A 57671-nucleotide genomic window follows, 5' to 3' on the forward strand; every position below is an offset into this window, starting at 1 on the left:
CGAGCCAAGATTTTATTCCACGCTTCCTCCAGCCCTTACCTCACGATAAGTACCTTGCGCTTCCTTAGTGGTTGGTCGATGTGTACCCCCACAGTGGACTTTCACCACCTAGATAGATGCCATGCCTGGCACACAAGAAAAAGCTGCCTAAAAGACAGCTCTGATCTTAAGCTAACGCACCCATTAGAGAAATAAGTCCTTTTTACCTTCTAACGAATACTGAATATTCTATCGGATTTTCGAATCCTAATCTTTCTGCCAGCTTTATCGATGCAAAATTGTTAACATCACAATCCCAGTTGGGTTTCAAATTTCTTTCAATACAATGTTCAATGAATATTTCTGCAACATTTTGAGCTAAGCCCATTTTTCTATACTTATTTTGAGTTGCAATATCAATTTCAGCAAATTGTGATGAACTAAATATAGCTGTACACTCACTTACAACGGTATCATTATGTAGCAAACAATAACCAAAACCATTCTCAAGAAAATTTGATACTGAACCCCAATATTCATTATAATAAGATTCATTAAATTCCAGACTTTCAGTAATTATTTTTTCATCTATTCTCTTTACTATAAAATCTTTAGGAACTTTTACTTTATTTATTGTTGAATATGTATCCTTATTAAAATGAAAAGAATATCTATGCATTTGTCTTAAGTCTTTTCCAAACAACTTATTTATAACTTGATTCCATTCTTTGGATGGAGAAAACAAAGTGAATCGCTTTTTATCATTTTTTCTGCTTCTATAAATTTCTAAAAATACGCTGTTAAGACCATTGTTCATTTCGTCTCCACCAACAACAAAAATACCTGAATCAGTTCCAATTAAAACTGTTTTCTTCAATTCATCCATATAAACCTGTCCAGGAATATAATTATCTAATACAGAGTAAGCAAATGTTGGATAAGTTTCTTTATACTTTTTTTTCAGTAAATTTATGGCCTTTTTAAATTCATTATTCACACACTGGTTCCCCCTTTTTTTGATTATTCCTCATACTTGTTGTACTAGTAACAGTACCGATGCGTTTATATTTTGTTATAAATTTTGCCGTAGTTGATTTTAACCTTATCTTTTAGTTCCTGACATTCTTTTTCTAATTCTTTTACTCTCTTGCGTAGACTAGCAATTATCACGTCTTTAGATTCTTCTGATACATTTCTTTTGACTTGTTTAATGCTCAATATACCTTCCTGTTGGCTACGAAGATATTCAATCCTTTCTTTAAGATTTGGGCTTTTATAAAGGTAGGTTTTAGAAACCCCAGCGTGTGTTGATACTGAATTGAAATTTATTTTTTGTTGAGTTTTGATCATTTGTTTTATGGACTGTTCGACTTTTTTTAGTGTTTTTTCCTTTTTTTCTTTCGCATTATTTATAAGTCCAGATACATCAGGCTTTTGATTGCCCATTGTTGTTTAAACCTCATTTCTTTCTTTTTTCATATACTCCCTACGATCCTTGCTTAAACCGTAAATACCATCGCCCGCCTCAAGCGAAGATGCAATTTCCTTATAACGTTTTAACTTCGGCTGTATCAATTCAATGGATCTGAGCCTATTTGATTTTTGGTAAAGCTCAATGTCAGATTCAATTTTTGAAATTTGCTCTTTGTAGTAACTCAAGAATGTATGGTCCGCATGGAAACTCCTACAATTATTTTTTATGCAGGGTGGTTCCAACGTTTGTTCCAAAAAGTCACAGGTTAGTTTTGGACTCTTAATACAAAAACCATGATCCAACCTAATAGAGTCCATGTTATGTCGTATCCACTCAAGTTCTAAGCCATTTTCTTTTGCCTGACCTTCTAAATCTGCTTTAATAATGTTGCCATTAGGAGAGAGCATCACAGCCCCTTTAGATCGCGCTTTCTCCCACTCGTCCCTTAATGTATTATCATGAATTTGTGCATAAATTAATGTCATTTCCGGGCTTGCATGAGCCATCAACTTTTGTAAGTGGAGGATGTTCATCCCGTTATTAATCATGTTCACTCCATATCTATGTCTAAAGGCATGATTTTTTATATGAAAGATTTCTCCTGAACTGTCCCTAATCTGACAACGATGGGTAAGTTTGTTCAAGTTATCGTTAAACACTTTTGCCGAAATCGGAAGACTTTTTCTCCTCCCGTCTATATTTGGAAAAAGGAGGTCTCTTTGATTTGAATCTGATGATTCAGTATCCATTAATTTGACCTGAGCATGTATTACATCTGCTATATCATCAGTGATGGGGATTTTATGATTAGTATAGTTCACTTTTCTTTGATCTCCGACTAACCACCAGCCGTCACTTTTCTTTTCTAGACAGTTTTTCTTCAATAAAAGTGTGTCGGATATACGGAACCCAGATGCTTCAAGTACTAACAGAATTGGGACATAATGAGCATTTAATTCAGAAAGGTTTTCAAGAATCTGTTCCCAGACATCGTCAGGTATATACTTGATATCTTCGGCTTTCAACCGTTCTTTCTTTGGAAAATCTTCCGGGAAAATCAAGTGATTTATCGGCTTCTTGGGTGCAAAATCCCATTCCAGCCTTTGGATATAAGATACGTAGGTTTGCACTTCGTACAAATATACTCTAATTCTGTTCTTCATTTGTTCTTCGATGGTATTTTTGCTGTTTCCTTTGAGTGGCAATGTCCGTAAATGCCCCATAAAAGACAAGATGTCATTACGTGACAATAAACTCAAGTCATCCCATTCAGGATAACTTACAGCGATAAATTTAAAAAATGCTGATAGGGGAGGGAGTATACTTCTTGACCGAGCGAAACTTAAGTTTTGCTGTATGACCATTCGTTGCTCCAGGTATTTTTTAACCCATTTTCGAAACGGTGTGACAACCGTTTCGAAAGAAATAGTGTACTCACCTCTTGTCTCGTTAAAATCAATGGGTAATTTGCGGACATCCCATCGGTCTTTTTCAATTTCAGCCCTATTATCATAATAATCTGAAAAAAACTCGTATAGTTGATTATAGAGATTGATATATATTGAAGCTTTTATGTATTCTTTATTACCAATTGCGTTTTTTCCGTGAGTAACTATGGGCAAATTTCGCGAAGCTAAAAATGTGCGGTATTCTAAAAGAAATTTATCCTTGTTGATATCGATAATCGAAATTGAATTGGGGTATTTTAGAGATATAAACTTAGCCAATGCTTTAACGGCAGGATAATATCCGTCCCAAAGAGATGTATGGCGATAGGTTTTATTTTGTAGTCTTACTGAAAAATAAAACTTTACTTCGTTCCGAATGTTAGGATTGCTGATTTTTGCAAAATTCATATTTCTCGCCTTAAATTTCATCTTGCCTGAATACTTAATAGGACATTGTTCTATATTCCATACATCTTCGGCCCAATAACCAGTTAGATTTTCTATCATGTAACTGACTTGTTTAGCTAATCGAAAAGTATCTATATGCATAAAATCCTTCTCTCACTGTTATTCTTTCTTGGTGTTTCTGTTCTTTATTGCTTGAGTGTAACTTTCGCGAAGTTGATCTTCATTAATATGTACATATGTATTTATGGTGGTCTGGACCTGTGCATGACCTAATAGCTTTTGTATGACTGAAATTTCTACACCTTTCGCATGTAGTTCCGATGCAAAAGTATGTCTTAACATATGAGGGGTAAAATCTATTCCCGTCTTTTTCCTGATTCTTTTAATCATCGATTCTACGGTGTTCCGGCTTAGTGGGTATCCTTTGTTAGGACCTTGTAATTTTATGAATACATGGTTAGAGTCTACTTCATTTGCATGGTAATCAATTAGGTAGTCTTGGAATAGATTCATCGTTTCTTCGCTTACAAAAACGATTCTATTTTCACCAGCAGCCGTCTTTGACTTTTTAACTCTAATAGTGTTTTTTATAATATTAAAATCTTCGATTTCAAGCCCAATCGCTTCCCCTATACGTAAGCCACCCTCATATAATATTCGTATTAATAATTCATCTCTTACGTTAGTACAATTGTCATGTATAGTTTGTACTTGTCCTTGTGTTAATGTTTTTATCTGCCTTTTTGTTTCTTTCACCTTTAATATATTTTTGTCTATTAATCTATTTTTTGATATATGATGCAAAAATGGTTTGTAGTTTCTATTGCGTGAGGAAATCTTTTTTGTGCTAGCTTCCTTTAATCCATTCTCATGCATGTTCAATCGGTCTAAAAAATCATAGAAGGACATTACACAGGTTAATATAGTGTTGATTGTTCTCTCAGAACGAACCGAGTTAATTGGCCTTATCGTAGTTATTTTTTCTGACTTATGAGAAGTTCTTAGCCAACTTATGAATTTAGCTACATCTTCTATGGAAATGGACTCATAGGATAATTCCTTTTCCACTAAATACTCAAAATATAGTTTCAAGTGATAACAATAAGAACGTAAAGTATTAACTGATCTTCCTATGTTATCCATATACTTTAAGTATTTAATTACTGGTATGACTGGCTCTCCTCCACCGTCAACTAATATGTAACGGTTCCCTTCACCCTCAATTTTATTAATTGTTATTTCATGTACTTTCATACGCATCACCAATCCACATAGTATCAATTATGATAATCATTGTCTACTTTGGTAACCATATCCACCAGATATATATAACGATTAAACACCGTAGAAATTCCCCTACATACACCTATTTATGATTACTATTGATACGGTGTATTTTTGTGGTATAAATAAAAACAAAGAAATCAGGCTTTAGTCTGAAGACAATTTGCAACAATAATAGAATCATAGTCGAACCATCAACCGCGGATATCCCGTTTGTTATATCCGAGAAAGCCTGCAGCCAATAATAAGATAGCTATGATTGTAAGCATGGATACTTTCATGAAGTCGATATCTTCAACAGGAAGTTTCGGAATATGGCCAAATGGCGTTAGTTTTCCCATCCATTCCGGGAATTGAAGCATTCCCCCTAAATAAACGACTAAGATTGAGTATGTCAAGTAAAGCCAAGTCAAGCCGGATAATTTTGGTGCAAAGCCAATAAACAGCACGGCGATACCAATCATGATCCACATCGCAGGCAGGTAGACCATCGCTGCACTAAATATAGTGCCGAAAGCAACCCCTTCATCCATCACTGAATTCCCGACTGCCCAAAGACCGATGTCAGCAAGCGCAAGCATGAGAAAACCTCCAATAACGGAGATGATAAGATAGCTGCCCATAAGCCTTGTACGGGATACAGCACGGCTCAGTAAATGTTCAGTATGGTTCTTTTTTTCTTCCCCTTTAAGTTTTAACATCGCCATTAAAGGCGGGATGGTGCATATCATGGCGATGACTGACATCAACATTGTCAAGAATTGTTCTGTCAGCGAATAGCCTTTCACTGGCGTCAATAGTTCGGCCATCATTTCATTTTTTGTAAAAAAGGATTCCAAATCACCTAAAACGGAACCGTAAGATGCACCCAAAATGAACATCCCGGCTGCCCAGGCGATCAATCCTGTACGCTGCAGCCTCAGCGCGAGCCCAAGCGGACTTTTTAAAAACGATGAAGCATATTTCCGGCCGGGCTTAGCCGGAATGAATCCAGCTTCCAAATCACGGATGGCATTCAAATATAGAGATAAGGCAACCAAAATGATTGCCGCACCGATCGTAAGGATGATTGGCCACCAATAATTATTCACATATACTTCTGAACTTAAAACCCAACCCAATGGTGAAAACCAGGAAAGTGTTTCATTGCTGACATCCCCTATCGCCCGAATAAGATAGGAGAGAAGCAATACAGTGATGGAGTAACCCATCGTACCTCGAGCACTCTCGGTAAGCTGGGCAAATAATGCCGTTATTGCCGAGAAGAAAATACCGGTTGCCCCCAAAGCAGCTCCATACATAAGGGAACCTTCCAAATCCATGCTTTCTATTCCCAGAGCATACAATCCGAAACCCATTATTATCGCGATCAACGCATTCGTTCCATACGATACGGAAATGGTTGCATATAAATTAGCCAATCGTCCAGCCGGCAAAGAACGGATCATTTCGATACGGCCGTCCTCTTCATCTGCGCGTGTATGGCGTGTAACAAGTAAAATACTCATTATCCCCACGGCCATAGCGGTTAACAGTAACATTTGATGCGCCATCATCGCTCCGTTTGTATAGTCATCCAGGCCGTAACCTTTCCCCACCATCGCTGTCATTGCAGGGTTCTTCATCGTTTCTGCAATGGTTTGCCTTTCTAGCCCAGTCGGGTACAGATCGGTGAATGCCATAGCAACCATAAAGGAAAGGACGGATAAGGAAATGATCCAAACAGGGATCCGGACCCGATCTTGCCGTACGATGAATCGGGAAAGTCTTCCTGTATTATGATAGGACTGGTTCGCCATTATAACGCACCTCCCGCCCCAGAATCTGAAGTCTTCCTTACACCTTCATAATGGCTCATGAATAAATCTTCCAATGTAGGCGGCGCGCTTTCCAATTTCACAATTCCAAACTGGCTTATATACTTCATGACATTATCCAACTCATCTGTATCCACTTGGAATGAAAGTGCCTGGTCTTTCATCACGATATCCCGAACACCGTTTACATTCCCTAAAGCAGGAATAGGCTGCTTCGTTTCGACAAGCAAGCTTGTTCTCGTTAAATGACGTAACTCATCCAATGTTCCCGTTTCAATTATTTGCCCTTGCCGAATGATGCCCACTTTATCGCATAACCTTTCCACTTCAGAAAGAATGTGACTGGAAAGCAATATGCTTTTCCCTTCATTTTTCGCGTCCATCACACATTCCTGGAAAACCCTTTCCATCAATGGATCTAGACCTGATGTTGGTTCATCCAATATATAAAGGTCGGCATCAGATGAGAAAGCAGCGATCAAAGCAACCTTTTGCCTGTTTCCCTTTGAATAGGTTCCACATTTCTTGGAAGGGTCCAAATCGAATTTTTTTATTAGTTCTTCGCGTCTGCTTTTATTGTTCGTCCCGCGTAATTCAACAAATAGATCAATGACTTCCCCGCCTGTTAAGTTGGGCCATAGGTTCACATCTCCCGGTACATACGCGATTCGCTTGTGAATTTCAACCGCATCTTTCCATGCATCCTTGCCAAAAATTTTCGCTTCCCCATCCGTCGCTTTTAAAATCCCGAGCAGCACACGGATCGTTGTTGATTTTCCAGCACCATTGGGACCGATGAACCCAAATACCTCCCCTTTATTCACTTCAATGTTCACACCATTTAAAGCAGTGAACTTTCCAAACTTTTTCGTTAAATCCGTTGTTTTCAATACTGACATTCCTCATCCACCTCTTCCTCATTGAAAAAATATGAAATATCTTAACCGATTTAGTTCATAATATACAAAAGGAGAATTCCTGACAATAGTTTATGAACTAATTTAATTGTTCTATTACATATTTTTAATTAAACTAAGGTTGAGGTGAAACAAATGGACGGATTTCAACGACGCAGGGAACAAAAAAAATTGAATATATTAGAGGCTGCCTTGGCTTTATTCATGGAGTATGGTGTCCAAAAGATTTCGATTGGGGAAATAGCAAAAAAAGCAAATGTATCTCAAGTAACGATATATAATTACTTCGAAAGCAAACATAATCTAATTCATGAGGTTTTTGTTTATTATACAGATAAGGCATTGAATGAATTTGAACAAATACTGGCCAGCAACATGGCCTTCCCTGAAAAAATAAAACATCTCATGTTCACGAAAAATGAAACAGCCAAACAAATTCATGAAGATTTTTATCAATATTTAATGAAGGAATATACTTCCGGAATCAATTATATGGAAAAAATATATACAGAAAAGGCCCTGCCCCGCTTTATCGATCTGTTTAACCAGGGGAAGGAACAAGGATATGTTGATCCGAACTTATCTAATGAAGCGATTTTATTTTATATAAAAGCAATGAATGAATATATCCAACGGGAAGAGGTTTATCAAAGCATCCTGCCTTTGACTGAGGATATTATGAAGATTTTGTTTTATGGGATCGTTGGGGAAAAAGAGAAATGAATGAAAAAAAAACGGTGTGAATAAATCGATATTTCCCATTCACACCGTAAAATCTTATTTAGGAATTTCCTGCACTCTTTAAGTCAATGTTAATAATTTGGCTGAAGTGTAATTATATTTCTCGATTGATAAATCAAAAACGGCTCCCGCTTTTAAAAAGACCGTACTTTCAACGATTAATGTCGGATCACCTGGCTGCAAGTCCAAAAGCCTGGCATCATCGTCGTTAAGTTTTTCACACGAAATGATTTTATCCGCAAACCCGATATTCAACTTCAAATCCTCGACTATATATTCATAAATGGAACCATTTGCGATTTCTTTATTTATGATGGGGATGATATCTTTATTGAAAAAGGACTCTTCTATTACAATGGGTTCACCATTTAAGTATCTAACCCTTTTGAGGTTATAGATTTTGGTTTTTACCTGGCATTTCATTTGTTTGGCCAATTTTTCATCAGCTTCTATTAATTCTAACTTCAACACTTTACTTTTCATTTCATCATTTGGAAAAACTTTGGTTAAGCCACCCATATCCCTCATCGAAATGCAGCCCGGTCTGGAAAATTCCCTAAGGAATATGCCGCTTCCTTGAACTTGATAGATATACCCCTGCTCAACCAATATGTTGATTGCTTTTCTAATGGTATTCCTGCTGACATCGAACTTCTTCATCAACTCTTCTTCAGTAGGTAACTTAGTATTTAATGTATATTTTCCTTCTACTATTTCTTTTTCCATTTGTTCTACGACCATTCTATACTTTACACCCATATTTCCATATACCTTCCTCTATACATAATGATTTAGAACAATAATTTAGACTGAATGATAGGTTTTCTTTACAATAGTTTATTTTATAACGATTGTAAAGAAACCTCTATTACTTCAAATTCGAAGAAAACTGAGTTTACCTGCAGTTTTTTTATTAACATTCCAGCTGATTTCAGAAATCCGCTCCCTTTCCGCCGACTGCCTGCCAAGCCTCCTCAGCGCGAGCGCCTGCGGGGTCTCGGCTAGACAGTTTTTCGGCAGGAGTGTCGCATATTTCTTCCATCCAATGAGGATTACAGGTGAAAAACTTAAAGGATAAACTAGTCTTAAACTTGGTTCCGAATAGACCAGCCTACAGTTTGTTCTAGAAAACATTCCAGCTGATTTCAGAATTCCGCTTCTTTCCGCCGACTGTCTGCCAAGCCGCATCAAAGCGAGCGCCTGGGGGGTCTCGGCTAGACAGTATTTCGGCAGGAGTGTCGCATATTTCTTCCATCCAATGAGGATTACAGGTGAAAAACTTAAAGGATAAACTAGTCTTAAACATAATTCGGGATGAGATCAGCCTACAGTTTGTTCTAGAAAACATTCCAGCTGATTTCAGAATTCCGCTCCCTTTCCGCCGACTGTCTGCCAAGCCGCATCAAAGCGAGCGCCTGGGGGGGGCCTCGGCTAGACAGTTTTCGGCAGGAGTGTCGCATATTTCTTCCATCCAATGAGGATTACAGGTGAAAAACTTAAAGGGTAAACTAGTCTCAAACATAACTCGGTGTGAGATCAGCCTGCAGTTTTCATTTTAAAAAACGATCCAGTTGATTGGAACGTAAGGTACGAGACTCCTGCGGGAAAAGCGTGGCCATGGGAGATCCCTCAGGAGTCACCGAGGGCGGACCGCCCGCGGAAAGCGAGTGCCTGGAGTGGAAATCAACGATCAGATTTACTAATCCTCAAAAACGTGCGAAACCATATACCTTAGGGTATTTATATATCATGATAACAAAGCGGATAACCAAGTGCGAAATGAGGAAGGAAAATGAATGATGAAGACCACAATAAATGAAGTCTCGAAAGAAAATGTAACGGATATTTTGAAATTGCGAATAAACGAAAAGCAAAGGGCTTACATCGAAACGACTGAACAATGTTTAAAAGACGCTAAGGAATGTAACTATTACAGGCCAGTTGGGCTCTATTATGATGATATCTTGGTCGGCTTTGCGATGTATGGTTTTTTCCCTGGGGAAGGCGAAAATGGCAGAGTGTGGTTAGACCGCTTTTTCATTGACGCTGCACATCAGGGTTTCGGGCTTGGAAGTATCATGTTGGAGGCTTTAATAAAAAGAATAATAGAAGAATATGATTGTCCTGAAATCTATTTAAGCATAGTTGAAGATAATCAGGCTGCCCTTCATTTGTATAGGAAATTCGGCTTTGTATTCAATGGCGAATCAGATTATAACAACGAAAAGCTCATGGTCAAAAAGGTGTAAGTATCTAGATCCCTTTCAACTAAAAGCATGTCAGTAAAAAAAAGCCGCTTCCTCACTTTCCAGGAATCCGGCTTCTTTTGTTAAGTTGTTGATTTCATAGTGCACGGTATTTTTTTAAGCTAATGATATTGATGGTGATAAAAACGATGGCAAAGACCAGGAGAATGAGCAGATCCAGTAAGACCTCATTGAACGTGAAACCTTTGTACATAATGCCGTTCATGGCATCCGATGCGTAATAGAGAGGCATGACCTTGCCGATTTTTTGGAGCCAGTCTGACATGCCATCCAATGGGAAAATCCCTGTAAAGAAAACTTGCGGCACGATGACCAACGGAATGAATTGTACCATTTGGAATTCGGATGTCGCGAAACTCGATAGTAATGTACCAAGCGATAATGCAACGAGCGCGACCAGTATATTCGTCAGTAAAACGAGCCAAATGGAGCCAACAAGGACGATATCCAATACATTGACAGCATATAGTACGACAATTATGGTTTGAATTAGAGCAAATAAGCCATATCCGATCACATAGCCCGCTACGATTTCGTATCTTTTAATCGGGGTGGCAAGCAGCCGTTCCAACGTACCACTTGTACGCTCCTTCAAAAGCGCAATCCCCGCTATTAAAAATACAAAGAAGAAAACGAAAAAGCTGACGAGCATCGGACTGAAGGTATCAAAACCCTTTGTGTTGGCATCTCCGTAAACATATTTCTCCTCAATTGAGGGAGTGTTTTTTTCATTCCCTTGCAAGCCTTGCATCATTTGCATTTGAACGGCCTTTGCCCGGGTCGGTTCGTCGTTCAAAAGTGTGAGTTTCATTTTGCCATTTTCAACATGCAGCCAGCCATCCGTATCCTTTTCAATCATCTTTTCCTGTGAGAATTCCTCAGCAGCCGTCACTTGAAAATCCGCTTGTTTCAATGCTTTAACGATCGTTTCATCACTACCTGTAACAACGATTTTCAAATCACTTGCCTCTGTATCGAAAATAAAATACATGAGCGTTAAAATGAGCAATGGAGCCAGGAAAAATAAAGCGAGCGTCCTTCGATCCCGGCGCATCTGCTGGGTAATACGAGTAACAAGAGAGGCAATTCTCATTTTAGGCCGCCTCCAATCCTTAAAAAAACATCATCAAGCGTTTCCGCGGCAAATTGAGTTTTTAAAGCTGCAGGGGTTCCTGCCGCGATGATTTCACCTTCACGCAGCATCGCCAGTTTATCGCATCGCTCCGCTTCATCCATCACATGCGTCGTGATGAAGATCGTCTTATCATCTTCATTCCTTAAACGCTCAAGTTCCTCCCAAATCGATTGTTTCAGCAAAGGGTCTATTCCTACTGTCGGTTCATCCAAAATGAGAATTTCCGGATTTTGGATGAGTGCAACCGCAAGTGAAAGACGGCGTTTCATTCCCCCTGAATAATGGGCAACCCGAACGTTCAAATCATTCGTCAGCTGTACGATTTCAGCTGCATATTGAATGCGTTCCCTTCGTTCCTTTTTCGAAAAACGGTATAGCTTCGCAAAAAATTCGAGGTTTTCAGCTCCCGTCAGTTCTGTATATAAAGCATCGGACTGTGCCATATAGCCGACATCCATTAACAGGGCTTCATTTGGCACTTCATGATCCAGAACCGTGACTTTACCCGCATCGGGTTTAATCAATCCGACAATCATTTTAATCAAGGTCGTTTTTCCGCATCCGGATGGACCTAACAAACCAAAAATTCCGCTTTTTTCAATATTCAGGCTCATTGGCTGAATGACCTTCTTCTGCTGAAAACCCTTAGCAATTCCATCAATGGAAATCGCCTTTTTCATTGCACACACATCCTCCCTCTTTAATTAACACGGTGTTGAGTGTATCATCATTCTAAGGTAGCATTCGGTCTAATACAATCAACACATTTGTAAAAATGTTTAGTGAAGGAGACATTCCATGGCATCGATTCATGAGGATATGGTACAAAAGACGAAAAAGCAGATACAACATCATTTTATTGCACTCATTGAAGCAGAGGGGTTCTCACATGTATCCGTGAAGAAAATAGCAGAGCGCGCCAATATTAATCGGGGCACATTCTATTTGCACTACACAGATAAATATGAATTGATGGATCACTTACAGCAGGAATTGTTACATGAACTTCAAACACGCATTACTGCCATTTTGCCTAAAGAGGCTTTTCTGGCTCTTCATCAACAGCAACTTTATCCGCCTTTCATAGCGATTTTTCAATTCATCAGTGAACATGCTCACGCATTAAGGGCCATTCTTGGTGATCAGGGCGACCCTTCTTTTGCGAAAAAAATAAAACGGGTTTTCGGGGAAGTACTGTTGGAGCGTTTGATCAGCCTTCATCCAGCAGCTAAAGATGAAGCATTCCGCATATGCACGCCTTCCTGACATCGGCGATTTTAGGGGTGATTACTGAGTGGCTGGAGAACTGTGAAGAACAAACGGTGGAAGAAATGGCGAAAATCCATTTTCAAATTTTGAACTTCATCAGCCAATTGCGCACATTCATCCAATGAACGATTCATTAAAGGCATGTGCCATCAACATGCCTTTAAATCGGATTACATCTTTTCCTTCGCTTCTATCTCTACATCACCAACGGAATAATACCTGCTCTTGGAGGTCTTCATACTAAGCATCGACAACCATATGGATAAAGCGAACATGATCAGGGAACCTGAAATCACCACGAACCGAATCGAAATGAAATGGGCTGAAACACCAACGATTGCGGTAGTAATGATGATCAATAAAGCTTCTAACAAGCCAAAAACACTTCCGACCCTGCCCATGATTTCCACAGGAATATTATTTTGATAAAAGGTTTGAAAGCCAGTGTTGGCAAAAGCCAATGCAAAGGCAATGATGAAAAATCCGATGGCGGCCAGTGAAAAGGAATTCGAAAAGGCAAAGATCATATAACCTATCGAGACAAATAAAGATCCAAGACCAATCATGTGCGAGATTTTCACTTTACTGATGAATACGGCATTGACTATGGCACCAACAATGATGCCTGCCCCGGCGACGCTTACAAGGAATCCGTAATCGCTGTCCGACAAACGGAGCACGGCCTTGGCAAACGCAGCTTCTTGGGAATCGATGGCCGTTTCCATCACCACCATGCAGCTGAATAAGAAATAAATGAGCATGATATAGGAAGATTTCCGGCTGAAGTCCAGGACGATGCCCCAATCCTTTTTCATGATGGTCCAAGACAGGTAATGATTGGATTGTTCAAGGCGATGATCCTTTTCAAGATTAGGCATGAATAGAGTGATGATACCGGATAACAATAAGGCAGCCGCGTTAATATAAATCGCTAAAACGGGCGTACCGATCAAGAAAAGGATACCCGCTAGCGCCGGTCCAATCAAAAAAGCTCCAGAATCCATTAAGCTTCGTAATGAATTAAATCGTTTCCTCTGTTCAATGGGTATTAATTTTGTTATATACGACCTAGATGCTGTTCCGAACATGGCCCCTGCCATATTGATCACGAAGACAAGGGAATACATGACCCAAATAGAAGAAGTCCAAGGCAGCAAGACTATGAATACCATGCGAAATAGGTCAAGTGCCGCCATCAGGTTCCGCTTATTTATCCGGTCGATCACGCTCCCTGCCCACACATTCGTAAATATGGCAGCCATCGGTTTAACGATATAAAGTCCAGCTACCGCCAAGGCTGAACCAGTCATATCCAGAACGATTAAATTAAGGGCAATGAAATACACCCAAGAACCGAAGTTGGAGATACCTATTCCGCACAAAAGAATGGAAGGGTATTTCCAGGATACCAATGCATTTTTTAATGTCATCGCTTCTCCCCCTTTGACCGAACAATAAAAACCCCGTCCCCAAAGCAATGCTTCTCGGGACGAGGTCAATTTGCGATGCCACCTTCATGTGTCACCATACATCCCCAACAATCCTCGGCTGCTCTCGGAAAGTGATTATTTCATTTTACTTTTCTTTACGTCCACATTAGGTATTACTAAATTTTAACATTAATGGTTAAATGCTGTAAATAAAGCAAAAAAACTCATTCAAAATAAATGAGTTTAAAAGCAAAACAAGATATGGATTTTTCGCTCACCGTTCCTGGATAGAACACAGGGATTACAATAATTGAATACCGCTAATGAATGTTGGAATCAGTTGATTTACCTTGGGGAAAACAATTTTAAAAACGGATTCTTTTTCTTATCCGTTATCCTTAATTCATTCATGATGATTTGATCCTCATGATCGGCTATCCATTTCCTTAGTGCATCTTTATCCTGGCATTGTGTTAAATATGTTTGGCCACCCTTGCCTGTAGCATTAATAACATATCTATTGAACGTCTTCTCCATAATTGCCCGCCTTTTTAATAAAATGTATTGAATTTAACTAATAATGTACTGCTTTTTCCTTTATCTTTTACAAAAGAAACATAATATATCTATTACAAATTTTGATTGGCAATAGCATGTTCTGCTTGAAATTATTGAATAAAGTACATCGATGCCGGTTATCATAATTGGATTAATCGAACCTATCATAATGTGCTAACTAATATTTGTCAATACGTTTTTTAAATGTAAATAAAACGTAAATTTTCAGTTTTGTTAAAGAAATATTTTTTTACGATTTAGGGGTTTACAACTGCTAAATGATGGGAGTAGAATACGTTTATCAATTTAATGCATTTCGGCCAAAACTCATGGAAAATGAGTACGGAGGACCCAATCATTTGGGGTTAATTCTGCCTTGCAGAAGGGATGAGATCAGCTCTTTCGCCATCCTACCCGTCAGCTAACTTCGTCGGCTAAAGCGAAGGAGGTCATAAGACCGCCTATTTCGGAAGCTTTTTTTGCACGCTTTTTGTAGCAATACAGCTATTCGATGTTTTCGCAGGTCTTTTTATTATGCCTTTAAAAAGATTCGAAAAGCAGATTGATGATTAAAAGTCATACAGTAGGGATGATCATTTGAGAATGACAAAATTGGATCCGCCAAAAATACTTGTACTCGGCTTTGCCATCCTGATCCTTATCGGGGCCTATTTATTGACCCTGCCGATTTCCACAGAAAATGGCCATGGTCTTTCTTTTCTGGATGCTTTATTCACCTCGACTTCCGCTACATGTGTAACAGGACTGGTCGTTGTGGATACGGGATCGACCTTCACCACTTTTGGTGAGTTGGTCATCTTAACACTGATTCAGGTAGGCGGCTTAGGGTTCATGACATTTGCGACATTTTTCTTTTTATTATTAGGCAAAAAGATTTCTTTAAAAGGCAGGTTAGTTCTGCAGGAGTCGTTAAATAATCTATCCATGGCGGGTGTAGTCAGATTAGTGAAACGGCTTTTAATTTTCACGGCCATCATTGAGGGCATGGGTGCCCTTATCTTATCGATTCGCTTTTCTTTTGACATGCCAACCGGCAAGGCGATCTATTACGGTGTTTTTCATTCCGTCTCGAATTTCAATAATGCCGGCTTTGATTTAATGGGGGAATTCAGGAGTTTGACCCCATATGTATCGGATCCATTCGTAACCCTTACCGTTGCCTTCCTCATCACGTTTGGCGGGATAGGCTTTATCGTGATGAATGAACTATACGAATATCGGAATACACATCGTTTATCCGTACATACGAAGATCGTTCTGACGACTAGCTTGACCCTTACGATTGCCGGCGCGATTTTAATCTTTTTATTCGAGTACGGCAATGCCAAGACATTGCAGCCTTTATCTTTCATGGGTAAAATGCTGTCGTCTTTATTTCAATCGGTATCACCACGGACGGCAGGCTCCAACACGCTGAATATCCCTGATTTAACTCAGCCTGCATTACTGCTCATCATTTTCTTGATGTTCGTTGGGGCATCACCCGGATCGACTGGCGGCGGGATTAAAACGACGACATTGGCGACGATTGCCGGAACGGTTTGGTCACAGATCAAAGGTAAGGGTGATGTGGTCTTGTTCCGCCACCGCATCGTGAGTGAAACGATTTTTAAAGCATTATCCGTTACATTCATTGGTGTATTCGTGGTTTCCATCATCTCCATTCTGCTGACCATCACTGAAAGTGGAACTGACTTTTTGATGATTTTGTTCGAAGCCACTTCAGCTTTCGCCACCGTGGGACTTTCAATGGGTTTGACCCCGGAATTATCACCGGTCGGCCGGATGCTCATCATTTTCACGATGTTTGCAGGCCGTGTTGGTCCTTTGACTTTTGCCTTTGCTATCGCCATGAGGCGCAAGCCAGATCCGTTCCGACGTCCAAAAGGGAAAATCATGATTGGTTAATAATGAATGAAGGAGTGTAAAAGATGGGAAAACGACAATACGCCGTGATAGGTTTAGGCAGATTTGGAACCAGTGTGGCCCATAGATTATATACGGCAGGCCAAGAGGTTTTGGGTATTGATGTGAACGAGGAAAGAGTCGAGAATGCGGAACTGAACGTTACCCATGCAGTCATGGCGGATACGACCGAAGAAGAGACATTGAAAGCAATCGGAATCCGTAATTTCGATTGTGTCATCGTAGCCATCGGAAATGACATGCAATCGAGCATTTTAACTACCTTGCTTTTAAAAGAGCTTGGGATCAAAAAGGTCATTGCCAAAGCACTTAATAAAAATCACGGTCAGGTGCTCACAAAAGTCGGTGCCGACTGGGTCATCTATCCTGAGAGGGATATGGGGGAACGGGTCGCGAATCAGCTCCTTTCCCCTAATATGCTGAACTATATAGAGCTTTCTAAAGAATACAATATCGAGGAAATCATCCTCCCCATGAGCATGAAGGGAAAAAGCCTCAGGGAGCTTGATTTACGGGCAAAATATAATATCAGCGTCATTGCCATCGTGAGTAATGGAGAAATTATCATAGCACCGTCACCGGATCAGGATATCCATGAAAAAGATATGCTTTTAGTGGTTGGCAATAAAGAAGATCTGGCCGTCTTTGCCAATATTGAATAAAATCCGGCAGGTTCCGGCTCTTGCTCCTTTTGAAGGCTAATACATACGAGAAGACCGCCATAAGGAGGTCTTCTCGATGAAATTTATAACGAACATGCCCGTGCCCTGGATATGTATGTATTATTTTTTCGTACTGATCGCTTGGGCAAGAGTAGACTTTATCGTCACTTTATCAAAAGGAAGTTGAAGCTTAACGGCAGTCATGGCTATTTCCGGCCGAAGTCCTGAAAGGGTTGTTTGAATTCCGATCAAATGCAAGGATTCAATCAATTGAGACAGCTGGTGTGCGGATCCGCTATCTATTGCATGAACGCCGGATAGGTCAATGAAAAGTCTGGTGACATTTTTTTCAGCGCACTTTTGTAAGGTGTTTTCAAGCAAGGACATGCCCCTCGCCGTGTCAATATCTCCTATCAGGGGAAGCAATGCCGTGTTATCTTTAAGGGAAATGATGGGTGTGCTCAATTCATCGATCGTTGCCTGTTGGGCTTTCATAATTTTATTGGCATACCTATGATTCGCTTCCGTAAACCGCTCCATCACTTCACTGATCACCTTCACCACTATCCGATACCAGGAGTTTATTTCCTCCTGTGTATATTGATCTCCATGCAATTTCACAAACCGGTCAATATAATCCAGGTATTGCTCTTGCGTACGGAAAAACTCCCTCAATATAAAATAAATGGGTGTGTTTAAATGCTGCTCATCCTGACCGATCTCTTCAATCCAATCACCAAGCTGCTTAAAGAATTCCCTCTCCTCTGTATCAAAGACCTGAAAGAAACGTAAATGGAATTCATTATTTTGCTGCTTAAGTTTTTTAATCACTTTGGGATCGGTTGAGCTATATACACCCGCACTATCACCTTTATTCAATGATGCATACCAATCCTCAGTCAATTGTGCTGCCACACCCAATAAAAAGGAATATAATTCTTTATTTACGTGCATAAACTCCTCCTATTTAGTTTTTTATAAAAAGCAATCTTACCTGAAAACGGCATTGCCAGGGAATTGAAATATTATCAACAAAGCAAGCATCGAAGAAAACCTCTTCCATACTTAAAACCTTATGCTCTCTGATGCCTGATGCCCCCCTCTTTCCATATACCTTCCCAGCTGTTTTTGAAACCATGTTTTAAAAAAAAGATCAGCAAAGCCTTCATCTATCATTCTGGTAAATCTGCGTTCCCAAAACTTCATAGTGTTGTTATAGTTTACCATTTTTATTTTTTGTTAACAATTTCCACCCACAAAAAAAGGACCTGATCCCAGATCCTCCGTTTAAAACCATTTCACCTTCTCATTTCCTAAATAAAGCCGTCCATAAACCTTGCACCCCAAAGGTTTCATCCGATTGTTCCATTTTCCTCATTTTCCGTATTTCCACCACATCGAATTCCTTGAAGATCATTCTGAGTTTTTCTTCGGTAAAACCTAAACCGCCTTTAAGGCTTCTTTGCCTATATACTTCCCAATCTGAAATATCGGAACCACCCAATATGCCGCCTTCGACAAAACAAGTGATCGAATACAACCCCTTAGGCCTTAACGCCTTTTTCACCATCTCCAAATAGTTCATCCTTCGATGTGGAGCAATATGGTGAAAACAACCTGAATCATATACGAAGTCATATTGTCCTTTTGCAATATCCAAATCAAATATATTCCCTTGAATGAAGTTCACTTGGACATTTTTATCTCCTGCCCGTTCTTTTCCCCATTCAAGGGCTTCCTTCGAAAGGTCCACCGCATCAACGGAACAGCCCTTTTGAGCAAGGTAAATGGCATTTCTGCCAGGTCCGCATCCAAGCTCAAGAACCTTCCCTGGCCCAATTAACCCACCATCAAAATATGAAACCAAATTCTCATCAGGGAAATTTTCGAAAAAGGGAACCCCTTTTGTGCGATCTTCATAAAAACCATTCCAGAATCCAGTTGGTTCACGCAATAATGAGTCCAGCATGTTCAACAGATCTTCATAGGTTGTAATCGTCTCCGACAAAACCATCACCTCTTCCATTTTATCCCACCATTTAATTATACTCATTTCGCCCAGTGCCTCTGTAACAGCCGCATCAAAAATGCGTTACATATGACGTTCAGACACCAGTGGACCTTATTGTTATATAATGCTCACTGGAATTTAAAGGTATCAATGATGCACGCAAACTGCCTTCTGATGATATGATCCATTCTTACTCAATAACCCGATGATCAGCTCATTAACCATGTTAGGGAAGACATGGGTTTTATACATGCATGTCAAATATTACATGTTCTTTACAGCGGATCCGGTTTAGCTTCAAAAAACAAAACTCAGCTCTATGTGGTATCCTGATGTCCTCACAACCGTTTACTGATGATTATCTTTCTATACATTCCATTCAGCATGATCGGCCGATCTTCTTCAATTTCCATTTTCTTCTCATGTCCACTGAACAAGTCTTCAAACCTCAAGCCAATATCCGTTCCTAAAAATCGAATGATTTGCCTCAGAAGCTTTTTGGGCACTGAAAGACGTTCATCTTTAGAAATAAACTTATCGAATAGTATTATTTTCCCCTCGCCTTTTACAACCCTGATCATTTCCCGAAGACATTCATTGGCATCAGGTACGACGGAAAGAACCAAACTTCCCACTACATAGTCAAACGATTCATTAGCGAATTCCATTTGCTGTGCATCCATCTCGAGGAAACTGATCGATGCATCATCAAATTTCCCCATTGCTTTTTTTAGCATATCCGCCGACAGGTCTATTGCCGTTATCTCAAGGTCAAGGTTTTTGATCAACTCCAAATCGGCCCCCGTACCTACTCCCACAAACAGGACCTTTGCATGATCATGAAAATCCAGCTCTTCAAACATTCTTTTCCTGGCATCTAAAAAGAGATGAGAGTTGAAGATTTTGTCATAAACCGGCGACCAAAATTTATAAATCACTTTATTCCACGAATTATTCAACATCCCCACCCCCTTACATACATCTTCCATGAAACATCATAAATCCCTTCCAAGCGGATATTACCTCTGGAAAATTAGTACAATTAAAAAGTATATGCGATGCAGTGATTCACTAAAATTGGCATGTTTCTTTTCATAAACCCTCCAAATCTGTATGATCCATAGTAACCAAACTACCTTGACTGTCATAGTAATATACTATAAGATATACCAAAGGAGGTGAGGATTTGGTTCAACGACAACTATCCTCTGACTTGCTTCGCGGACATGTAGATACGATGATTCTAAAACTCCTGCAAAGTGGCGATAAATATGGTTATGAAATCAGCAAACTGATATATACGAATTCCAATGAGCAATATGAAATTAAGGAAGCGACGATGTATTCCAGCCTGAAACGGCTGGAAAAGGATGGATGCATCATCTCTTATTGGGGAGATGCCACACAAGGCGGAAGAAGGAAATATTACAAAATCACCCCAATCGGGGAAAACACATATATCCAAAATAAAAATGACTGGGAGCAGGCCAAGCGAATACTTGAGCGCCTTCTCTAAGAAGGGAAGATGAAATTTGATTGAAAAACTGAATGCACATGTTCATGGCATTTTTGCCCCGTACAAAAGTGCAAAAACAGCAACGGAATTGGAAGAAGAACTGCTGCAAAACTTACTGGAAAAATACGATGACCATAGAAGGAATGGTGCCAGTGAACAGGAAGCGTTCAAGCTGACTGTTGATTCGATTGGGGAGGTATCAGAGCTCATGGAATCCCTCAATCTGCAATACAATGTGCTTGAGCAGGCGATAAGCATGGACTATTCCAGGCATCGCTTATTGGATTCCGACTTCCGCTCGGTTTCGGTTCATGATGGGAAGTTCAATTCCTGCGATTTAAGCCGTTCTGACTTCAGCCATTCCGACCTGACGAGCAGCACATTTAAAAACAGTAACTTAGATCATTGCACCTTTGAAAATGCCAATTTAACTGGCACCTTATTTAAAAATGCAAATTTAAAAGGCGTAACTTTCAAGAACAGCATTTATAATAAAACCCATTTTAAAAGCTGTAATTTATCTGGTCTTATATTCGATGGGGAAACTTTCAAACAAACCATTTTCGAAGGCTCTTCATTGAGAAAGGCATCATTTCGCGATGCCACCCTCATCAATGTTCAATTTCGGATGTCCGATTTAAAGAAAATCGACTTTACTGGAGCTTCGATGGATAAACTCACTTACAACTTTTTACATGGAGCAAAGATTGATCTTAGCGGCGTGACCCTCATCTAAAGGACAGCGATTGTCGCTTCCACCTCAATCATTTGCGTGAACATGTTTCTGATTTACAAGAACCCTGTGCTAAGACACGTAACGTCTTAGCACAGGGTTTTTTCCAAATACTTTTTCAGGCTTGTATCTCATTATGTACCTTTAGACTTCCACTTCAAATTCTTTAACGTAGACAGCATTACCGGTGATTTCAATATCGTATGTGCCATCGTTCTTGGTAGCTGTAACGCGAACTCTGCCATCCTTTCCGATTTCATGCCCCTGTTCGATTAACAAATGCACCTCATCTTCAAGATCAGCCTTTATGTATTTTGCATAATAAGCGCCCATCACACCTGAAGCCGTTCCTGTAACCGGGTCTTCAAGCGTACCTGAATAGGGCGAGGAAAAATGCCGGGCATGCATATGGGCATCACTATCGTACGTTTCCAGGCAAAAGGGATGAACGGAAGCTCTTGGCATTTCCTTTAATAATTGCGGAAACAGGCTATTGTTGGCCTTCATCCTTTTAAATGAACTTCTTTCTTTTACCGGAACCAGTAAAGTCCATAAACCTGTACTTCCATAAACAATAGGTAATTCACTTTCAAGATCTTCTATATCAAGGCCGAGGGAATTGGCTAAGCCACCTTTATCTCCGTTAAACGCTTCAAACTGCGGCGCGGCCTGCTTCATCGTAATATATATATCTTGATTCGCCGTCGCATGGATCTTGATTGGCAATATTCCCGCTCCTGTTTCAATCATCAGCTCATCTTTATCCAATATTCCCCTGGTCTTCAGTGCATGGATGGTAGCCATTGTTGCGTGTCCGCAAAGATTCATTTCGTGTCCCGGTGTAAAATAACGGATTCTAAGATCGGCAATATCGGAATCCATCGGAAAAGAGGTTTCATTGAACCCCACCTTCATCGCTATATCCTGCATTTCCTTTTCGGTCAGTCCATCCGCATCTAAAACCACACCTGCCGGATTTCCTTTATTCGGTTTACTGCTGAACGCATCGTAATGAAAAACCCTTACCGTTTTCAAATCTAACATCTCCTATTAAATGAATGGTGCTTCTATTTAATAGTAATTCTATATCTCTATCCATATCCCTTTTTCGTCCTATAGTAAGTGAACAACCATTGATTTTATTTTCTGACTATTATACAATTACTCAAATTCATCAATTGTAAAATTCCATGAAGGGAAGGAGTACGTTATCGTTCTGTTCCAAAGAGAGCTGGTGCTTTGCTGAAAGCCAGTGTCCAGAATCTACCAAAGATCATCCCCGAGAAGTAAAGCCGAAGCTTCAGTAAGCTTTACCGGTTTCCCCCCGTTAAATGGGATGTGCGTTTGTTATTAAACAAGAGTGGTACCGCGAGTTCAAATTTCGTTCTTAATAAGACGGGATTTTTTTGTATGTAAACCAATCAATGAAAATATCGGGAAAGCGGGTGCAGGAGTCATGCAGACACTATTATTCGTAACGGATTTATACTATGAGGCAAAAGGAAGAAATTATTATGAGGAGGATTTGTTCCTTACCTCGAAGCTTAGGGAGGATTTTCGGTTAGTACTTTGCCATCCTGAAGACATTGAAACGTTTGAAAAGGATTTTGACTTGATCGTCTTTCGAAATGCCGGTCCAGTAGCCAATTTTAAAGACAAGTATCTAGCATTCCGTAATAGAGTGGCTGCTGGTTATTTGAAAACATACAACTCATTTGATGGAAAGGCTGATATGAACGGGAAGGAATACTTAATTGAACTGACGAATGCCCACTTCCCTGTCATTCCGACCATCGATTCACTTGAATCTTTAAATAAACTTCCCAATGTGGAAACGTATATAGTGAAGCCGAAAGATGGCGCGGATTCCATCGGTTTGGAATTTGCCGCGAAAGAAGAATTGGGAGATAAAATGGATGCAAAATCAAAGAACACATTGGTACAGCCATTTATCAACTTTGAGTATGAAGTCTCTTTTTATTTTATCGATAAAGAATTTCAGTACGCCCTTTATGCGCCTGATAAAGAAAAAAGATGGGAATTAAAAGAATATGCCCCTACTGAAGCAGACCTGGCTTTTGCTAAACGATTTATTGAATGGAACAATCTTGATTGGGGCATCCAACGAGTAGATGCCTGTCGGAATGAGCAAGGTGAACTTTTATTAGTAGAACTGGAAGATTTAAATCCGTACCTCTCCCTGTTGGAATTACCCGAAGAAACACGCCAAAATTTTGTAAAAGCCATGAAAAAATCAATCCAGAAAGCTCTTCAAGCTTAGAATGAAAACTGCCGTATAGAGTAAGAAATTAAAAGAATAAACATTGGAAATAGGAAGACAAAGAAGAAAGTAAAAAAGTTGCGGAAGTTTTGGGATTAAACTTCCACCACTTTTTTTACGGACAAGTAAGAATCTCACTTGCAATCCCCCATATTATGAATCGCAGGCAAGGATTGCGATCTCTTCTTTTTGATCGCCCCTTTTTTTATTTGTCGCTCAAGGCTTAGCGACACACGTAATTATAGTCTTATATTTTTGGCCGTTTACTGGTTGCGAATATTTTATTAACTATTGTGTGACTTATTATAAAAACTGGTATGATTAACAAATATAAATAAACATTATGTGGCATATACTCAGTAAAATAGTAGATGAATATGCTTAACCATATAATTAATATTAAGTATTTAAATACAACTTTCATTTAAATATCTCCTTTAAGGAATTCAATTAGTACATGTCTACATAGCCATTGTTTGGTTTTTTATCTAACTTGTCAAGCCTCTTAGCTATTGCGTTACCTGGATCAAGATAAGCTACAGCGTAAAGTGTAACCCCTGTAACTGCAATAGCTAATTTAGGAGCTCCCCATTGAGTTAGTTTTGTTTTAAGTGTTCTACCAAACATTTGACTAGCAGCATTTTTACCTTTTTGTTTGATATATGCTGTTATAGCACCAAGTCCACCACCAACAACAAGCCCAAGAACTACATTAAATGCAGCCCCAGCTACTCTATTTGTAACTCTTACTTTTCCATTAAGAGAAATAGCACTTGCTTCTTGTACACTTAAAATTTCTAATACATTAGATACAGTGTATTCTTCTTTAATAAAGGTTGTATTACCTATATCTTCAGTTTTAGTTGTTACAAGTACTTCTTCTACTTTCTCCGTTTCTTCTAATAGTGCTTCAAAATCATTATAAGTTTCGGATTCTTCATCAAAAAAATTGGTTAATAAATCGCCTACCATTTTTTTATCTTGTTTACTTTCAAGCCCCATTAGATTGACTTGCTCATCTACTATTTGATTAAACACTTCTTTTTCCTCATTAGTCATTTCTTGAATCGAAGGAAGGTTCACTGCAGCTTCTTCAAAGTCAAAATCATCAGACAATAATCCTTCATTTAATTCTATTTCTTCAGCTAATTCAGCGATCTCCTTTGTTACTTTTACCTCATCCAGATTAGTAATATTAGTAGTTGTTAAATCTTCTAGTACGGCTACACTAGTAATCTCCTTTTGTACTATTTCAGTATTCTCCTGTGCTTCACTTGAAGCAAGGTTAGAAAATAAATTATTAGTATAGCGACAGTTAAAGCAGATATTCTTTTAACAAGCATCCCCTTGGATGTTTTTTCTATTTCTTCCATATTATTTCTCCTCTATTATATATTTACCTCTTTGACAATAACATAGAAGAATATTTGATAGTAGGTCTTTTTTACCAAAAAATATACAAATAAATGTTAAATTTATAAATAGTTTTAATTTAAATATTGGACATGCTTCACAAGAGACATTTACATTCACTGCTAAAAAAAAGAAAAAAACAAGACCAATCTAATTTGGTCTTGTTTTTTAACTAACTTATAAGGTATCTTATTACAACATTTTCCATAAGCTTGGTTAGTTATTGTGGAATATCTGTAGAATGTTAATATAATATTCCTTTTCCCAATCAGTATGGTTTCAAATTAAAAAAATTTATATCTAGCTGAACTAACAGCAAGATTTTAAAGAAACCGGTGGGAATTATCACCAGATTTTAAAACAAAGCTTGGTTTACTACATGTTTTTTGCTGTTTTATATAAAAAAAACCTCAATGGATTTCTGAAAACAGCTGCAACTTCTTCAAATAAAAAAACTGCAGGCAAACTCGTTTTCCTTCGAGTTTGTCTACAGCCTGAAATGACTACCGAGTCCCAAGGGACCATTAATTCATTTGAGATTTATGCCATTTCCACGCACTTTCAATGATTTCTTCCAAATTTATCGATGCTTTCCAACCAAGTTCTTCATATATCTTATTGGCCGAAGCAACCAGGCGGGCTGGATCTCCAGGCCGACGGTCTGCATACTCAACTGTTGGTTTAACTCCTGTGACTTTTTCGCAAGTGTCGATTACATCCTTAACCGAAAATCCTTTTCCATTCCCAAGATTGTAGATGGCCGTATCCTTCTTCCCGGATAATAGGGCTTGAAGCGCGCTTATATGAGCTTGGGCTAAATCCGTTACATGGATATAATCGCGAATGCATGTGCCATCTTCTGTGTCATAGTCCGTACCAAACACGGAAATCTTCTCACGTTGACCTAATAAATGCTGTAAAATGATTGGAATCAGGTGTGTTTCCGGATCATGGCTTTCACCGATTTCTGCTGACGCATGTGCTCCTGCCGCATTGAAGTAACGCAAGACGACATAATGAAGTCCATATGCCTTTGCAAAGTCCCCTAATATCTGTTCCACCATCAATTTCGAGCGGCCATATGGGTTAATCGGATTCGTTGGCTGATCTTCATCAATCATATCCACATTTGGTATCCCGTACGTAGCTGCCGTTGATGAAAAAATGAAATTCTTAACATCATGCTTGAGCATGGTATTCAATAATGTAAGAGTTGCACCTACATTATTATCATAGTATTTATAAGGATCTTGAACAGACTCCCCGACCAAGCTATTAGCGGCAAAGTGCATGACCGCTTTAATCGGATACTTAAGGAAAATATCATTCAAGACCGCTTCGTCCCCTAAATTCCCTTCCACCAAGGTGGCCTTCGAATCAACCAGCGAACGAAATCCAGTTGAGAGATTATCCAGAATGACAACCTCTTCAGTTTTCACTAACTCTTTCACAAGATGACTTCCAATATATCCTGCACCGCCAACGACCAAAATCATATAGTATTACCCCTTTTATTTTAAGCTTAAATGAATCTTTAAATCTCGCAACCTATACATGTCATTAGTGGGAGGTCTCATTATAAGGACCTCCCTCATTTTATAAGCATTTATTGAAGGTTTCCATGGCCAATCCATTATATTGGGTGTAATCAAACTTCGCTAGTTTAGGATTATCATCACTAACCATGGTAGATAAGCCCTTTTCCAGTCCATCTATGCTATTTTCGACAAGTAAACCATATTTACCGTTTTCCAAAACGGTCCGGTTAGCCACTATATCAGTAGCCATGATTTTCATTCCTAAGGTCATTGCCTCCAATAATACCATAGGCTGGCCTTCATAATGTGAGGAAAGAACGAAACAGTCACATTTTTCCATGAACGAAAATGGATTTTCAAGCTGGCCCAAAAGATGAATCGAATGATTTAAGTCCAGCTCATCAATGATTTCCTGCAAATCTTCCTTTAAAGGACCTTGTCCTAAAATATACAGTTTACTATTTTTGTGTTTCCCATGAAAGCCTGCGAATGCACGAATCAAATTATCTTGCCCTTTTTCAGGTGATAACCTTCCCATATTGACAAAGTTAAAATCATTTTTATCAGGATATGGAACGAACTGATCATTCACTTCCAACCCATGGACCTCTTGTACGATTAACGCCTGTTTATCGATCCAGCCTATAGATATCCCGTCCAATGATATATGGGCATACGTACCAAGTTGAGTAACCGCTTCTTTATCGAATTCAACGATCCGGCCATTAAAGGTTGGCCCATTTTCCAAGACCATGGCATCTTGCAGCCCATAAGGCTTATCCCATATATGATAATCGCCTAAGTTAATTTCGGCAGTGCCGCGCACTTCCCGTTCTTTTAACAGGATTGGCTCTTCTATGATTTCGAATGCCCCCGTATTTAACCAGCCTATTTTCTTATTATCGATTTCGAAAAGGTAATAGCCGCCTTTGTTGGTTCTATTATACTTGATGATTCTGACGATTTGCCCTTCAAAATCGATTGCCTTGCTCACTCTTTTAGCCTTGTAGTTCGGATATGCCTTCGTCCAGATTGTATGATCTTCCGGGTTGGTTATTTTACCGTACTTCTGATTACCGGTGTTTATTTCCTTCAGCGTTCTATTCTCGATCTTATCGATGAACTTTTTATTGTTTTTATAGTTTCTCGATATGATATATTTTCTTTTCATCATGATTTGCAGCTTGTCATTATAGCTCATGTCTTCATTGATTGTACAATGTTCAAGCACGGATAAAGCAGAATTATCTATCCAGCCTATGATCTTGTCTTTTACTGATATTCTGCTATAAATCGAATGCTGGGTTTTTGCTTCCCTATCGACTTTTACAATGATCCCTTTAAAATCATGACTGCCGGAAACTTTGTATGTTCCTTCAACTTTATACGGCAAGGACCAAATATAGTTCGATCGAGGTCTTACTAACCTTGCAATTTTATCCACTTCTTTTTCATAAATAATGCTGTCTGGCAGAAGCTCCACAGCTTCTTCACTAATCCAGCCTATTATTTGATTGTCATGACTGAATTTATAAAAAGTCTTTTGATCAGCATAGGTTTTCCTCGAAATCACGATTTCAGCACCTTCAAATCGTTCTTCCAATGGAAATTGAGCGGCATTCGAAATTCCCGGAAGGGTATTCCAAACAGGATTATCCTTGACATCCCTTAAAATCGCCCTCGCTTTGAAGTTTTCTGTGATCATCGCCTTTTCATCATTTTCACTACCTTCAGGCTCATTTGACTCGATTTGAAGGATTTTATCTGGGTTGATGGAATTCATTACATAATCAAATTTATCGAAGTCTGCATACTCCAATAGATTCTTTCGGTTTAATTCCATCGTTCCCTCAGACACGCTTACCAGTTTATCAAATCGATTGTATACCGAAAAAATCCCTCTTAGATTAATCCGGTGAGGTCTCTTTCCGTTAATGATGCGTTCACTATCAGAAAGCAAATCATTATGCATATAACAAACTTTCTTTTTTGCATCCGCCGCCAGCAGATATTTAGCCCAATAATGGCTATAACCACTAAAATCGATAACAAAATCAAACTTTGTTTTGCCGAATAAACGTGCATGCTCTCTAATATAGGCATTTTCCGGGTAAAGCTTCTTCCCTAAGAAACCTCTTTCCCCTCTGTTATGGATGAATTTATCTTTATAGACTTCCAATATGTTATAAACAGGCAAGCCAGGTTTGAATAGAAAACGCACATTCTTATTAACCTTGCCCATATTTTTCAAAACCTCGTATGAGTGAGGAGTCGCCGTGAAACAGCTGACATCATATTTATCATAATCAATATTATTCATTAAGTTAAGGAAAGAAGATGTAATCCCGTTATCCCTCAAACCGCCCGGATAAATTAATATTTTTTCCTTTGCCGAATCCAGCCCTGTAATTGTGTTTAGTTGTTTCGTAGACTTATTGAATATATTTTTGACTATTCTCTCTGTTACTTTTCCATCCTCATGGTTCGTGAACTTTTCCTGCATTTTTTTATATTTATCGGAATATCTCAATTCCACATCTTTAATATCTTTAATGGCTAGCGCCAATTCTTTTGAGTTAAAAAGCATGGGTCCCGGAAGTTCGTCATTTTGGAGATATTGTCCCCTTTGCTCTGCATAAACGTCCGTATCCCAAGTGTAAAATAGAATGGGCTTATCCGTAACAAGGTAATCAAAGAAAATGCTGGAATAATCCGTGATAAGCAAATCGACTGCAGCAAGCAATTCATTTGTATCCACATGGTCTGGTATTAGCCGATCCTTGATTTCCGAATGCTTGGCCGCTTCTTTATATAGAAATGGATGTACCTTAATTAATAGGTTATATTGTTCACCGATTTGACTTTGTAAATAATGAATATCTGCAATGATTTGAAGAAGATCATTATCCACCTTGGCAAGGTTCGTCCCCTTCCAAGTCGGGGCATATAAAATATTTTCCTTAGCATCACTGATTTTCAACCCCAGGGTCCTTAAATAATCCTTATACTCCCCCGGATTCGTATTCAGCGTCAAATCGATTCTCGGATATCCTTCTTCTATTATTTCACCTTTATACAATCCATTTAACTTATAGCTATGTGTAAATATGTTGGTAGTATGGGCATTAGGGCTCAAAATGAAATCTGCACTCAAGAAGTTCCTGACAACGTTTTGAGAGACCGAAGGGTTACCGGGTATATCAAAGCCCATATTCTTAAGGGGCGTTCCATGCCAGGTATTGATGTAAATCTGATCGCTTTTAGGGATGAAGAAAGACTGGAATGTGGAATTATTGATTAAATACTCACTTGTTGCCAACCACTTTAAATATTCCTTTGAATTACGTTGAACAAATTGAACATTCGGCATATCCTTATACTTCGCCATTACACCTGAGAGGACACTGAAATCCTGGATTGACCAAATGTGCATAAAATCTTGGTAGTCCTGATTTTCCAGCATATATTTAAACATCGCGTATGGACTGTCGGTCATACTGTTTCCATCACGGCTCTCATATAGAATGGTGTTTTTTTGAATGCTTAATTTCTCATAATACTTTGCATATCTATTTACACGCTGATGATTTTCCTTTAATAGGAAATTAACGATAGGCTGTTTAAGGAAATCGACTTTTCTTTTTATTACCTTCTTATTCACTAAATAGGCATCCCCTTTTATGGATTTATATTCACCATTCAAAATTATGTTTGCATTTCAGTAACCAAAAATAACAACTATGAATGATCAATAGTTGGAGATTTTTTCTAAACTAATTACTCTATTCATTTAAAAGATCACTTATCCACTGCCTTGTGCATTTCGAGGATATTTTCCATTACTTTTAAAATGTCGTCTCTTAAATCGGGACGTTGCAGGGCAAATTCAATTGTCGTTTTCACAAAGCCATCGACAACTCCGACATCATAGCGTTTCCCTTCAAAATCATAAGCGAAGACACTTTGGATTTCATTCAGTTTTTGGATGGCATCCGTTAACTGGATTTCACCGCCAGCCCCTGTTTCCTGCTTGGCCAGGAAGTCGAATATTTCCGGAGTCAGTATGTATCTTCCCATTATGGCTAAGTTGGATGGTGCCGTTCCTTGTTTTGGTTTTTCGACGAAACGGTTCACTTCGTATCTCCTGCCCTCTTGCGTAAGCGGGTCGATGATGCCATATCTATGTGTTTCACTCTCATTCACCGGCTGCACACCAATGATGGACGAACCTGTCGCATCATATTCGTTGATCAATTGACGCAGGGAGGGCACATCGCTTTCCACGATATCATCGCCTAAAAGGACGGCAAATGGCTCATCACCAATAAAGTTACGTGCACACCAAACAGCATGTCCGAGGCCTCTCGGTTCTTTTTGCCTAATGTAATGGATATTAGCCAAATTGGATGGGTATCTCACCTTCTCCAATAAATCGAATTTCCCTTTTTCAATCAAGTTATTCTCTAGTTCGTACGCATTATCAAAATGATCTTCTATCGCTCGTTTATTCTTTCCTGTGACAATGATTATATCTTCAATTCCCGCTTTCACGGCTTCTTCTATAATATATTGTATAGTTGGTTTATCGACTATTGGCAGCATTTCTTTAGGCATAGCCTTCGTTGCGGGCAAGAATCTGGTTCCCAATCCCGCTGCAGGTATAATCGCCTTTTTAACTTTTTTCATTCATTGTAACTCCTTCATATTAGGATAAATCAACAAAACTCTCCAAATTTTTCTGAATCATCCTTTTTATAGTAACATAGACTCGTTTTTTGTAAATATATTAACAGAAAAAATTCCTTCATTTGTAAGCGCAACCAAAATATTTAAGGCCTTTCCCCGATTCTTAAGGAAAAGGCCTTATTTTCTTACATACAGCTCATAGATCTAAAGACTTATCAATTATTGATCATCTCACCTGCTTCAATTTCTATTACTCGGCTTCTTCCCTATCGGTGCCCACCGTCGGCTCTTTGATCCTCATCAGCGATGAAATATACATCAACGGTCTTCCTTGGCGAGCCTGCGCCGATTCAGAAGTTTCTATCGTAAAAAAAAACGTCACCCCAGAGGAGAGACGTCACTAAATTATTCAGCTTCGGCAACAACGGTAAAGCGCTGGTTGATGTGCTGCGGATTTTCAATTTCATCAAGTACTGCAAGGGCAAAATCGGCATAACTTACATAGCTTTCGCCCTTTGAGTTTACAAGAAGGTTGTCTTTACCCAGTTTATACCCACCTGTTCTATTTCCTTCCGGATCAAAGAAGGCGGAAGGACTGATGAACGTCCATTGGATGTCAGTGGCGTTTTGCAGATCTCCAAGGTTCTTGGATTGATTATACGCTGTTGCAAAATATTCTTTAGGAAAATCAGGCGTATCCAGGACACGGATCGTTTTTGCTTCGTCAACAAAAAGACTTCCAGCTCCGCCAACAACGATAAGTTTCGTTTGTGGAGCCCCTTTCATTGCTTCAATCAAGATTTTTCCTGCATCCACATGCAGATGTTCTTTCCCCGGAGCAGCGCCAAACGCATTCACTACAACATCGAATTCTTTAATATCTTCTGCTTTCAAATCGAATACGTCTTTTTCCAGTACGGAAGCTCCTTGAATTTGGACTTTAGCTTCATCCCTGACAATGGCCGTAACTTCATGTCCCCTAGTCAATGCTTCCTTTAAAATCAGACTTCCAGCTTTTCCGCTCGCACCAATAATACCGATTTTCATTTTACATTCCTCCTATATATTGTTTTGAAATATTAGTTGTAACTAAATTACTTACATGTAACAATATAAGTTACAAGTTAACGTTTTGTCAACTTTATTATTTAGAGGTGTTTCGTCGATATAATCCGATTTTCGATCATATATTACTGATTTTCGTCGATATAAATCAGATTTCGATCATATATTGCTAATTTCCGAAGATATATCCTGATTTTCGATGATATATCCTGTTTTTCGCCGATATAATCCGCAGTTTCGTCGATATATTGCAATTTTCGATGATATATCCGCAGCTTCGTCGATATATTGCAATTTTCGAAGATATATCCTGATTTTCCGCTGATATATTGCTGATTTTCGTCGATATAGTCCGATTTTTGATGATATATCCGCAGCTTCGTCATATATTGCTGATTTTCGTCGATATAATCCGATTTTCGATCATATATTGCTATTTTCGGAGATATATCCTGATTCTCGATGATATATCCTGTTTTTCGCCGATATAATCCGATTTTCGTTGATATATCCGCAGTTTCGTCGATATATTGCAATTTTCGGAGATATATCCTGATTTTCGATGATATATTGCTGATTTTCGTCGATATAATCCGATTTTTGATGATATATCCTGATTTTCCGCTGATATATTGCTGATTTTCGTCGATATAGTCCGATTTTTGATGGTATATCCTGATTTTTCATCCGATATATATAAAAACGCACCATTCCTTTTAGAATGGTGCGCTTGATTACATGCTGATTTTCTTTTTCATTAGCAGTGCCATGCAGATTGTGATGAGCGTAAAGGCGATGAAGGACAAAAACGGGATCGTGATGAATCCTAGCCAATTTATATACTCACCTGAGCAGGGAACCCCGCTTTGGCACATTTCGAAATGCTGTAGTGCTGGAATTTTTTGCAGACTATAGTGATACCCTGACACCGCCATGCCCAAAATTGATAATGGGAGGATGTATCGATAGATTTTCAGGTCCTGTTCATAAAAGGCCCGGCCCAATAAGATGACGAGCGGGTACATCAGGATCCTTTGGTACCAACAAAAGGTGCAGGGTACATAATGGAGAATCTCACTAAAGTAGAGACTTCCGGCAGTGGCGATGATGGACAGGATCCAAGAAAGTAATAGTGGCTTGTTCATCACTATTTCTCCTTCGCTGCATCATCAACCATTTTCACTAAATCATCGATTGTATTTCCTTCAAACTTCTTGCCATTGACGAATAAGGAAGGTGTTCCAGTAACACCTAATTCGTCGGCCAACTCCATATCCTTGTTCCATTGGTCCTCGGACTTTTTGGCTTTAAAAGAGGTAACGACTTTTTTAACTTCTTTGTCATTTGCGATTTCTTTCAATGTTTCTTCTAAGAATTTGTCCGTAAAGACATCTTGCTTTTCATATTTCAGGTCAGCTGGCTGCTTATCGAACAAAAGCTCATGAAATTCCCAAAAAGTCTCATTGCCTAATTCCTGATAAACACTTTCCGCAAATTTAGCGGATCTGGTTGAATCGACGTTAATGAACGAATAATTCATGAAATAAAATTGCGCTTTTCCTGTATCAATCAATTCACTTTGTATAGAAGGGAAGAATTGCTCCTCGAATGTCTTACAGACTGGACATTTATAATCCCCAAATTCCACTATTTGGACAGGAGCCGATTTTTCTCCCAAATAAGGTTGTGATTTATAATCGATTTCATTAACGGCTGTATCTTCGTCTTTTTTCCCATTTGCTAAAAATATAAAGCCAATAATGATTACAGCGATTAACCCGATGATCCAAAACGTGAATGCTGAAGATTGTTTTTGATTACCCTTTTTTTTATTAGCCATCATATACCTCCATCACTTGTAGTTGTGTCGATATTTCTTATCCAGCCATGGCGGCCGATTTCAGTTCCCCCTTTCCTGCACCTTTCACCTGTAACTGATTCATTTACACGTTATAATATAAGTTTCACCATGCTTGTTTGTCAATTACACATACCTTTTATTTTTGCCTTTGCAGCAACGGCGTGACTTGACAAGGAAACGGTTAATGGATAAATATTATTCTTGCAGGTCATTATAACTTGTAACCACTTGAATTACATGTTAAATAATTTATACTATATAGGAATAGAGATTTTAAAGGAGAGAAAAAAGAGATGTCCATCAGTACCCGCTTTTCCGTAGGAATCCATATATTATCTCTTTTAGAAATAAACAAAGAAGGCGTTAACACTTCCGATTTTATTGCCAAAAGTGTAAACACCAACCCAGCCTTAATCAGAAAAATCACTGGCATGCTGAAGAATGCAGGTTTAGTGAATGTTCGGCCGGGTATCGCCGGAGCGACATTGGCCAAGGAATTGTCGGATATCACTTTGCTCGATGTTTATCACGCTGTCAACGTTGTCTCCGATAAAGAATTATTTGGAATTCATGAAAATCCTAATCCAGCATGCACTGTTGGAAGAAATATACAAGATACAATAGAACCCATCTTTTCCGTTGCTGAACTTGCCTTGGAAAAGGCGTTGGGAGTGGTGACGATCGAGGATGTCGTCAAGGGGATTCTGGAAAAGGATAAAACTGAGTAGCAAAAAAAACACATGAGCCGGACTCATGTGTTTTTTTCCGTTTCCTTATTTATACTTAGGAACCTCAATCGTCAATTTATATGAATCTAATAAACTATATAAATTATAAATCTGTTTCACTTGTTTTGTTGCCCAGCCAATATCAGTTGCATACTGGTGTGATGCATATCCATATTTCTCTGCAGCTGTAGGATTCCACCTCATTTTATAAAGCGTGTCCTGTCCAGCAGAGATATATCCTTTGGCGATGAATTCAGCACCGCCTATGATGGCCGCTTCCGGGGTGAACCAGCCCGCATTATAGGCGTATTGAGCGCCGCTGCTTAGCGCCGTTCCGTCAAACGCCCCGACTCCATACATATTATAGACCGTTTTCCCGTTCACCTTTACGCCAGTCGCTAATGGTGAGGTGCCATTCCCGGTCTCCAGCAAAGCATGTGAAATCAGGTAGATTTCATTGACCCCGTATTTTTCCCCTGCCGCAGTGAAGGTTGCCGCTTTGCCTTGTAGTATCCCTTTACCTGAAAGGATTCTATTATTCACTTCAGAAACGTTCATGTTGGTGACTTGGGAGAGCTTGACGAATTGGAATGAATGGACTGGATCATTCACGAAATTATTTGGGTTAAGATTATATTCTATATCTTCCGGACTGGCATTTACCCATGTCTTGTTATAGTCCACCTCATACCAATAATATCCGTCAGAGCCCCTTACTTTTGATTTAATAGTCAATGATTGATTATTGCTTACAGGACCGAATGCCCAATAATTCGATCCAGCTCCGCTCCTGACACGCCATCCGGTTCCTTTAACGGTACCTTTTGTTGAATTGATTAAAGTTAATCCATCTTCACGTATGTAGGTTTTATACTTCTTATCCGTCTGACCGTTTACGGCCATTTGAATTTCAACCATCTTTTCCATCGTAAGATTATACTCTTTATCGATCCTGATTATCGATCCATTCGAGCTTCCCGGACCTTCCGGTGCTTTGGCCGTTAAATATTGCGTACTGACATATCCGGTTTTTCCATTGGCCGTGACTCTTGACCAGCCATTAGACTCTGAATACACCGTTACGGCCGTATTATTTACAAGCTTGGCTATAATTGAAGCGGAAGCCGATGCTGCAGACCGCATATTCAGACTCGAGCCATCACTTACGTTTACATATTTAACTAATGTGTTTGCTTCTCCATCTGGATTCAGTCCCGGTACAGAACCTGGCTTCGTTGCTGATAGATATTTCGTACTGACATAACCTTCTCCGCCATACGCTTTAATTTTTGACCAGCCATTTGATTCCGAGATGACTTCCACCTCTACACCCCTTGCCAGTTTCACAATGACGGAAGCACTATCCGACGGCTTATTCCGCATATTAAGTGAACCCGAGCTGACATTTACATATTTGGTTGTCGTTTTTTCAGGTATGGATGGTTTGGAGTCCGTTCCAGGCTTTATCGTCGATAGATAGTCAGTACTGACATACCCATCCTTCCCATTTGCCTTGATTTTCGCCCAGCCTTTGGATTCCGAATAGACCGTCACTTCCGTTCCTTTTGACAGTTTTGCGACTATGCTCGCGCTTTCCGACCCGCTTTTTCTCATATTGAGCGTTCCAGAGCTTACGTTTACATATTTCGTCGTCGTTTTTTCAGGCGTGACTGATCCCGTTCCTGGTTTTGATGTCGATAGATATTTGGTACTGACATGGCCGTCTTTTCCATTGGCTTTGATCTTCGCCCAGCCTTTGGATTCCGAATACACCGTCACTTTCGTTCCTTTTGACAGCTTTGCGACTATGCTCGCGCTTTCCGATCCGCTTTTTCTCATATTGAGCGTTCCAGAGCTCACGTTTACATATTTCGTCGTCGTTTTTTCAGGCGTGACTGCCGTTGATCCCGTTCCTGGCTTTGTAGCAGATAGATATTTCGTGCTGACATATCCGTCCTTTCCATTGGCTTTGACTTTCGCCCAGCCATTGGATTCCGAATACACCGTCACTTTCGTTCCTTTTGAAAGGATGGCGACTATGCTTGCGGTAGCTTTTCCACTTTTTCGCATATTGAGTGATCCCGTGCTCACGTTTACATATTTCGTCGTCGTTTTTACAGGCGTGGCTGCCGTTGATCCCGATCCCGGCTTAGAAGCAGACAGATATTTGGTGTTGACATATCCATCCTTTCCATTGGCTTTGATTTTCGCCCAGCCATTTGATTCCGAGTACACCGTCACTTTCGTCCCTTTTGAAAGGATGGCAACTATGCTTGCGGTAGCTTTTCCGCTTTTTCGCATATTGAGTGATCCCGTGCTCACATTCACATATTTCGTTGTCGTTTTACCCGTTGCCGCAGCTTTGGTCACGGTTCCAGGCTTCGTGGCCGATAGATACTTCGTGCTGACATATCCATCCTTTCCATTGGCTTTGATTTTCGCCCAGCCTTTGGATTCCGAATAGACCGTTACCTGTGTGCCTCTTGTCAGCTTTGCGACTATGCTGGCACTATCACTCCCGCTTTTTCGCATATTAAGTAAACCTGTGCTCACATTCACATATTTCGTTGTCGTTTTAACGGTTGCCGCAGCTTTGGTCACTGTTCCAGGCTTCGTTGCCGATAGATACTTCGTGCTGACATATCCTTCTTTTCCATTGGCCTTGACCTTAGCCCAGCCTTTGGATTCCGAATACACCGTCACCTGTGTGCCCCTTGTCAGCTTTGCGACTATGCTGGCACTATCACTCCCGCTTTTTCGCATATTAAGTGAACCTGTGCTCACATTCACATATTTCGTTGTCGTTTTAATGGTCACTGCCGTTTTCGTTAAAGTCCCTGGCTTCGTTGCCGATAAATACTTGGTACTGACATATCCTTCTTTTCCATTGGCTTTGATCTTCGCCCAGCCTTTGGATTCCGAATACACCGTCACCTGTGTGCCATTTGCGAGCTTTGCGACTACGCTGGAACCTTCCGCCCCGGTTTTTCTCATATTGAGTGATCCGGAATTCACCTGCACAAACATGACGTCTTCAATATTGGCCTGTTCGGCATGTAGTGGAGCTGCAGATATTTTTTCTTCGAAAGCAACTGTAGACAACACTGCAAAACAGAAAGTTGGTATAATTAATTTCTTCATCTCATTCTCCCTACTAAAGAATTATATTTTTAACATTTATTTAAATATCGGTTAAAATTAGTATGATAATATAGGTAAATATGCTCATTCGTCTAAAATATAACATATTCCTTTAGATCTATAGGGAGATAAAAGTGATTGTAACATAATAGTAAAATAATAGACATTTAAGTAATTATATAGAAACATTTGCAATGAAGCTTATGCGACAGGCAAATGATGACCATTAAGTATATTGATATAATTACTTACCACTCAAATTAATGCTAATGAGACGAGCATCTTTCTGCCTAAATCGAATATATATAAAGGGTAGGCACGCGATCCTTATATTTGACGGATCGAGGCAATAACCTATATAATTACTGTATATAACTTATAAGAATCCTTCTGTTAAGGGGAGTAGCTATACAATAAAGTCGTCAGTACAGGATTGAATCCTCGGCTTTATTGGCAACTGATTTTAGTTGTTTGCAAGACCTTGCCGATTATTTGGTGAGGTCTTTTAATTTAAGACGGTATGACCAATAATCGGTTATACCGTCTTTTTTGATTCGAAAAATTGCACAATAGAGGTGAAAAGTATGCAGAACTATAATGAATTAGCTCAAAGCGTTAAGATTTCCGATGATAAAAAGCATGTATTGCTCGATGCCGACCCATCTTTATCACTGATCGGAAAAGGCCGAAGCGCATATGTTTTCCGAATACATTCCACCAATAAGGCACTAAAAGTGTTTTTCCCGGATCATACTCATACAGCTAAAGTTGAAGCTGAAATATACAAAACCGTCCAATCCATCGAATACTATCCAACCCTTTATGATGCGGGGGTAAATTACCTGGTTATAGATCACATTGAAGGCAACACTCTTTTTGAATGTTTAACATTGGGGATCCCGATTACGGAAGAAAACATTGCGGAGATAGACCATGCGCTGCAATTGGCAAGGAAAGAGGGATTGAATCCTTCGGATATCCACTTGCGAAACATCTTCATCACTTCTGAAAAAAAGGTGAAGATCATTGACGTTGCAAGGTTTAAGCAAGTGAAATCCTGCAATCAGTGGCACGACTTGAAAAGTGCTTTTCACCTTTTCTATTCGAAGTCGTTTTTTCCGAAGAAGATTCCCAGCTTCATACTGAATTCCATTGCAGCAATTTATAAAAAAAGATTTCTGCCCATCTGATCCTTACTATAAAAAAATCACATTGGAGGCACATATGAAAAAAATAATGACCATTGCTCTGCTGTCCATCCTTACATTAAGCGGATGTTCAGCATTAGAAGAAGTCAATTCATCATTGGAGTATGCAGATGATGCGACGGAGTATGTAAATACCGTTCAGGATTTTGCCAATGAGGTTCCCGCCATGTCACAGGACGCCATCACGAATGCCGAAACAAGGGCAAATCTTGAAAAAGAACTGGAATTGATGAAAACGGAGATTGAAGAATTCAATGCAACTGAACCACCCAAAATCGCTGAAGGCATCCATGAGAAGATCGTCAGTTCAAATCAACAGCTTTCAGATGGAATTGAATTATATCTGAATAATATTGAAAAGGGCCAAATTGATCCTAAGGCATTGGAAGATTCAGAGATAATGAAATCAATCGATAATATAACGGGATTGGCAAAACAAATCGAAGAGTTGGGAAATTAATCCTCCTGCAATGAATAAAAAGGAATCGCTTGAAACAAATTATTGACATGAAACCAAAAGGTTTTATATAATCGACAAAGCAAAACCAATTGGTTTCATATTTTCACTTACAAAGGAGAATCAGTATGGAAAATACATTACAGGATATCAAGAAGACGGTTATTCTTGAAGCACCTATCCAAAAAGTTTGGGATACAGTTTCCACTGCAGAGGGCATAGCTTCATGGTTCATGCCAAATGATTTTCAACCGAAAGTGGGACATGAGTTCCATGTGCAATCACCCTTCGGCCCATCTCCTTGTAAGGTAACGGAGTTAGATGCTCCTCATCGTCTTTCATTCAGTTGGGATACGGACGGTTGGTTCATTTCCTTCCTTTTAAAAGAAGTGGATGGCAAAACGGAGTTCACCCTTATTCATGGCGGCTGGAAAGAGCCTGATACGATTCTTACGAAACCGAACGAAAAAAGCTCAGTGATTCGCGATAGAATGAATCATGGCTGGGAACAAATCGTTAATCAAGGTCTTAAAAAGGCTGTTGAGGGCTAAGTGTCTGCTTCAGAAAAACATGATGTATTCCAGGCTATCGCCGACCCAACCCGCCGAAAGGTCCTGCAATTGCTTGCTGAAGGGGATTTACCCATTTCAGAAATCACTTCTCACTTTTCCATGAGCCGTACGGCGATTGCCAAGCATCTTCATATCCTTTCTGAAGCTGAATTGGTCAGTGGCCGGAAGGTAGGAAGAGAGAAACGCTTTCGGCTTCAGCCGGAACCTTTAGCGGAATTGAAACAGTGGCTTTCTTTTTACGATCAATTCTGGGATAACAAATTATCCATCCTTAAACATGTGATTGAAAATTCAGGGGAAAATGGATTGAAAGTCATCGAAAAAGAAAAGGACACGAATGAACCAACATAATGAAAAAACCCCCGGCGCATTGCACCGGGGGTTTTTGTTTATGCATTCATCTCAATATTATGTGCTTTACGCTTCTTGATGACCATCGTTAGCAATAGCAGCAGATTAAAGACAATGATGCATCCAGTAAGGAACACTATACTTGCTGTCAATGCATCCGCCCCAAGGCTCGTACTCATCGCCTGGCGGAAGCCCATGACAGAGTATGTCATCGGAATGAACGGGTGAACATGACTGAAGAAGTTATTGGTCAGTTCCACAGGGAACATTCCTCCGCTTGCACCTAGCTGTAATACAAGGAATATCATCGCCAATAAACGACCTGGATTTCCAAATCCTACGGTCAAGAAGGTAACGATGAACATGAACGTAAGGGAAGTCAGGATGGAAACCCCAATGAATTGCCCCATATTCTCGACCTGTAAATCCATTCCCCAAATCATGATCGCATCCAACACTAATGCAGAAAGCGTCGCTTGGATGAATAGGACCGTAAATTTACTGAACCACCATGCCACTCCTGATGTAGGCCTGGTAGAAGGCAAGCCTGTCGGGAATCCCATATTGAAGGCAATGGCTCCAACAAATAACCCAAGAGACAATACATAAGGAGCCAGTGCATGACCATAATTCGGCACGTCACTGCTTTTTTGTTCTTTGACCTGTGTCGGTTCAGCAATCATGCTGTAATTATCATCGGTTGTTTTATTTTCACTAATTTCTTCTGCACCATCACTGAGTTTTTCCGAAAGCTCGACCGATCCATCTTGAAGTGAGGAGATTCCCTCACCCAATTTACCGGAACCTTCAGCAAGGGCTGATGAACCTTCATTGATCTTACCCGCGCCATCAGCAAGCTGGATGACTCCATTGCTCAAAGTAGGCAGATTGCCTGCCAATTGTTCAGTGCCTTTAACAAGTGCTGATGAGCCCTCGTTCAAGGCCGCTGAGTTGGCATCCAGTTGATTGGCCCCATTAGCCAATTTGCTTGCCCCTTCGCCAACTTGGCTAACACCGAATGCGTACTTCTCAAGACCATTCCCAAAGGAGGATGAACCTGCTTGCAGTTGTGAAACTCCATCAACCAACTGACCAGATCCCTCAGTTAGTTTTGAAAGGCCATTATTTAACGAGGAACCGCCTTGTGCTAACTGGTTGATCCCCTTCACTAATTCTGGTGTCCGTTCATTTAAACTTTGCGTTGCCGCCGTTAATTGATTGCTGCCTTCTACAGCTTCATTCAAGCCGCCATTTAATTGGGTCGCACCAGGAATCAATTGTTCTTCCAGTGCGTTCCTTATTGCCGTATATCCGCTTAACGCTGAAACGGCGTTAGGATTGACTTTATTCACCGCATTATTTAAATTGGCCACTTGTTCCGGAAGCTGGCCTAATCCATTCAATACAGGCATTACCTTATCCGTTAATTGTGTTGATAAGTCTGAAACACTTGCAGCAAGAGCCGATGCGATTCGTTTTTGTGCCTCCGCCTGGCTTTGAAGTTCATTTTGAATGGCTCCGATTACTTCTGATTGCTGTTCACTGGTCATGCTTTTGAAGGCTTCCGTGTTTTGAACGGCATTGATCGTGCTCTGACCATTATTCGCAATCGTTGATTGAAGTTCCGTTAACGCCGCTTGACTGTTATTGAGGTCTTCGGTAATGCCGGATACGGTACCGGACGCGCTGCTTCCTGCTGGAACCGCTTCTTGCAATTGATTTACACCGCTTTGAATGCTTGTCAGTCCTTGCTTAAGCTGATTCAGCTGTTCTTCTGCGGGCAATTGGCCATCCATTTTTTTCAGGCCGTCATTTAGCGCCTGGCTTCCTCCTGCCAGTTTATTGATTCCCTCATTTAAACTCTGCTGACCTGCTGCCAATTTTGGAATTCCTGTCGATTGATCCGTCAGCTGGCTTGCATTTTGTGATAATTGATTCAACCCATCATTCAAATTCGCACTGCCTGTTTGCGCTTGTGCCAATCCAGTATTTAAAGTTTGCGCTCCTGGAACCACTTTGGCCAGCCCAGTGGAAAGCTGGGAAGAACCTTGTATAAGTGCTTCACTATTATTAGTTAATTCCCCTGTGCCTGATGCGAGTTCGTTCGCACCCTTTTGCAACTGACCGACACCGGAAGTATATTGTGAAATACCCTTATTCAATTCCGACGCGCCACTTTCAAGCTTGTTGGCTCCTTCCATAAACTCGCCAACGCCAATTTGGAGTTTATTCGCTCCATCTTTAAAAGTTAATGTACTCGAAGCTAACTTATTCAGATTTTCCGTCACTTCTTTGTTTCCATCATGCAGTTTTTTTGCGCCGTCATCCAGCTTTGATGCACCATCTGCCGCATCGCCGAATCCTTCTCCGATTTCATCCAGTTGGGAGAAGATCGCTTCCGCATATTCTTTTGTGACACTTTCGGCAATTTCCGTTTTCAAATTATTCGTTGCCTGTTTCCCGACCGTTTCAGAAACGAAACTGCGTCCAGGATTCACATCATACGTCAGATTCATTTTTTTAGGCTCATCATCCATGACGGTAGAAGCATTTTTTGAAAAGTCCTCCGGAATGGTGACGACCATATAATATGTACCATCATCGAACCCTTTTTTCGCCGCTTTTTCCGTTACGAAATGCCATTCTAAATCATCATTGTCCTTTAATTGCTCGACTAGCTCATTACCGACTGTTAAGGTTTTCCCCTCATATTCCGCCTTTACATCCTTATTCACGACCGCAACAGGCAATTTGCCTGTATTTCCGTATGGATTCCAAGCGGAACTAAGGAATAACCCCCCATAAATAATCGGGACGAACAGTAAAACGATTGCGACACCGACCAGTTTTCGATTTGTAAGGAAAAGCTTCCATTCTTGTTTAAGCATATTCACTTCTTTTCACCTTTCTTTTCACGCAGTACATCACTCAATGACGCGGTATTCCAATTAAGAGTCGGTATGTCCGTGGTGCCAAAGCTTTCTTTAAGCAAATCCGCCACTGTTTGGCTGGAAAAGAACTCTATTAAAAGTTGATCCGCCCGAGAAAACATCCGACGGAGGACGTCCATTCCCTTCTCTGCATACTCTCCATCTTTAAACGCTTTTTCTATAAGTCCTGTATCCGGAAACATCGAAATGGGACCTTCCATCGCCTCAATAATTTCCAGGTTTTTAATCTTATCTACACTTTTGGCAAGAGTAAGGCCGCCGTTATTACCAGGAACGGAAGTGATTATCTGCTTTACGACCAATTTCCTTATGATTTTTTTCAAATAAGAAGGAGACACCTCTAATCGCCTGCTAATCTCATTTGACGAAAGCGGGACATTTTTATCCTGGGTAGAGAGTATAACGATGATGCATATAGCTTGCTCGACCCCTTTTGTTAATTGCAAATCATTTCACCTCTTTTAGCATATATGTGGATATCATATATCCATAATGGATATTAGGTATCTATAATTAAAACCCGTTTCACCTTAGAAATCAAGTCATTTCTAGAAAAAATTTCTAAAAAAAAAGATGAACCCCTCATTACAGCACCAGGGGGTTCACCTTTTCTTTTATAGGTCTTTTAAAAATTCATTGACCGCTTCTGGAGTTTTAGCATTTGCACTGTGCAGGTGCGCAACCTTTTCCCCATTTTTAAATACTAAAAGTGATGGAATTCCCATTACCGTTTGCTCTTCGGAAATCTCAGGGAACTCGTCACGATCGATTGTAAACCACTGTTTGTCTTGATGTTCTTGAGTGATCTCATCGATGAACATGTCTAAACGTTTGCAGTCCGGGCACCATGTAGTCGTAAAAATCCCGACCGTCAGTCCCTCTTGATTGATTTGTTCACGATATTCTTGTTCTGTATTGATATTTTTCATGATTGTCTCCTCCGGGCTTTTCTTATCATCATACTTTAATCCATGAATTAATGTACTCAAGGATTAATATATAATTAATTCCTTCACAGTACAAACGGTTTATCCTAAAAGTATCTAACTCTTGCCCGGTTATGCTTTGCGCGATGCCGCCTTTTCTTTGTGTCCAAATCTCTCGTTTATGAAAGAAGAAATCCTCGAAATGAATTTAACTTCGTCATCATCCTCTTCTCTGGTCAATTCCACTTTTGATTTCGCCCATGCTTTTGCCGAAGTAAATAAATTGGCCGGAATGTTCATGGCAAAATGGTAAAAAGGCTTTTCTTTGTGATGATATTTTTTGATTTCAAGCATACTTTCCCCTGCCTTAATTTCAAAACCTTCATCCGTTTGCGATAGGAGCTCAAATCCTAACACATCAACGTAAAAATTCCGCATTTCATTCCAGGCATGACTATACAAAGTGACCTTTTGATAATCAACATCCCATCCCCCTTTCACTTAACAAATATTGTAAAGCAATACTGCGTTGGTGCAAAAGATTCCGTACTTTTCAAAATCTATATAATTCTATTCACTCTGCCTATTTTCACTACAAATAACTCAAAAAGGACCGCCAAATTCGGTGGTCCCTTGCTTCAGCCTTATTGAAAGGTTCACTCTTTAATTTTCAGTCCCAGCATGGCTGCAAAGACTATCGCTTGGTCCGGGGAAACTTCGCAGCCTTTTAAATCTTCCGGGGATACGGTAATCCTTTGAAATGTAGAACTGCTAATATCAATTCCCTTGAGCGGTGTCCGGGAAAAGTTCACTTCATTTAATCTGCATGTTTCGAACTTCACTTTAATGAATTTACACTCATAATAGTCAGCACTTTCCAATGAGCAATGATCGAACCTCACTTGCTTTAAACTGGAATAACCAAAGGCACTTAAATTCAGGTTGCAATTCTCAAAGAAGACATTCCCTAAGCTTGCGTCAGACAGGTTAATGCCTAAAAGTTTGGACTCTTTGAATTCCACACGATGAATCGAGCCGCCCATGAAATCGGCATTCGTTAAATCGCAATGATCAAAGATGACATCCGTCAGCTCGATATTCCTGAATGATACATCACTGAATGTCACATTTTTAAAAATAATCTGTGATAATACGATTTTGTCCATTTTTTCTCTATCGATCGTGCAGTTGGTTATGATACGGGACTCAAGATAAGGCTCATCTTGATAATATATTTCCTGAAAGTTCGCTTGTGTTAGGTCTTGGGGGATTTTTGGCTGTTCAATTTTGATTTTGCCTGACATATTATCACCTTTTCGCTTTATTCTTCAATCACTGGATTATCCAATCGATAGGGGTTCATCGCCGGTAATATAGCAACTGGTCTACTAAATTTCGACTTAACTATAAACTACATTACAGTGAAGTTCAATCTAAGAATTTCGCGAAAATGACTATTATTTTTCGTTATTTTGTGTCAACATTTTGCACAAAATAAGCTGCCTCATCGGCAGCTTGCTTACTTCAAGAACGTATTGAATCCTCTTGGAATCCGGTAATAGTATAGAGCTGCAGCCATTATCGCTATCATTCCGCCTATCAGAAAAAATGCTTGAAAGATATTTCCTCCAACAGTCGGGGAATGGGATACAAAACCACTTGAAAACAGAAAAAGGACACCAAATCCCAACAAGAATAGGGCCATTTTTTTAATCCTTCTTTTGAACAGGATATATCCCGAAAGTATGATGATGTACGATGCGGCTAGGACCATAAGAAGTGGAAATAACGGTTTGAATTTTGCGGCATACACGAAATGATCGAAATTCGATATATCAACTGCATCTATCGCCTGTTCATCATTTACGTGTGTGAAAAGCGTGGAATACTTCCATTCCCAAGGTTTATCCACAATTTCGCTTCCTTCATACCAGGTACAAAACGTAAAAACCATAAAGAAAAGTGCAGCGATAATCATTTGCAAAAAATGGTTAAAAGTCAATATCATCTCCTCCAGCTGTCATTATACCAATAAATGGGTGATTTTCAACAGGAGCCCTAAGTGATAAAGCAATATGTAAACAAACACTGTTTCCTGAATAATATAATCTAACCACTTTTAAGGAGCGTTTGAGATATGATCACTCATGGAGATGACCTCCTTATTTCAGGAGCATGGTTACTCGGCATCGGTACACTTGTAGGTGCAATCGGGCAAACCCGGCAAACTTTAACGAGCACTGACCTCGGAAAAGATCTCGTCCTCAAAGGGAATGGCATTGAAGCCGTTGGAAATTCGCTGCAAGCAATCGGCCGTTCGAAAATGCTGAATTCGGAAAATGAACGTACGGAAACCTATTTCATATTCGGTTCTTGGCTTGAGGCCATTGGCAATATCGCAGATGCAGTTGGAATAGGTATGCAGTTGAGTGGTTCAGTTGAGGAGGGCATTAGAGCCGATGCAATCGGCAGTGGAATCCAAGGCCTGGGCGCAGCTATTGAAGCATTCGGGGCATCGCTGACTGAGGAGACCATTTCACGCTCTTTTGAGATTAAGGGAAATGGCCTCATTTCAGCCGGTTCATTTTTGGAATCCGTGGGAAATATTTTCATTTTAAATGAAAAAGTACGGTTGGGAGAACATATTCTTTTACTAGGCAGCTGGACCCAAGTTTTCGGTGCATTTATATTGATCGAGGCCTTTTCACTTGACCCAGAACCCGAACCTGAGAAAGGGAAAGATGGACATAACCGCCATTATAGCTATGCCAACTATCGCTAAGGGGCCACGAGTTCGACCTTCATCCGATCGGAATCTTCGAAATATACCGCATAATGATCCTTCCCGCCGGCAAAAGGATGCTTGTCGGCATAAAGGATGGTACCCTTTAACTTTCTGGCGATCTCGCCAACCTGTTGCCGGACCGGCCACTCCCCCTACGAGAGGTAATGCAGCCATTTCCCCGCCCCCTTTATCAAAACCAACGTTTAAGCGCAGGTCCACTTATTTTATGATTCCGTCATAAATCTCTCCGCCGCCATTTATTTTGATAATTTTCAGGCGATTGGTATTTTTGACGAAAACGGTTTTATATTGTTTTTCACCGTTCAATTCAATAAGGAATACTCGCTTACCATCGTTATCCGTTTCCTTATTGAAAGTATAGTCTTCGTTGCCGATTTGCTCGATGATTTTGTCATATTCGGGCAAAGAAGACCACTTCTCATGTTTTGGACTTGTTTGAGTTTCTGTTTTCGAGGGTTGTTTTTGTTGTTCACTTTCAGTTTGGGTTTGATTTTCATCGGTTGTTTGGACAGATTTCCCCCCGTTTTCATCCGCTTTGTCATTATTGCAAGCAGTTAGCATTGTTGCTGCGGCAATTAACGCGATCATAGATTTATTCATGCTTCACATCATCTCCTATTCCTATATTCCCATTCATTTTAACTAAAAACCTGATTTAACTAAACAATACAAATCCGAGTGGACAGAATGGATTTATTTTGGTATTATAGTTACTCAGGGTAACGATTACTCATGATAACTATATATTGATAAGAGGTGTTTCTGATAAAGACTTTCCAAAAATTCTTTCAGCAATTATTGCTGCTGTACCGGCCGTTTGAAAATAATCTTAATATCCAGCTGAATAAGCATGATTTACACAGGGCGCAATGGTCCATTTTGTATTACTTGAACAATTATGGTTCGGCGACGCTTGTAGAGCTTGCCAATTACCAAAGCGTGGAGAAACCCACGATTACGAGGACCATTGCCCGCTTGGAAGAGCTGGGGTATGTCGAGCATGTGCCAAGCAAAGATAAACGCGAGAAAAGGATGCGGCTTACGGAGCTTGGCAAAAAGGTCTACAGCGAAGTCCGCGTGACAATCGATCAATATGAACAGGAAATCTTGAAAGGGATCACGGAAGAGGAACAACTCGCTGCCATACGCATCATGGGCGAAATTAGAAATAACATTATAAAGTAAGGAGATAATAACATGGATCAATCCAGAACCAGACTGTGGACGAAGGACTTTGTCATCGTTTCGTCCATCAATTTTTTCATAACATTAATCTTTTATTTACTGATGGTGACACTTGCCATCTATGCTGTTAATGAATTGGATGCTTCTACAAGCGAAGCCGGACTCATATCGGGAATTTTTATTATCGGGACGTTGATCGGACGTCTGTTCATCGGCCGTTTCATTGATTCAATCGGCCGCAAGAAAACATTATTCATAGGTTTGATCTTTTTCACTTTGACAACACTTCTTTATTTTGTGGACCTTGGAATCGGCTTCCTGCTTGTTAACCGCCTGATCCATGGGATGGCAATGGGGATGGCAAGTACTGCGACAGGTACTATCGTCGCGCAGATCATTCCACCGACACGAAAGGGTGAAGGCATCGGCTATTACAGCATGAGCGCAACACTTGCGACGGCTATCGGTCCTTTCATCGGTCTGTTCATGGCTCAAAATACAAGCTTCCAAGTCATTTTCAGTTTCTGCCTGGCTTTAGGTGTGATCTCCCTGATTACAGCATTCTTCCTGTATGTCCCGGCATTGAAAGTGACCGCAAAAGTTACGGAAAGCAAAGGATTCAAGCTTTCCAATTTTATTGAACCTAAGGCACTGCCCATTTCCATCATCACTCTGTTATTGGCTTTCTGTTATTCCAGTGTCCTTTCTTTCATCAGTTTCTATGCCATTGAAATCAATCTGGTCAATACGGCAAGCTTCTTCTTTGTAGTGTACGCAGTAGCCGTATTGTTATCACGTCCTTTCTCAGGACCATTGATGGACCGGAAAGGATCGAACTTCATTATGTATCCGGCTTTCATTATTTTTGGAGTAGGCTTGCTGCTTCTAAGTATGACAACCAATAGTTTCACTTTACTGGCAGCTGGTTTCCTCATTGGCCTCGGATTCGGTAATATGCAATCAAGCTCGCAGGCGATTGCCGTTAAACTGACACCGCCTCACCGAATGGGGATGGCAACATCCACCTTCTTTATCATGCTTGATGCAGGACTTGGCTTCGGCCCTTATATTCTGGGATTCATCATTCCGGTAACAGGTTACAGCACACTTTATGTCATCTTGGGCGTTGTGGTCATCTTAACCTCCGTCCTTTACTACTTCTTGCACGGCAAGAAGGAACGTACAGCCAGAACGAACTTGGCTTCCATTTAAATGAAAAAGGGATATCCCATTGGAGGATATCCCTTTTTATTTAACAGCTTCTAGCTATAGTTGGTCCTTATTTTATTTCCAGGTCATCGATATAAAGTTCAAAACTTTTGCTGTTCTTTTTATTTATGATTGTTTCACCTTTATATAAAGTCTTTCCAGTCTTTATATCTGCAATCAGAAGTTTGGCAGGCTTGTTTGTTTTCCCCACTTGATTCATTCCGTTCAATAGGAAGTACACACGCCCGTTCTTAAAGGCAGCGGTATATTGCTCTTCTTTATTAGCAGCTATATCCAGCTCGGTGTCATTCGTTAACGTTTGACTGCTGAGGTCAAACGTTTTAATGCGATATTTACCTGATTTCATTTCAACTGTATAAAGGTTTTTTCCGTCTGTATATCCTGATCTAGCCATGTCCAGGCTAAGTGATCCTTTTTTAACCGTTTCTACTTTTTCCGTTTCATAATTATAAGATAAAAGCTTGCTTTCCTTTAGTTTTTCCTCAAAGCCATCCTCATGATTTACCCCTTTAATTAACGAAATGAATACCATGTTGTTTGGCTGTGAGGGAGCAAGATCGATTGGCATCTGAAAATCAACTTGTTCTGGGTCAGTAAAGGTTTCAGATACAAGGGTTTTATCGCTCAAGACTTTTTTATTGGCTACATCGATCGTATACAGATGAACTTCTTTCGTTTGCTTCTCATTGTTGGAATTCACATCATTCATCGTTAAAACCTGTAGTTTTGAATGGACCAACTGCACATCCCTGACATCAGCATTCATGATTCTCCCTTGATTCGGAAGCTCAATTTGGAATGAAGTTTCCTCTTCGTCCTTCTTCTCCAGTAAACCGATATCAAACTTTGCCTCCATATTCCCGCTCTTTGTATATTCGCTATTCACCCTAGCGTAAGCAAGAAAATCATCGTCTTCATATAAAGAACTAATGGAATCCTTACCACGCATAAATGAACGATGTTCTTTTACCAATCTTTCAATTAGATGATCTTGTCTTCCAGTTAAGTTCTCCAAGTAAGACCTTTCGCTGGCATATTTCGTTGTATTGGATTCAATTGTTAATGGTTCATAAAAATTACTGCCATTTTGAAGCGAAGCATTTATGATCACCGGATCAAGCTCTTTATCGCTGCCTTCCAGTGTCTTGAACGTATACTTTGGAAGGCTGGAAGCGGAGGAAGCTACTTTGACATAATAGGTCCCGATGCTTAAGATGACAACCATTCCAATAATGATGCTGCATAAATAACGTTTCACCTTGTTCACTCTCCTTTAAAGTTGTTATACGGTAACGCGATTTTTCAATAACCAAGCACCAAGCCAAACTGATAATCCTGTCAAAATGATTCCTAATGCGAGCAGCAGGCCAAATAATTCATTAGGATAGAAATAGAAATTCCCAAACTCCATTACGAAAAGTGGAGCTAAAAACAACACCGCAGCGATTCCGCAATATAACAAGCCCATTATGATTCCTTTTATGCGGAAACTTCTTTCAAACATGATCGCCGTGAATAATATCGACATGATCATAAGACCGATGCCATAGGAAATCAGGAATTGCGTGAATGTGCTTGGGATGATCAATGACAAAATCGGATTGGCTATCGTGATAGTAGAAATTGACATTTCATTCAAGAGCGCTTCCGGCACATTCGAATTAAATAGTGCATTTTCCATAGGTAATATGATGATTTGGAAAGCAATCAACCCTAATACCATCAGGAAGATGGACGTAGCTTTTGAAAGGTAGATCGATAATCTGGATGTCGGTAACATCAATAGACGATAAATAAACGTATTCTTTCCAAACCAATCACGATACCAAATAAGGAAAATGTAAAAAATAAGGGCTACCGCACTCAGCGCTATCGGTCCTACAAACAAGAGGCTATTGGCGATATGGTTAAAATCAATGCCTCCATAATTGGTAATATAAGCGGCTTCAGATAGTCTTTCTTCTTTCATGATATCCCTGGCATCATTAAGAAGGCTCTTCGTTACGATGATCACGCCGGCAAATTGCGAAACCAAGGTGATCAACAATAAGCTAAGATAGATTTTACTGAAACGGTTGATTTCAAAGTTCATTAGTTTTATATATCGCATCATGATTGATACACCTCTCTCATTACATCGACTACCGATTTCCCTTCCTCTTCCCGCATTTCTTCTGTATTGAACTCTTTAAGCACTGTACCGTTATCCAATAAAATGACCTTATCGATCAAATGTTCAATATCACCGATTTCATGGGTCGTGATGATGACTCCTCTATCTTCAATCAGGTGGCTCGCAAAGACATCGGCAATTTGCTCGCGGCTAAACATATCGATTCCCGAAAATGGTTCGTCCATCAGTACATAATCGACGTCAAGGGACAAACCAAGCATCAGGTTGAGCTTAGCTGTATTCCCTTTTGACAATTCCGAAATGCGATTCTCCTCTTTAAGCTTGAAAAAACCCATTAATTGGTTAGCTCTTTCCGGATTCCAGGACGTATAGAAATCCGACATGAAAACCATGGCCTGTTTAATGGTCATTTGCGGAAGCATGGTTGGTGCGTCCGGAATGAAGGTGATTTTTTCATAACTGTCCTTTGTCATCTTTTGATCATCGATCAGGATTTCACCTTTATATGGCGTCAAGCCCATGATCGCTTTGAGTGTAGTCGTTTTACCGACACCATTTATCCCGATCAGACAAGTGACTTCCCCTTTATTGGCTGTAAATGAAACATCATCCAAGATCTTTTTCCGTCCATAATTCTTGGAGATCTTTTTTACTTCTATCATTGTTCTTCCTCCTCCCTTATATCTTCCGAGTATTTTTCTTTAACCACACGAAGCAGTTCATCAACCGGTACATTAATCGGACGAATCGCATCGACAAACGTATCGACGGCTGCCAAAATCAATTCCTGCCTTACAGCCTGTAGAATCGTTTCATTCGTCGTGATTTGACTGGGGAAATTTCGTTCTGTATGAATCAAGCCCTGTTCCTCCATTTCTTTATACGCTTTTTGAGCGGTATTGGGATTTATATTGAGTGAAGCCGCCAGTTCTCTTCGGGAGGGAATTTCCTGCCCCGCCACGAAATTACCAATGGCTATTTGTTCTTTAAAATGCCTAACGACTTGCAGATATACCGGTTCCCGTGTATTTACGTTCATTAAAACCACCCCCTATTTATAAAAAAAAGCCTGATATGTGTGTATGTACTAAGTGGTTCATACACCCTATAGATGTACTATACCCGTAATACACCTAAGCTGTCAACAAGGAATTCCAAAAAAATGAAAACCCCGTATGCGCAGTGCAGACGGGGTTTTTCCTTAGTTGCCTTTCATGGAGATGCTAAAATCTCATTGAAATAGATGATGCAGCAGCCGATCTTTATCTTCAAAAAACTGTTTCATTAACAAATAGTGATTGGACTCCTCTAACGTTACCTCACTCATTCCCTCATCAGAAATTTGGAGGATTTTAGCATCCGGGTAGGCCATGATGATCGGGGAATGGGTGGAAATGATGAATTGGGAACCTTGTTGAACAAGCTCATTTATCCTGGCCAGCATCGAAATTTGTCTCAATGGGGACAAAGCAGCTTCAGGCTCATCGAGGATATACAATCCATCGCCTTGAAATCGTTCTACAAAAGCAGAAAAAAACGATTCCCCATGAGATTGCTGGTGCAGCGATTTTCCACCGAAGGAGTCGATGATTTTCGACCCAAACGATGACTCCCTGTCCAATTCCTCTATATTCGTAGCTAAATTATAAAAGGTTTCCGCCCTAAAGAAGAAATGATCCTTCGGTTTGTATACGCCTTTTTTCAAACGGAGGTATTCGTCCAAATTGGAATGTGAATCATAATTGGAAAAATTGAAATTCAACGTTCCTCCTTCTGGATTGAAGCCATACGCAATCGCAATACCTTCAAGCAAGGTGGACTTCCCCATTCCATTTTCCCCGATGACATAGGTAACACTGGGATGAAAAGCAACTTCCTGAAGGTGCCTGATAACCGGAAGATCAAGAGGAAAATGGTCATACGAAGATATTCGGTCTCTATTGAGGTAGATGCCCCTGATATACTGTGAATCATAATCTAGTTTCATTTGTTATCACCCTTCTGCAGAATATGTTCTTAGAGCCATTCCATTAAGACTGCAACAATCCAATACTCCATTGATTGTTCAAATTGATAGATTGATAATGTTTAATACTAAATGACCGCCCACTTTGGATGCAATTCAATTAAACTTACTGAAATGCGCTGGGTTGAATCTTTCACTCCCGGTTCGTTTATCAGTGCAGGCAATTCCTTATCCGCATACCGTTGATGTGAATCTTCATTGTCCCATAATGATGCGGCCAGATATCTGCCGTTTTGCCTTTTACCGAATGCGCCTGACAGCATTCCCGGTATCATCCCCCTGTTCCCTGCCTCTTTTAGCACCTGCTCAAAACGGGCTCGTTTAACATTTTCAACAGAACATTCAGCCACTCGAAGTAATTTTCCCTTATCAACAAAACCCGTAATGTCCGTTGTTCCTATATTGGATATGCTCTCGAATATATCGACGGAAATATTTGTATACGTACTTCCCTGGTCACTCTTGGCGAAAATTTCATCATGCTGATGCTGCATGAAATGTTGATAACAATGGAGATCTTTCCAAACGGAGAGAATGCCTGCTTCACAGGGTTCATTTCTATTCCACCCTCCGATTTGACCGATGAAGCCAGCACAATGGCGCAACTGTCCCCATCCCTCTTGCGCTTTTGAAAATGAACGCTTGTTTTCCTCATTCACTTGGCATTTAATCCACTTCATTAGCATGATGATCACCACGCTTCGCCCAATGTTTCGCTTTTTCATCGACCTTTTTGATAAAATCATTTTTCCCGTTTACATATCCTTTAATATTATCTGGGAATTCCGCTGCCAAGCACTGCTTCAGCCTACTATACTCTTGTGCTTCATCAGGGTGTGCCCGTAAATAATCTCGAAAAGCGAGGTGTCGCGCAATTTCTTCATGTCCTTTTTGGAACATGTGAATATGGTGCGTCCTCTCATCCCCGCCTTTACGAAAAAACCGTCGTCCAGCGATTCCGTTCTCCCCCCTGGCATCATACCCCATCTCTTCCATCTCTTTATTAAAGTCAGCCACACATTCCACATCTTTCACCACTGCCAAAATATCTATTACAGGCTTGGCATGGATGGCCGGAATGGCCGTACTGCCAATATGGTATACATTCATCATTTCAGGCCCGAAAATATCCTCTAATTTTTGGCATTCATCATGAAATAGCTTGGACCATTCTTTCTTATATGGTACGACCTCGACCTTTCTCATGAAAGCCTCCTTGATAGGAATTCGCATTTACATTCCGTTTTATTATTTCCTTATTTTAACACCAATGTGCATGCATCACAAAAAAGCAGCCGGGATAATAACCCCAGTTGCTTTTTGGATAACGCTTACATTTCATTTGTTTTACTTCGCTTTTTGTATGGAAGTCAAATTTTGATCTTTCAAAATAGTTGGTTTCATGCCCCTTCGCTTCGGAATGCCTCTTTCCTCCTGCTTCTTTGCTAACTGCCGTTGGAATCGTCATGCTCCTTTGTTATGATGAAGGTAACCCTTTCTAGTTCAAGAAATAATATCCTTTAGGAGAACATCATGAAAAAAAAGAAAACTACCATATCAGATGTTGCTGAGAAGGCCGGTGTTTCCAAAAGTACGGTTTCTCAATATATTAACCAGCGTTTTCGTTATATGAGTGCTGAAACAAAGGACAGAATCGAGCAAGTCATCCAAGAACTTGACTTTCGTCCCAATGATAATGCCCGGAATTTAAAAGTAAAAAAAACAAAGGTCATTGGCATACTCGTAGCTAATATTTTACATACTTTATCCACTGAAATCATTCGTACCGTAGAAGAACAGCTTCAGCATCACGGCATGAAAGTATTCATATGTGACTCTGCCGATGATCCAGAGAAAGAAAAAGAATACCTTGATTTGCTCGTTTCTACGCAAGTGGATGGAATCATCATCTTTCCGGTAGGAAATGATTTTAAAGTCTATAATTACTTGATCGATCATTCCATTCCAATGGTATTCGTCGATCGATTAGTTGATGGCGTAACTTCCGACTCCGTTCTTTTAGATAATTATGCTGCAATCTTTTTAGCCGTTTCCATGCTGGCTGAAAAAGGACACGAAAACATTGCATTTTTAACCTTACCGATTGATATCCCGATCACACCAAGGTTGGAGAGGATCGAAGGATTTAAAAAAGCGATGGCATCTCATAATTTGGAAGTAAGGGAGGATGATATTCATTCTTTACCCAGAAACCAAATTCAAGAAAAACTGGCCCGGATATTCGATGCAGAAAAACCACCGACAGCCATTGTGGCAGGAAATGATTTAGTATTACGTGAAATCCTTAGCTATTTGAAAAAGCAAAAAATCTCGATTCCCGGGGAAGTGGCGATTGTCAGCATTGATGATGTCGCTTATACGGAGTTTTATGAACCATCCATCACGACAATTGGACAGCCCATACAGCAAATGGGAATTAAAACAGCTGAGTTACTATTGAATCGGATAACCAATTCGGATCAGGCCCCGTACATTACTTATCGGTTTGCCCCAGAACTCATTGTTCGAAGTTCATGCTAATTGTCATACAAAAACGGCAGTTTAAACCACTGCCGTTACCATTTTTCAAGTAATTCAAAACTTCACCTTGGAAGTCAACCGCCTTTTGCTGATTCCATGGCATTTAAGATAAATGGCGCTTTGGCTTTTGTGTACCCCACTATATCTGCAGGATGCTTTTCTGCTAAGGATATTTTTAATTGCTGGTATTGTTTCCGTACGTCAGGATGGCTTCTTAAATAGTCCCTGAATGAAAGTTGATTCTTCCACTGTTCACTTCCGAATCTATAGATATGCAAATGGTGTGTCCCCGCTCTCCATTGGCCTTTTCTAAAGAAACGCCTTTCGGGAAACTCCTTATGCGGGACAAATTCATACCCAATCGATTTCAACGGTTCAATGAACATGTCAACTTCAGCTAAATGTTGGACGCCAGCCATGATGTCCAAAATCGGTTTTGCCCCCAACCCCATGACGGATGTACTTCCAATATGCTCGACACAAAGGGAATCGTTCTTTAAAACCTCCATTATCCTCGCTTTTTCCTGTTGATATTCACCGACCCAATCAGGGTTATATTCCTCGATCTTCACTGTTTTTTCCATATAATCACTCAACTTTACATGAAATCGTATAGTCAGCCATCATTTTTCATCACGTGACCATTTTACGAAAGGATCTTGGCTGCTCGGCTCATAGTAAGTTCCGGCATACACCTTTTCTTTTCCCGTTATTTTATTCGTTCGGATGACTGTATATCTTCCTTTATCATAATTTTTGGTAAGATGATATGTCCGGTATGAAAACCCTTTTTCGGGCCCGGTTAACTTTTCCTTAGTTGTATACACTTGAGGTTTATTCAAGTGCTCTTTCACTACACTTTTAATATTCAGCGGCGTGCCTTCAAGCTTAACATCACTTCGGAAATCGGCAACCCTGGTCTCTGTTTTCCCTGAAGGAACGGTTGCCATTTTGATCGTATCACGGGTTTGATCC

The 57671-nt window shown here is 40.0% G+C and carries 58 protein-coding genes, 1 pseudogene, 1 riboswitch and 1 other annotated feature (1 of these 61 running past the window's edge); of the genes and pseudogenes, 18 read left to right on the forward strand and 41 right to left on the reverse strand.

Features of this window, described 5'->3' with window-relative positions:
* Window positions 1-202: 202 nt before the first annotated feature.
* The 6 genes from AC1DIV_RS21125 to AC1DIV_RS21150 form a co-directional block, all read right to left on the reverse strand.
* On the reverse strand, window positions 203-976 hold the full coding sequence (locus tag AC1DIV_RS21125; protein ID WP_477577360.1) for a GNAT family N-acetyltransferase: 774 nt from the start codon (window positions 974-976) through the stop codon (window positions 203-205).
* Between the two features lie 65 nt (window positions 977-1041).
* Window positions 1042-1425 carry a DUF6262 family protein gene (locus tag AC1DIV_RS21130; RefSeq protein ID WP_477577362.1) on the reverse strand — a complete coding sequence of 128 codons (384 nt, stop codon included), beginning with the start codon at window positions 1423-1425 and terminating at the stop codon, window positions 1042-1044.
* 6 nt (window positions 1426-1431) lie between these two features.
* Window positions 1432-3450, reverse strand: a complete 2019-nt coding sequence (locus tag AC1DIV_RS21135; RefSeq protein ID WP_477577364.1) for a tyrosine-type recombinase/integrase — start codon at window positions 3448-3450, stop codon at window positions 1432-1434.
* Window positions 3451-3468: 18 nt separating this feature from the next.
* A complete protein-coding gene (locus tag AC1DIV_RS21140) occupies window positions 3469-4569 on the reverse strand; it encodes a tyrosine-type recombinase/integrase (protein ID WP_477577366.1) in 1101 nt (366 codons plus the stop codon).
* Window positions 4570-4787: 218 nt separating this feature from the next.
* Window positions 4788-6392 (reverse strand): ABC transporter permease, encoded by a 1605-nt coding sequence (locus tag AC1DIV_RS21145; RefSeq protein ID WP_340877780.1) that lies wholly within the window; start codon window positions 6390-6392, stop codon window positions 4788-4790.
* Complete coding sequence (locus AC1DIV_RS21150; RefSeq protein ID WP_095395152.1) at window positions 6392-7309, reverse strand: ABC transporter ATP-binding protein; 918 nt, start codon at window positions 7307-7309, stop codon at window positions 6392-6394. Before AC1DIV_RS21150 ends, AC1DIV_RS21145 begins: the two co-directional genes overlap by 1 nt.
* Window positions 7310-7462: 153 nt before the next feature.
* Here AC1DIV_RS21150 and AC1DIV_RS21155 point away from each other — a divergent pair, with 153 nt between their 5' ends.
* The gene (locus AC1DIV_RS21155) at window positions 7463-8050 is read left to right on the forward strand and encodes a TetR/AcrR family transcriptional regulator (protein ID WP_477577368.1); all 588 of its coding nucleotides are present in this window, start codon (window positions 7463-7465) and stop codon (window positions 8048-8050) included.
* A gap of 78 nt (window positions 8051-8128) precedes the next feature.
* Here AC1DIV_RS21155 and AC1DIV_RS21160 read toward each other — a convergent pair whose 3' ends face one another.
* Window positions 8129-8827, reverse strand: coding sequence for a GntR family transcriptional regulator (locus AC1DIV_RS21160; protein WP_253349934.1), 699 nt, complete (start codon window positions 8825-8827; stop codon window positions 8129-8131).
* Between the two features lie 1040 nt (window positions 8828-9867).
* On the opposite strand from AC1DIV_RS21160, the gene AC1DIV_RS21165 reads away from it, so the two are divergent.
* Window positions 9868-10317 (forward strand): N-acetyltransferase family protein, encoded by a 450-nt coding sequence (locus AC1DIV_RS21165; protein ID WP_477577405.1) that lies wholly within the window; start codon window positions 9868-9870, stop codon window positions 10315-10317.
* A gap of 94 nt (window positions 10318-10411) precedes the next feature.
* On the opposite strand, the gene AC1DIV_RS21170 is transcribed toward AC1DIV_RS21165, so the two are convergent.
* Window positions 10412-11428 (reverse strand): ABC transporter permease, encoded by a 1017-nt coding sequence (locus tag AC1DIV_RS21170; protein ID WP_477577370.1) that lies wholly within the window; start codon window positions 11426-11428, stop codon window positions 10412-10414.
* A complete protein-coding gene (locus tag AC1DIV_RS21175; RefSeq protein ID WP_477577372.1) occupies window positions 11425-12150 on the reverse strand; it encodes an ABC transporter ATP-binding protein in 726 nt (241 codons plus the stop codon). Before AC1DIV_RS21175 ends, AC1DIV_RS21170 begins: the two co-directional genes overlap by 4 nt.
* A 118-nt stretch (window positions 12151-12268) precedes the next feature.
* Here AC1DIV_RS21175 and AC1DIV_RS21180 point away from each other — a divergent pair, with 118 nt between their 5' ends.
* Together AC1DIV_RS21180 and AC1DIV_RS21185 are read left to right on the forward strand one after the other, a co-directional pair.
* Window positions 12269-12736 (forward strand): TetR/AcrR family transcriptional regulator, encoded by a 468-nt coding sequence (locus tag AC1DIV_RS21180; RefSeq protein ID WP_477577374.1) that lies wholly within the window; start codon window positions 12269-12271, stop codon window positions 12734-12736.
* Window positions 12721-12864 carry a TetR-like C-terminal domain-containing protein gene (locus tag AC1DIV_RS21185; protein ID WP_477577376.1) on the forward strand — a complete coding sequence of 48 codons (144 nt, stop codon included), beginning with the start codon at window positions 12721-12723 and terminating at the stop codon, window positions 12862-12864. The genes AC1DIV_RS21180 and AC1DIV_RS21185 overlap by 16 nt, the downstream gene beginning before the upstream one ends.
* A 45-nt stretch (window positions 12865-12909) precedes the next feature.
* On the opposite strand, the gene AC1DIV_RS21190 is transcribed toward AC1DIV_RS21185, so the two are convergent.
* Window positions 12910-14169 carry an MFS transporter gene (locus AC1DIV_RS21190; RefSeq protein ID WP_477577378.1) on the reverse strand — a complete coding sequence of 420 codons (1260 nt, stop codon included), beginning with the start codon at window positions 14167-14169 and terminating at the stop codon, window positions 12910-12912.
* A gap of 345 nt (window positions 14170-14514) precedes the next feature.
* Window positions 14515-14706, reverse strand: coding sequence for a hypothetical protein (locus AC1DIV_RS21195; protein WP_034310797.1), 192 nt, complete (start codon window positions 14704-14706; stop codon window positions 14515-14517).
* A 329-nt stretch (window positions 14707-15035) separates the two neighbouring features.
* Window positions 15036-15178, forward strand: a riboswitch (cyclic di-AMP (ydaO/yuaA leader).
* Between the two features lie 152 nt (window positions 15179-15330).
* Here AC1DIV_RS21195 and AC1DIV_RS21200 point away from each other — a divergent pair.
* Together AC1DIV_RS21200 and AC1DIV_RS21205 are read left to right on the forward strand one after the other, a co-directional pair.
* Entirely contained in the window at window positions 15331-16656 is a 1326-nt protein-coding gene (locus tag AC1DIV_RS21200) for a TrkH family potassium uptake protein (RefSeq protein ID WP_063596008.1), read from the forward strand.
* Between the two features lie 23 nt (window positions 16657-16679).
* Window positions 16680-17336 carry a potassium channel family protein gene (locus AC1DIV_RS21205; RefSeq protein ID WP_034310793.1) on the forward strand — a complete coding sequence of 219 codons (657 nt, stop codon included), beginning with the start codon at window positions 16680-16682 and terminating at the stop codon, window positions 17334-17336.
* Between the two features lie 120 nt (window positions 17337-17456).
* Here the strand turns inward: AC1DIV_RS21205 and AC1DIV_RS21210 are convergent, their stop codons facing one another.
* From AC1DIV_RS21210 to AC1DIV_RS21220, 3 genes are all read right to left on the reverse strand, one after another.
* Window positions 17457-18290 (reverse strand): STAS domain-containing protein, encoded by an 834-nt coding sequence (locus AC1DIV_RS21210; RefSeq protein WP_323598550.1) that lies wholly within the window; start codon window positions 18288-18290, stop codon window positions 17457-17459.
* Between the two features lie 352 nt (window positions 18291-18642).
* Window positions 18643-19344 carry a class I SAM-dependent methyltransferase gene (locus AC1DIV_RS21215; RefSeq protein WP_323598628.1) on the reverse strand — a complete coding sequence of 234 codons (702 nt, stop codon included), beginning with the start codon at window positions 19342-19344 and terminating at the stop codon, window positions 18643-18645.
* A 341-nt stretch (window positions 19345-19685) separates the two neighbouring features.
* Complete coding sequence (locus AC1DIV_RS21220; RefSeq protein WP_340878600.1) at window positions 19686-20306, reverse strand: class I SAM-dependent methyltransferase; 621 nt, start codon at window positions 20304-20306, stop codon at window positions 19686-19688.
* Between the two features lie 278 nt (window positions 20307-20584).
* Here AC1DIV_RS21220 and AC1DIV_RS21225 point away from each other — a divergent pair, with 278 nt between their 5' ends.
* Both AC1DIV_RS21225 and AC1DIV_RS21230 read left to right on the forward strand, forming a co-directional pair.
* Window positions 20585-20863, forward strand: coding sequence for a PadR family transcriptional regulator (locus AC1DIV_RS21225; RefSeq protein WP_222620182.1), 279 nt, complete (start codon window positions 20585-20587; stop codon window positions 20861-20863).
* Window positions 20864-20879: 16 nt separating this feature from the next.
* Window positions 20880-21599 (forward strand): pentapeptide repeat-containing protein, encoded by a 720-nt coding sequence (locus AC1DIV_RS21230; protein ID WP_340877791.1) that lies wholly within the window; start codon window positions 20880-20882, stop codon window positions 21597-21599.
* A 141-nt stretch (window positions 21600-21740) separates the two neighbouring features.
* Here the strand turns inward: AC1DIV_RS21230 and AC1DIV_RS21235 are convergent, their stop codons facing one another.
* Entirely contained in the window at window positions 21741-22631 is an 891-nt protein-coding gene (locus AC1DIV_RS21235) for a PhzF family phenazine biosynthesis protein (protein ID WP_477577379.1), read from the reverse strand.
* 146 nt (window positions 22632-22777) lie between these two features.
* Window positions 22778-22988, forward strand: a binding site (T-box leader).
* Between the two features lie 64 nt (window positions 22989-23052).
* Here AC1DIV_RS21235 and AC1DIV_RS21240 point away from each other — a divergent pair.
* A complete protein-coding gene (locus AC1DIV_RS21240) occupies window positions 23053-23877 on the forward strand; it encodes an ATP-grasp domain-containing protein (RefSeq protein ID WP_340877793.1) in 825 nt (274 codons plus the stop codon).
* Window positions 23878-24327: 450 nt separating this feature from the next.
* On the opposite strand, the gene AC1DIV_RS21245 is transcribed toward AC1DIV_RS21240, so the two are convergent.
* The 8 genes from AC1DIV_RS21245 to AC1DIV_RS21280 form a co-directional block, all read right to left on the reverse strand.
* The gene (locus tag AC1DIV_RS21245) at window positions 24328-24993 is read right to left on the reverse strand and encodes a hypothetical protein (protein ID WP_477577381.1); all 666 of its coding nucleotides are present in this window, start codon (window positions 24991-24993) and stop codon (window positions 24328-24330) included.
* An 821-nt stretch (window positions 24994-25814) separates the two neighbouring features.
* Entirely contained in the window at window positions 25815-26786 is a 972-nt protein-coding gene (gene galE, locus AC1DIV_RS21250) for a UDP-glucose 4-epimerase GalE (protein ID WP_323598556.1), read from the reverse strand.
* Window positions 26787-26886: 100 nt separating this feature from the next.
* Entirely contained in the window at window positions 26887-30489 is a 3603-nt protein-coding gene (locus tag AC1DIV_RS21255; RefSeq protein WP_340877796.1) for a CDP-glycerol glycerophosphotransferase family protein, read from the reverse strand.
* Between the two features lie 137 nt (window positions 30490-30626).
* Window positions 30627-31514: a UTP--glucose-1-phosphate uridylyltransferase GalU gene (gene galU, locus AC1DIV_RS21260; RefSeq protein WP_048690103.1), complete on the reverse strand. Its 888-nt coding sequence runs from the start codon at window positions 31512-31514 to the stop codon at window positions 30627-30629.
* Between the two features lie 405 nt (window positions 31515-31919).
* Complete coding sequence (locus tag AC1DIV_RS21265) at window positions 31920-32561, reverse strand: NAD(P)-dependent oxidoreductase (RefSeq protein WP_318292510.1); 642 nt, start codon at window positions 32559-32561, stop codon at window positions 31920-31922.
* A 143-nt stretch (window positions 32562-32704) separates the two neighbouring features.
* Window positions 32705-33115, reverse strand: a complete 411-nt coding sequence (locus tag AC1DIV_RS21270) for a hypothetical protein (RefSeq protein WP_340877798.1) — start codon at window positions 33113-33115, stop codon at window positions 32705-32707.
* 198 nt (window positions 33116-33313) lie between these two features.
* On the reverse strand, window positions 33314-33724 hold the full coding sequence (locus tag AC1DIV_RS21275) for a disulfide oxidoreductase (RefSeq protein ID WP_048690108.1): 411 nt from the start codon (window positions 33722-33724) through the stop codon (window positions 33314-33316).
* 2 nt (window positions 33725-33726) lie between these two features.
* Window positions 33727-34419 (reverse strand): DsbA family protein, encoded by a 693-nt coding sequence (locus tag AC1DIV_RS21280; RefSeq protein ID WP_048690110.1) that lies wholly within the window; start codon window positions 34417-34419, stop codon window positions 33727-33729.
* A 314-nt stretch (window positions 34420-34733) separates the two neighbouring features.
* On the opposite strand from AC1DIV_RS21280, the gene AC1DIV_RS21285 reads away from it, so the two are divergent.
* Window positions 34734-35168: an Rrf2 family transcriptional regulator gene (locus AC1DIV_RS21285; protein ID WP_048690112.1), complete on the forward strand. Its 435-nt coding sequence runs from the start codon at window positions 34734-34736 to the stop codon at window positions 35166-35168.
* A 45-nt stretch (window positions 35169-35213) separates the two neighbouring features.
* Here AC1DIV_RS21285 and AC1DIV_RS21290 read toward each other — a convergent pair whose 3' ends face one another.
* Window positions 35214-38309 (reverse strand): SH3 domain-containing protein, encoded by a 3096-nt coding sequence (locus tag AC1DIV_RS21290; RefSeq protein ID WP_477577382.1) that lies wholly within the window; start codon window positions 38307-38309, stop codon window positions 35214-35216.
* A 584-nt stretch (window positions 38310-38893) separates the two neighbouring features.
* Between AC1DIV_RS21290 and AC1DIV_RS21295 the strand changes: the two genes are divergently transcribed.
* From AC1DIV_RS21295 to AC1DIV_RS21310, 4 genes are all read left to right on the forward strand, one after another.
* Window positions 38894-39499: a protein kinase family protein gene (locus AC1DIV_RS21295; protein ID WP_057279117.1), complete on the forward strand. Its 606-nt coding sequence runs from the start codon at window positions 38894-38896 to the stop codon at window positions 39497-39499.
* A gap of 34 nt (window positions 39500-39533) precedes the next feature.
* Window positions 39534-39977, forward strand: coding sequence for a DUF6376 family protein (locus AC1DIV_RS21300; RefSeq protein WP_034310742.1), 444 nt, complete (start codon window positions 39534-39536; stop codon window positions 39975-39977).
* A 119-nt stretch (window positions 39978-40096) separates the two neighbouring features.
* On the forward strand, window positions 40097-40525 hold the full coding sequence (locus AC1DIV_RS21305) for an SRPBCC family protein (protein WP_095391274.1): 429 nt from the start codon (window positions 40097-40099) through the stop codon (window positions 40523-40525).
* Window positions 40526-40897, forward strand: a complete 372-nt coding sequence (locus AC1DIV_RS21310) for an ArsR/SmtB family transcription factor (RefSeq protein WP_264639654.1) — start codon at window positions 40526-40528, stop codon at window positions 40895-40897.
* Window positions 40898-40935: 38 nt separating this feature from the next.
* Here AC1DIV_RS21310 and AC1DIV_RS21315 read toward each other — a convergent pair whose 3' ends face one another.
* The 6 genes from AC1DIV_RS21315 to AC1DIV_RS21340 form a co-directional block, all read right to left on the reverse strand.
* Entirely contained in the window at window positions 40936-43785 is a 2850-nt protein-coding gene (locus AC1DIV_RS21315) for a YhgE/Pip domain-containing protein (RefSeq protein ID WP_340878602.1), read from the reverse strand.
* Between the two features lie 2 nt (window positions 43786-43787).
* Window positions 43788-44294 (reverse strand): RrF2 family transcriptional regulator, encoded by a 507-nt coding sequence (locus tag AC1DIV_RS21320; protein WP_034310735.1) that lies wholly within the window; start codon window positions 44292-44294, stop codon window positions 43788-43790.
* A gap of 168 nt (window positions 44295-44462) precedes the next feature.
* Window positions 44463-44825 (reverse strand): thioredoxin family protein, encoded by a 363-nt coding sequence (locus AC1DIV_RS21325; RefSeq protein WP_371748549.1) that lies wholly within the window; start codon window positions 44823-44825, stop codon window positions 44463-44465.
* Window positions 44826-44906: 81 nt separating this feature from the next.
* Window positions 44907-45275, reverse strand: coding sequence for a VOC family protein (locus tag AC1DIV_RS21330; protein ID WP_477577384.1), 369 nt, complete (start codon window positions 45273-45275; stop codon window positions 44907-44909).
* Window positions 45276-45430: 155 nt separating this feature from the next.
* The gene (locus AC1DIV_RS21335; RefSeq protein WP_053536578.1) at window positions 45431-46078 is read right to left on the reverse strand and encodes a pentapeptide repeat-containing protein; all 648 of its coding nucleotides are present in this window, start codon (window positions 46076-46078) and stop codon (window positions 45431-45433) included.
* Window positions 46079-46293: 215 nt separating this feature from the next.
* Window positions 46294-46776 (reverse strand): DUF4306 domain-containing protein, encoded by a 483-nt coding sequence (locus AC1DIV_RS21340; protein ID WP_323598563.1) that lies wholly within the window; start codon window positions 46774-46776, stop codon window positions 46294-46296.
* Between the two features lie 135 nt (window positions 46777-46911).
* On the opposite strand from AC1DIV_RS21340, the gene AC1DIV_RS21345 reads away from it, so the two are divergent.
* Window positions 46912-47556, forward strand: a complete 645-nt coding sequence (locus tag AC1DIV_RS21345) for a DUF6944 family repetitive protein (protein ID WP_340877808.1) — start codon at window positions 46912-46914, stop codon at window positions 47554-47556.
* Here the strand turns inward: AC1DIV_RS21345 and AC1DIV_RS21350 are convergent.
* Window positions 47553-47696: pseudogene (locus tag AC1DIV_RS21350) on the reverse strand (VOC family protein); the annotation flags it as partial. The gene AC1DIV_RS21345 and the pseudogene AC1DIV_RS21350 sit on opposite strands and share 4 nt — an antisense overlap.
* 82 nt (window positions 47697-47778) lie before the next feature.
* Window positions 47779-48180, reverse strand: coding sequence for a hypothetical protein (locus AC1DIV_RS21355; protein ID WP_477577385.1), 402 nt, complete (start codon window positions 48178-48180; stop codon window positions 47779-47781).
* Window positions 48181-48345: 165 nt separating this feature from the next.
* On the opposite strand from AC1DIV_RS21355, the gene AC1DIV_RS21360 reads away from it, so the two are divergent.
* Together AC1DIV_RS21360 and AC1DIV_RS21365 are read left to right on the forward strand one after the other, a co-directional pair.
* Complete coding sequence (locus AC1DIV_RS21360) at window positions 48346-48765, forward strand: MarR family winged helix-turn-helix transcriptional regulator (RefSeq protein ID WP_048686687.1); 420 nt, start codon at window positions 48346-48348, stop codon at window positions 48763-48765.
* Window positions 48766-48777: 12 nt separating this feature from the next.
* Window positions 48778-49977 (forward strand): MFS transporter, encoded by a 1200-nt coding sequence (locus AC1DIV_RS21365; protein ID WP_477577387.1) that lies wholly within the window; start codon window positions 48778-48780, stop codon window positions 49975-49977.
* Between the two features lie 67 nt (window positions 49978-50044).
* Here AC1DIV_RS21365 and AC1DIV_RS21370 read toward each other — a convergent pair whose 3' ends face one another.
* The 7 genes from AC1DIV_RS21370 to AC1DIV_RS21400 all read right to left on the reverse strand — a co-directional run bounded on the left by AC1DIV_RS21370 (window position 50045) and on the right by AC1DIV_RS21400 (window position 55361).
* Window positions 50045-51253, reverse strand: a complete 1209-nt coding sequence (locus tag AC1DIV_RS21370) for a hypothetical protein (RefSeq protein WP_323598568.1) — start codon at window positions 51251-51253, stop codon at window positions 50045-50047.
* Between the two features lie 24 nt (window positions 51254-51277).
* On the reverse strand, window positions 51278-52108 hold the full coding sequence (locus AC1DIV_RS21375) for a hypothetical protein (RefSeq protein ID WP_477577389.1): 831 nt from the start codon (window positions 52106-52108) through the stop codon (window positions 51278-51280).
* On the reverse strand, window positions 52105-52791 hold the full coding sequence (locus AC1DIV_RS21380) for an ABC transporter ATP-binding protein (protein ID WP_034310708.1): 687 nt from the start codon (window positions 52789-52791) through the stop codon (window positions 52105-52107). The genes AC1DIV_RS21375 and AC1DIV_RS21380 overlap by 4 nt, the downstream gene beginning before the upstream one ends.
* Window positions 52788-53168: a GntR family transcriptional regulator gene (locus AC1DIV_RS21385; protein ID WP_477577391.1), complete on the reverse strand. Its 381-nt coding sequence runs from the start codon at window positions 53166-53168 to the stop codon at window positions 52788-52790. Before AC1DIV_RS21385 ends, AC1DIV_RS21380 begins: the two co-directional genes overlap by 4 nt.
* 192 nt (window positions 53169-53360) lie before the next feature.
* A complete protein-coding gene (locus AC1DIV_RS21390) occupies window positions 53361-54116 on the reverse strand; it encodes an AAA family ATPase (protein WP_336865135.1) in 756 nt (251 codons plus the stop codon).
* A 107-nt stretch (window positions 54117-54223) separates the two neighbouring features.
* On the reverse strand, window positions 54224-54835 hold the full coding sequence (locus AC1DIV_RS21395) for a YdbC family protein (RefSeq protein WP_477577393.1): 612 nt from the start codon (window positions 54833-54835) through the stop codon (window positions 54224-54226).
* The gene (locus AC1DIV_RS21400; protein WP_477577394.1) at window positions 54822-55361 is read right to left on the reverse strand and encodes a GrpB family protein; all 540 of its coding nucleotides are present in this window, start codon (window positions 55359-55361) and stop codon (window positions 54822-54824) included. Before AC1DIV_RS21400 ends, AC1DIV_RS21395 begins: the two co-directional genes overlap by 14 nt.
* A gap of 327 nt (window positions 55362-55688) precedes the next feature.
* Between AC1DIV_RS21400 and AC1DIV_RS21405 the strand changes: the two genes are divergently transcribed.
* Window positions 55689-56696, forward strand: a complete 1008-nt coding sequence (locus AC1DIV_RS21405; protein ID WP_477577396.1) for a LacI family DNA-binding transcriptional regulator — start codon at window positions 55689-55691, stop codon at window positions 56694-56696.
* Between the two features lie 74 nt (window positions 56697-56770).
* Here AC1DIV_RS21405 and AC1DIV_RS21410 read toward each other — a convergent pair whose 3' ends face one another.
* Together AC1DIV_RS21410 and AC1DIV_RS21415 are read right to left on the reverse strand one after the other, a co-directional pair.
* Window positions 56771-57280, reverse strand: coding sequence for a GrpB family protein (locus AC1DIV_RS21410; protein WP_340877820.1), 510 nt, complete (start codon window positions 57278-57280; stop codon window positions 56771-56773).
* A gap of 39 nt (window positions 57281-57319) precedes the next feature.
* Window positions 57320-57671 carry the 3' portion of a hypothetical protein gene (locus AC1DIV_RS21415; protein WP_340877821.1) on the reverse strand. 149 nt of this gene lie beyond the right edge of the window, so only the last 352 of its 501 coding nucleotides appear in the window; the start codon falls outside the window, past its right edge — the gene reads right to left on this strand; it ends in the stop codon at window positions 57320-57322.

The organism is Peribacillus sp. 05N428 (assembly GCF_056397085.1).

What these genes read in the sequence shown, in the direction of transcription:
- AC1DIV_RS21130 (WP_477577362.1), bottom strand. Translation starts at nt 1,425, where the DNA reads ATGGGCAATCAAAAGCCTGATGTATCTGGACTTATAAATAATGCGAAA.
- AC1DIV_RS21135 (WP_477577364.1), bottom strand. Translation starts at nt 3,450, where the DNA reads ATGCATATAGATACTTTTCGATTAGCTAAACAAGTCAGTTACATGATA.
- AC1DIV_RS21140 (WP_477577366.1), bottom strand. Translation starts at nt 4,569, where the DNA reads ATGCGTATGAAAGTACATGAAATAACAATTAATAAAATTGAGGGTGAA.
- AC1DIV_RS21145 (WP_340877780.1), bottom strand. Translation starts at nt 6,392, where the DNA reads ATGGCGAACCAGTCCTATCATAATACAGGAAGACTTTCCCGATTCATC.
- AC1DIV_RS21150 (WP_095395152.1), bottom strand. Translation starts at nt 7,309, where the DNA reads ATGTCAGTATTGAAAACAACGGATTTAACGAAAAAGTTTGGAAAGTTC.
- AC1DIV_RS21155 (WP_477577368.1), top strand. Translation starts at nt 7,463, where the DNA reads ATGGACGGATTTCAACGACGCAGGGAACAAAAAAAATTGAATATATTA.
- AC1DIV_RS21160 (WP_253349934.1), bottom strand. Translation starts at nt 8,827, where the DNA reads ATGGGTGTAAAGTATAGAATGGTCGTAGAACAAATGGAAAAAGAAATA.
- AC1DIV_RS21165 (WP_477577405.1), top strand. Translation starts at nt 9,868, where the DNA reads ATGAAGACCACAATAAATGAAGTCTCGAAAGAAAATGTAACGGATATT.
- AC1DIV_RS21170 (WP_477577370.1), bottom strand. Translation starts at nt 11,428, where the DNA reads ATGAGAATTGCCTCTCTTGTTACTCGTATTACCCAGCAGATGCGCCGG.
- AC1DIV_RS21175 (WP_477577372.1), bottom strand. Translation starts at nt 12,150, where the DNA reads ATGAAAAAGGCGATTTCCATTGATGGAATTGCTAAGGGTTTTCAGCAG.
- AC1DIV_RS21180 (WP_477577374.1), top strand. Translation starts at nt 12,269, where the DNA reads ATGGCATCGATTCATGAGGATATGGTACAAAAGACGAAAAAGCAGATA.
- AC1DIV_RS21185 (WP_477577376.1), top strand. Translation starts at nt 12,721, where the DNA reads ATGCACGCCTTCCTGACATCGGCGATTTTAGGGGTGATTACTGAGTGG.
- AC1DIV_RS21190 (WP_477577378.1), bottom strand. Translation starts at nt 14,169, where the DNA reads ATGACATTAAAAAATGCATTGGTATCCTGGAAATACCCTTCCATTCTT.
- AC1DIV_RS21195 (WP_034310797.1), bottom strand. Translation starts at nt 14,706, where the DNA reads ATGGAGAAGACGTTCAATAGATATGTTATTAATGCTACAGGCAAGGGT.
- AC1DIV_RS21200 (WP_063596008.1), top strand. Translation starts at nt 15,331, where the DNA reads ATGACAAAATTGGATCCGCCAAAAATACTTGTACTCGGCTTTGCCATC.
- AC1DIV_RS21205 (WP_034310793.1), top strand. Translation starts at nt 16,680, where the DNA reads ATGGGAAAACGACAATACGCCGTGATAGGTTTAGGCAGATTTGGAACC.
- AC1DIV_RS21210 (WP_323598550.1), bottom strand. Translation starts at nt 18,290, where the DNA reads ATGCACGTAAATAAAGAATTATATTCCTTTTTATTGGGTGTGGCAGCA.
- AC1DIV_RS21225 (WP_222620182.1), top strand. Translation starts at nt 20,585, where the DNA reads ATGATTCTAAAACTCCTGCAAAGTGGCGATAAATATGGTTATGAAATC.
- AC1DIV_RS21240 (WP_340877793.1), top strand. Translation starts at nt 23,053, where the DNA reads ATGCAGACACTATTATTCGTAACGGATTTATACTATGAGGCAAAAGGA.
- galE (WP_323598556.1), bottom strand. Translation starts at nt 26,786, where the DNA reads ATGATTTTGGTCGTTGGCGGTGCAGGATATATTGGAAGTCATCTTGTG.
- galU (WP_048690103.1), bottom strand. Translation starts at nt 31,514, where the DNA reads ATGAAAAAAGTTAAAAAGGCGATTATACCTGCAGCGGGATTGGGAACC.
- AC1DIV_RS21265 (WP_318292510.1), bottom strand. Translation starts at nt 32,561, where the DNA reads ATGAAAATCGGTATTATTGGTGCGAGCGGAAAAGCTGGAAGTCTGATT.
- AC1DIV_RS21275 (WP_048690108.1), bottom strand. Translation starts at nt 33,724, where the DNA reads ATGAACAAGCCACTATTACTTTCTTGGATCCTGTCCATCATCGCCACT.
- AC1DIV_RS21280 (WP_048690110.1), bottom strand. Translation starts at nt 34,419, where the DNA reads ATGGCTAATAAAAAAAAGGGTAATCAAAAACAATCTTCAGCATTCACG.
- AC1DIV_RS21285 (WP_048690112.1), top strand. Translation starts at nt 34,734, where the DNA reads ATGTCCATCAGTACCCGCTTTTCCGTAGGAATCCATATATTATCTCTT.
- AC1DIV_RS21290 (WP_477577382.1), bottom strand. Translation starts at nt 38,309, where the DNA reads ATGAAGAAATTAATTATACCAACTTTCTGTTTTGCAGTGTTGTCTACA.
- AC1DIV_RS21295 (WP_057279117.1), top strand. Translation starts at nt 38,894, where the DNA reads ATGCAGAACTATAATGAATTAGCTCAAAGCGTTAAGATTTCCGATGAT.
- AC1DIV_RS21300 (WP_034310742.1), top strand. Translation starts at nt 39,534, where the DNA reads ATGAAAAAAATAATGACCATTGCTCTGCTGTCCATCCTTACATTAAGC.
- AC1DIV_RS21315 (WP_340878602.1), bottom strand. Translation starts at nt 43,785, where the DNA reads ATGCTTAAACAAGAATGGAAGCTTTTCCTTACAAATCGAAAACTGGTC.
- AC1DIV_RS21335 (WP_053536578.1), bottom strand. Translation starts at nt 46,078, where the DNA reads ATGTCAGGCAAAATCAAAATTGAACAGCCAAAAATCCCCCAAGACCTA.
- AC1DIV_RS21345 (WP_340877808.1), top strand. Translation starts at nt 46,912, where the DNA reads ATGATCACTCATGGAGATGACCTCCTTATTTCAGGAGCATGGTTACTC.
- AC1DIV_RS21355 (WP_477577385.1), bottom strand. Translation starts at nt 48,180, where the DNA reads ATGAATAAATCTATGATCGCGTTAATTGCCGCAGCAACAATGCTAACT.
- AC1DIV_RS21365 (WP_477577387.1), top strand. Translation starts at nt 48,778, where the DNA reads ATGGATCAATCCAGAACCAGACTGTGGACGAAGGACTTTGTCATCGTT.
- AC1DIV_RS21375 (WP_477577389.1), bottom strand. Translation starts at nt 52,108, where the DNA reads ATGATGCGATATATAAAACTAATGAACTTTGAAATCAACCGTTTCAGT.
- AC1DIV_RS21380 (WP_034310708.1), bottom strand. Translation starts at nt 52,791, where the DNA reads ATGATAGAAGTAAAAAAGATCTCCAAGAATTATGGACGGAAAAAGATC.
- AC1DIV_RS21385 (WP_477577391.1), bottom strand. Translation starts at nt 53,168, where the DNA reads ATGAACGTAAATACACGGGAACCGGTATATCTGCAAGTCGTTAGGCAT.
- AC1DIV_RS21390 (WP_336865135.1), bottom strand. Translation starts at nt 54,116, where the DNA reads ATGAAACTAGATTATGATTCACAGTATATCAGGGGCATCTACCTCAAT.
- AC1DIV_RS21395 (WP_477577393.1), bottom strand. Translation starts at nt 54,835, where the DNA reads ATGAAGTGGATTAAATGCCAAGTGAATGAGGAAAACAAGCGTTCATTT.
- AC1DIV_RS21400 (WP_477577394.1), bottom strand. Translation starts at nt 55,361, where the DNA reads ATGAGAAAGGTCGAGGTCGTACCATATAAGAAAGAATGGTCCAAGCTA.
- AC1DIV_RS21405 (WP_477577396.1), top strand. Translation starts at nt 55,689, where the DNA reads ATGAAAAAAAAGAAAACTACCATATCAGATGTTGCTGAGAAGGCCGGT.
- AC1DIV_RS21410 (WP_340877820.1), bottom strand. Translation starts at nt 57,280, where the DNA reads ATGGAAAAAACAGTGAAGATCGAGGAATATAACCCTGATTGGGTCGGT.